The organism is Methylobacterium sp. 37f (assembly GCF_023093475.1).
GTDB lineage: Bacteria > Pseudomonadota > Alphaproteobacteria > Rhizobiales > Beijerinckiaceae > Methylobacterium.
Window position 1 is genome coordinate 54,432 of sequence record NZ_JAGHKN010000012.1, and the last position, 55,243, is coordinate 109,674.

General features: G+C 68.6%; 55 protein-coding genes (2 of these 55 only partly in view). 26 read left to right on the forward strand and 29 right to left on the reverse strand.

The genetic code is table 11. From position 1 onward, the window contains the following. From J7U37_RS10435 to J7U37_RS10475, 9 genes are all read right to left on the reverse strand, one after another. On the reverse strand, window positions 1-177 hold the beginning of the coding sequence (locus J7U37_RS10435) for a DUF1223 domain-containing protein (protein ID WP_247635665.1). It extends 594 nt beyond the left edge of the window; the window shows 177 of its 771 coding nt (coding positions 1-177); the start codon lies at window positions 175-177; its stop codon lies off the left edge, out of view. Window positions 178-181: 4 nt separating this feature from the next. Beyond that, on the reverse strand, window positions 182-1,240 hold the full coding sequence (locus tag J7U37_RS10440; RefSeq protein ID WP_247635666.1) for a lipid A biosynthesis lauroyl acyltransferase: 1,059 nt from the start codon (window positions 1,238-1,240) through the stop codon (window positions 182-184). 92 nt (window positions 1,241-1,332) lie between these two features. Continuing rightward, window positions 1,333-2,355: a zinc-binding dehydrogenase gene (locus J7U37_RS10445; RefSeq protein WP_247635667.1), complete on the reverse strand. Its 1,023-nt coding sequence runs from the start codon at window positions 2,353-2,355 to the stop codon at window positions 1,333-1,335. 221 nt (window positions 2,356-2,576) lie between these two features. Then, entirely contained in the window at window positions 2,577-2,870 is a 294-nt protein-coding gene (locus tag J7U37_RS10450) for an SH3 domain-containing protein (protein ID WP_056482501.1), read from the reverse strand. A 14-nt stretch (window positions 2,871-2,884) separates the two neighbouring features. After that, the gene (locus J7U37_RS10455; protein ID WP_247635668.1) at window positions 2,885-3,661 is read right to left on the reverse strand and encodes an SDR family NAD(P)-dependent oxidoreductase; all 777 of its coding nucleotides are present in this window, start codon (window positions 3,659-3,661) and stop codon (window positions 2,885-2,887) included. Then, window positions 3,658-4,956, reverse strand: a complete 1,299-nt coding sequence (locus tag J7U37_RS10460; RefSeq protein ID WP_056183844.1) for a beta-ketoacyl-ACP synthase — start codon at window positions 4,954-4,956, stop codon at window positions 3,658-3,660. Before J7U37_RS10460 ends, J7U37_RS10455 begins: the two co-directional genes overlap by 4 nt. Before the next feature lie 69 nt (window positions 4,957-5,025). Further along, window positions 5,026-6,165, reverse strand: coding sequence for a beta-ketoacyl-ACP synthase (locus tag J7U37_RS10465; RefSeq protein WP_247635669.1), 1,140 nt, complete (start codon window positions 6,163-6,165; stop codon window positions 5,026-5,028). 10 nt (window positions 6,166-6,175) lie between these two features. Further along, window positions 6,176-6,646: a 3-hydroxyacyl-ACP dehydratase FabZ family protein gene (locus tag J7U37_RS10470; protein ID WP_247635670.1), complete on the reverse strand. Its 471-nt coding sequence runs from the start codon at window positions 6,644-6,646 to the stop codon at window positions 6,176-6,178. Between the two features lie 77 nt (window positions 6,647-6,723). After that, window positions 6,724-7,026 (reverse strand): acyl carrier protein, encoded by a 303-nt coding sequence (locus J7U37_RS10475; protein WP_055949487.1) that lies wholly within the window; start codon window positions 7,024-7,026, stop codon window positions 6,724-6,726. Window positions 7,027-7,334: 308 nt separating this feature from the next. Here J7U37_RS10475 and J7U37_RS10480 point away from each other — a divergent pair, with 308 nt between their 5' ends. Next, window positions 7,335-8,498 carry an AI-2E family transporter gene (locus J7U37_RS10480; RefSeq protein WP_247635671.1) on the forward strand — a complete coding sequence of 388 codons (1,164 nt, stop codon included), beginning with the start codon at window positions 7,335-7,337 and terminating at the stop codon, window positions 8,496-8,498. A gap of 18 nt (window positions 8,499-8,516) precedes the next feature. On the opposite strand, the gene J7U37_RS10485 is transcribed toward J7U37_RS10480, so the two are convergent. Beyond that, the gene (locus J7U37_RS10485) at window positions 8,517-8,894 is read right to left on the reverse strand and encodes a hypothetical protein (RefSeq protein WP_247635672.1); all 378 of its coding nucleotides are present in this window, start codon (window positions 8,892-8,894) and stop codon (window positions 8,517-8,519) included. Between the two features lie 189 nt (window positions 8,895-9,083). After that, the gene (gene ndk, locus J7U37_RS10490; protein ID WP_056183849.1) at window positions 9,084-9,506 is read right to left on the reverse strand and encodes a nucleoside-diphosphate kinase; all 423 of its coding nucleotides are present in this window, start codon (window positions 9,504-9,506) and stop codon (window positions 9,084-9,086) included. A gap of 242 nt (window positions 9,507-9,748) precedes the next feature. Between ndk and J7U37_RS10495 the strand changes: the two genes are divergently transcribed. Continuing rightward, window positions 9,749-10,291, forward strand: a complete 543-nt coding sequence (locus tag J7U37_RS10495; RefSeq protein ID WP_247635673.1) for a DUF2147 domain-containing protein — start codon at window positions 9,749-9,751, stop codon at window positions 10,289-10,291. A gap of 24 nt (window positions 10,292-10,315) precedes the next feature. Here J7U37_RS10495 and J7U37_RS10500 read toward each other — a convergent pair whose 3' ends face one another. Then, the gene (locus J7U37_RS10500) at window positions 10,316-10,951 is read right to left on the reverse strand and encodes a glutathione S-transferase N-terminal domain-containing protein (protein ID WP_056183854.1); all 636 of its coding nucleotides are present in this window, start codon (window positions 10,949-10,951) and stop codon (window positions 10,316-10,318) included. Window positions 10,952-11,181: 230 nt separating this feature from the next. Here J7U37_RS10500 and J7U37_RS10505 point away from each other — a divergent pair, with 230 nt between their 5' ends. The 5 genes from J7U37_RS10505 (at window position 11,182) to J7U37_RS10525 (ending at window position 15,282) form a co-directional block, all read left to right on the forward strand. Further along, complete coding sequence (locus J7U37_RS10505; RefSeq protein ID WP_156376040.1) at window positions 11,182-11,469, forward strand: hypothetical protein; 288 nt, start codon at window positions 11,182-11,184, stop codon at window positions 11,467-11,469. A gap of 117 nt (window positions 11,470-11,586) precedes the next feature. After that, entirely contained in the window at window positions 11,587-12,063 is a 477-nt protein-coding gene (locus J7U37_RS10510; protein WP_247635674.1) for a DUF4345 domain-containing protein, read from the forward strand. Beyond that, window positions 12,060-14,075, forward strand: a complete 2,016-nt coding sequence (locus J7U37_RS10515; protein WP_348772988.1) for an FUSC family protein — start codon at window positions 12,060-12,062, stop codon at window positions 14,073-14,075. Before J7U37_RS10510 ends, J7U37_RS10515 begins: the two co-directional genes overlap by 4 nt. Beyond that, window positions 14,075-14,269, forward strand: a complete 195-nt coding sequence (locus J7U37_RS10520; protein WP_056482483.1) for a DUF1656 domain-containing protein — start codon at window positions 14,075-14,077, stop codon at window positions 14,267-14,269. Before J7U37_RS10515 ends, J7U37_RS10520 begins: the two co-directional genes overlap by 1 nt. Before the next feature lie 2 nt (window positions 14,270-14,271). Then, complete coding sequence (locus J7U37_RS10525; RefSeq protein WP_247635675.1) at window positions 14,272-15,282, forward strand: efflux RND transporter periplasmic adaptor subunit; 1,011 nt, start codon at window positions 14,272-14,274, stop codon at window positions 15,280-15,282. Between the two features lie 384 nt (window positions 15,283-15,666). Here the strand turns inward: J7U37_RS10525 and J7U37_RS10530 are convergent, their stop codons facing one another. The 6 genes from J7U37_RS10530 to J7U37_RS10555 all read right to left on the reverse strand — a co-directional run bounded on the left by J7U37_RS10530 (window position 15,667) and on the right by J7U37_RS10555 (window position 20,211). Then, entirely contained in the window at window positions 15,667-16,167 is a 501-nt protein-coding gene (locus J7U37_RS10530) for a GNAT family N-acetyltransferase (protein ID WP_247635676.1), read from the reverse strand. 33 nt (window positions 16,168-16,200) lie between these two features. Next, window positions 16,201-17,673 carry an Asp-tRNA(Asn)/Glu-tRNA(Gln) amidotransferase subunit GatB gene (gatB, locus tag J7U37_RS10535; protein ID WP_247635677.1) on the reverse strand — a complete coding sequence of 491 codons (1,473 nt, stop codon included), beginning with the start codon at window positions 17,671-17,673 and terminating at the stop codon, window positions 16,201-16,203. Window positions 17,674-17,741: 68 nt separating this feature from the next. Beyond that, entirely contained in the window at window positions 17,742-18,041 is a 300-nt protein-coding gene (locus J7U37_RS10540) for a hypothetical protein (RefSeq protein WP_247635678.1), read from the reverse strand. Window positions 18,042-18,051: 10 nt separating this feature from the next. Then, window positions 18,052-19,548, reverse strand: coding sequence for an Asp-tRNA(Asn)/Glu-tRNA(Gln) amidotransferase subunit GatA (gene gatA / locus J7U37_RS10545; protein WP_056183871.1), 1,497 nt, complete (start codon window positions 19,546-19,548; stop codon window positions 18,052-18,054). A gap of 106 nt (window positions 19,549-19,654) precedes the next feature. Beyond that, complete coding sequence (gene gatC / locus J7U37_RS10550; protein WP_056482465.1) at window positions 19,655-19,942, reverse strand: Asp-tRNA(Asn)/Glu-tRNA(Gln) amidotransferase subunit GatC; 288 nt, start codon at window positions 19,940-19,942, stop codon at window positions 19,655-19,657. Window positions 19,943-20,073: 131 nt separating this feature from the next. Beyond that, window positions 20,074-20,211 carry a hypothetical protein gene (locus tag J7U37_RS10555; protein WP_200935842.1) on the reverse strand — a complete coding sequence of 46 codons (138 nt, stop codon included), beginning with the start codon at window positions 20,209-20,211 and terminating at the stop codon, window positions 20,074-20,076. 192 nt (window positions 20,212-20,403) lie between these two features. Between J7U37_RS10555 and J7U37_RS10560 the strand changes: the two genes are divergently transcribed. Together J7U37_RS10560 and ruvX are read left to right on the forward strand one after the other, a co-directional pair. After that, on the forward strand, window positions 20,404-20,949 hold the full coding sequence (locus J7U37_RS10560; RefSeq protein ID WP_056482460.1) for an SMI1/KNR4 family protein: 546 nt from the start codon (window positions 20,404-20,406) through the stop codon (window positions 20,947-20,949). Between the two features lie 92 nt (window positions 20,950-21,041). Further along, on the forward strand, window positions 21,042-21,548 hold the full coding sequence (gene ruvX, locus J7U37_RS10565) for a Holliday junction resolvase RuvX (RefSeq protein WP_247635679.1): 507 nt from the start codon (window positions 21,042-21,044) through the stop codon (window positions 21,546-21,548). 6 nt (window positions 21,549-21,554) lie between these two features. On the opposite strand, the gene dprA is transcribed toward ruvX, so the two are convergent. The 5 genes from dprA to acnA all read right to left on the reverse strand — a co-directional run bounded on the left by dprA (window position 21,555) and on the right by acnA (window position 27,850). Continuing rightward, on the reverse strand, window positions 21,555-22,727 hold the full coding sequence (dprA, locus tag J7U37_RS10570) for a DNA-processing protein DprA (RefSeq protein ID WP_247635680.1): 1,173 nt from the start codon (window positions 22,725-22,727) through the stop codon (window positions 21,555-21,557). A gap of 31 nt (window positions 22,728-22,758) precedes the next feature. Further along, window positions 22,759-23,379, reverse strand: a complete 621-nt coding sequence (plsY, locus tag J7U37_RS10575) for a glycerol-3-phosphate 1-O-acyltransferase PlsY (protein ID WP_247635681.1) — start codon at window positions 23,377-23,379, stop codon at window positions 22,759-22,761. Then, window positions 23,376-24,683, reverse strand: a complete 1,308-nt coding sequence (locus tag J7U37_RS10580) for a dihydroorotase (protein WP_247635715.1) — start codon at window positions 24,681-24,683, stop codon at window positions 23,376-23,378. Before J7U37_RS10580 ends, plsY begins: the two co-directional genes overlap by 4 nt. A 110-nt stretch (window positions 24,684-24,793) precedes the next feature. Continuing rightward, window positions 24,794-24,982, reverse strand: a complete 189-nt coding sequence (locus J7U37_RS10585; RefSeq protein ID WP_247635682.1) for a DUF1508 domain-containing protein — start codon at window positions 24,980-24,982, stop codon at window positions 24,794-24,796. Window positions 24,983-25,150: 168 nt separating this feature from the next. Beyond that, window positions 25,151-27,850 carry an aconitate hydratase AcnA gene (acnA, locus tag J7U37_RS10590; protein WP_056183884.1) on the reverse strand — a complete coding sequence of 900 codons (2,700 nt, stop codon included), beginning with the start codon at window positions 27,848-27,850 and terminating at the stop codon, window positions 25,151-25,153. Window positions 27,851-28,151: 301 nt separating this feature from the next. Between acnA and J7U37_RS10595 the strand changes: the two genes are divergently transcribed. The 3 genes from J7U37_RS10595 to ccmB all read left to right on the forward strand — a co-directional run bounded on the left by J7U37_RS10595 (window position 28,152) and on the right by ccmB (window position 30,015). After that, a complete protein-coding gene (locus J7U37_RS10595) occupies window positions 28,152-28,610 on the forward strand; it encodes a TraY domain-containing protein (RefSeq protein ID WP_247635683.1) in 459 nt (152 codons plus the stop codon). 83 nt (window positions 28,611-28,693) lie between these two features. Beyond that, window positions 28,694-29,350 (forward strand): heme ABC exporter ATP-binding protein CcmA, encoded by a 657-nt coding sequence (gene ccmA, locus J7U37_RS10600; RefSeq protein WP_056183888.1) that lies wholly within the window; start codon window positions 28,694-28,696, stop codon window positions 29,348-29,350. Next, on the forward strand, window positions 29,350-30,015 hold the full coding sequence (gene ccmB, locus J7U37_RS10605; RefSeq protein WP_200935841.1) for a heme exporter protein CcmB: 666 nt from the start codon (window positions 29,350-29,352) through the stop codon (window positions 30,013-30,015). Before ccmA ends, ccmB begins: the two co-directional genes overlap by 1 nt. A gap of 10 nt (window positions 30,016-30,025) precedes the next feature. Here ccmB and opgC read toward each other — a convergent pair whose 3' ends face one another. The 4 genes from opgC to J7U37_RS10625 form a co-directional block, all read right to left on the reverse strand. Next, window positions 30,026-31,240, reverse strand: a complete 1,215-nt coding sequence (gene opgC, locus J7U37_RS10610; protein WP_082507843.1) for an OpgC domain-containing protein — start codon at window positions 31,238-31,240, stop codon at window positions 30,026-30,028. A 135-nt stretch (window positions 31,241-31,375) separates the two neighbouring features. Further along, window positions 31,376-32,548 (reverse strand): major royal jelly family protein, encoded by a 1,173-nt coding sequence (locus J7U37_RS10615; RefSeq protein ID WP_247635684.1) that lies wholly within the window; start codon window positions 32,546-32,548, stop codon window positions 31,376-31,378. A 35-nt stretch (window positions 32,549-32,583) separates the two neighbouring features. Beyond that, complete coding sequence (locus J7U37_RS10620; protein ID WP_247635685.1) at window positions 32,584-33,570, reverse strand: SMP-30/gluconolactonase/LRE family protein; 987 nt, start codon at window positions 33,568-33,570, stop codon at window positions 32,584-32,586. Window positions 33,571-33,682: 112 nt separating this feature from the next. Next, complete coding sequence (locus J7U37_RS10625; protein WP_247635686.1) at window positions 33,683-34,963, reverse strand: major royal jelly family protein; 1,281 nt, start codon at window positions 34,961-34,963, stop codon at window positions 33,683-33,685. Window positions 34,964-35,391: 428 nt separating this feature from the next. On the opposite strand from J7U37_RS10625, the gene J7U37_RS10630 reads away from it, so the two are divergent. Further along, a complete protein-coding gene (locus tag J7U37_RS10630; protein ID WP_247635687.1) occupies window positions 35,392-36,861 on the forward strand; it encodes a PAS domain-containing methyl-accepting chemotaxis protein in 1,470 nt (489 codons plus the stop codon). 299 nt (window positions 36,862-37,160) lie between these two features. Here J7U37_RS10630 and J7U37_RS10635 read toward each other — a convergent pair whose 3' ends face one another. Together J7U37_RS10635 and J7U37_RS10640 are read right to left on the reverse strand one after the other, a co-directional pair. Further along, entirely contained in the window at window positions 37,161-38,069 is a 909-nt protein-coding gene (locus J7U37_RS10635) for a response regulator transcription factor (protein WP_056183896.1), read from the reverse strand. Beyond that, window positions 38,062-41,457 (reverse strand): ATP-binding protein, encoded by a 3,396-nt coding sequence (locus J7U37_RS10640; RefSeq protein ID WP_247635688.1) that lies wholly within the window; start codon window positions 41,455-41,457, stop codon window positions 38,062-38,064. The genes J7U37_RS10635 and J7U37_RS10640 overlap by 8 nt, the downstream gene beginning before the upstream one ends. A 313-nt stretch (window positions 41,458-41,770) precedes the next feature. Here J7U37_RS10640 and urtA point away from each other — a divergent pair, with 313 nt between their 5' ends. The 13 genes from urtA to J7U37_RS10705 form a co-directional block, all read left to right on the forward strand. Next, a complete protein-coding gene (urtA, locus tag J7U37_RS10645; RefSeq protein WP_056184327.1) occupies window positions 41,771-43,030 on the forward strand; it encodes an urea ABC transporter substrate-binding protein in 1,260 nt (419 codons plus the stop codon). A 205-nt stretch (window positions 43,031-43,235) separates the two neighbouring features. After that, window positions 43,236-44,162 (forward strand): urea ABC transporter permease subunit UrtB, encoded by a 927-nt coding sequence (urtB, locus tag J7U37_RS10650; protein WP_056183900.1) that lies wholly within the window; start codon window positions 43,236-43,238, stop codon window positions 44,160-44,162. A 14-nt stretch (window positions 44,163-44,176) separates the two neighbouring features. After that, on the forward strand, window positions 44,177-45,328 hold the full coding sequence (urtC, locus tag J7U37_RS10655) for an urea ABC transporter permease subunit UrtC (RefSeq protein ID WP_247635689.1): 1,152 nt from the start codon (window positions 44,177-44,179) through the stop codon (window positions 45,326-45,328). An 8-nt stretch (window positions 45,329-45,336) separates the two neighbouring features. Further along, window positions 45,337-46,122 (forward strand): urea ABC transporter ATP-binding protein UrtD, encoded by a 786-nt coding sequence (urtD, locus tag J7U37_RS10660; protein ID WP_056183903.1) that lies wholly within the window; start codon window positions 45,337-45,339, stop codon window positions 46,120-46,122. 73 nt (window positions 46,123-46,195) lie between these two features. Continuing rightward, a complete protein-coding gene (urtE, locus tag J7U37_RS10665) occupies window positions 46,196-46,885 on the forward strand; it encodes an urea ABC transporter ATP-binding subunit UrtE (protein WP_247635716.1) in 690 nt (229 codons plus the stop codon). Between the two features lie 11 nt (window positions 46,886-46,896). Beyond that, complete coding sequence (locus J7U37_RS10670) at window positions 46,897-47,913, forward strand: alpha/beta fold hydrolase (RefSeq protein WP_247635690.1); 1,017 nt, start codon at window positions 46,897-46,899, stop codon at window positions 47,911-47,913. Window positions 47,914-48,027: 114 nt separating this feature from the next. Further along, a complete protein-coding gene (gene fmdA, locus J7U37_RS10675) occupies window positions 48,028-49,257 on the forward strand; it encodes a formamidase (protein ID WP_247635691.1) in 1,230 nt (409 codons plus the stop codon). Between the two features lie 226 nt (window positions 49,258-49,483). Beyond that, window positions 49,484-49,807 (forward strand): zinc ribbon domain-containing protein, encoded by a 324-nt coding sequence (locus J7U37_RS10680; protein ID WP_056183909.1) that lies wholly within the window; start codon window positions 49,484-49,486, stop codon window positions 49,805-49,807. Window positions 49,808-50,059: 252 nt separating this feature from the next. Continuing rightward, the gene (locus J7U37_RS10685; RefSeq protein ID WP_247635717.1) at window positions 50,060-51,436 is read left to right on the forward strand and encodes a carbohydrate porin; all 1,377 of its coding nucleotides are present in this window, start codon (window positions 50,060-50,062) and stop codon (window positions 51,434-51,436) included. 144 nt (window positions 51,437-51,580) lie between these two features. Beyond that, window positions 51,581-52,633, forward strand: a complete 1,053-nt coding sequence (locus tag J7U37_RS10690; RefSeq protein ID WP_247635692.1) for an aliphatic amidase — start codon at window positions 51,581-51,583, stop codon at window positions 52,631-52,633. Between the two features lie 166 nt (window positions 52,634-52,799). Next, window positions 52,800-53,246 (forward strand): Rrf2 family transcriptional regulator, encoded by a 447-nt coding sequence (locus J7U37_RS10695; protein ID WP_056184331.1) that lies wholly within the window; start codon window positions 52,800-52,802, stop codon window positions 53,244-53,246. A 180-nt stretch (window positions 53,247-53,426) separates the two neighbouring features. Beyond that, on the forward strand, window positions 53,427-54,071 hold the full coding sequence (locus J7U37_RS10700; RefSeq protein ID WP_056183917.1) for an NAD(P)-binding domain-containing protein: 645 nt from the start codon (window positions 53,427-53,429) through the stop codon (window positions 54,069-54,071). Between the two features lie 330 nt (window positions 54,072-54,401). Beyond that, a protein-coding gene (locus J7U37_RS10705) for an acyltransferase (RefSeq protein WP_247635693.1) crosses the window boundary here: on the forward strand, window positions 54,402-55,243 show its 5' portion. The gene runs 289 nt beyond the window's last position; the window shows 842 of its 1,131 coding nt (coding positions 1-842); its start codon is at window positions 54,402-54,404; its stop codon lies beyond the right edge, outside the window.

Below are 55,243 nucleotides of genomic sequence, written 5' to 3' on the forward strand. Positions count from 1 at the left end.
CACCCGCGAGGCCGGTTGGCACGCGGCGCAGCCCTGGCTCGTGTAGAGCTCGATCACCACCGGCGAGCGCTCGCCCGCACGGGCCATCGTCGCGACGGCCGTCAGGGCGCCGGCCAGGACCAGTGCCAGGGGCAGGCCGCCGGTACGGCGCAGCAGGAACATCGCGGCGAGCCTCATGCCGTCATGATACCGACGGTTGGCCGTTCTCCGGCATCACGGTCGCTCGATCCGCGGCCGGGGTCGTCGGCGCCGGGTCCCCGGCCGACCCGTGCACCGGATCGTGCGAGGACTTTGGCTTCAACTTCGGCTTCGGCAGCATCGCGGGGCGCCAGCGCCGATGCATCCAGAGCCACTGGCCGGGATTCTCGCGGATCCACCCCTCGATCTCCCGCGTCATCGCCTGCATCGCACCCTGGACGTCGATGGCACCGGAGGCATCGCGCGGCAGGTCGAGGGGAGGCGTCAGTTCGAGGTGGAACCGGGTTCCCCCGCGGCGGACGACGCGCGCGCCGTGCACCGGACACTCGTAATGGCGGGCGAGCTTGCCGAGCAGCGGGTTGACCAGCACGGGCTTGCCGAAGAACTCCACCACCACGCCCCGGGTGAAGTGCTGGTCGATGAGCTGGCCGAGATGGCCGCCGCGCTCGACCACGCCCTGCATGGCGAAAACCGCGCCCTGCCCGGCTGCCGCGAGGCCCCCCATGGTCTGGCGCCGGACCTCCTGCACGAGGCGGGCGGAAGCCGCATCGTTGGGGGGACGGAAGATCGCCGTCGCGTCGAGGCCGAACCGCGCCGCGCAGATCGCGGGCAATTCCCAGTTCGCCAGGTGGGCGGAGAAGATCAGGCCCGGTTTGCCGTCGTCGCGCAGGTCGGCGAAGTGGGTCTCGCCCGCGACCGTGATGCGCCCGGGGGCCGTGAGGTCCGCCGGATCGAGATCGAACAGGGTGTGAAGATGGGCGTATTCCGCGCCGGTGCGGCCGAGATTGTCCCACGCCTCCAAGGCGAGCGCGCGGATCGCCGCCGCATCGCGTTCAGGGAAGGCGGCGCGCAGGTTGGCGACCGCGGTGCGGTGGGCCGGCAGGAACGGCCCGACCGTCCGGGCGACCCATCCGCCGACCCGGCTCGCCCGCTCCGCCCCGAGCAGGCGCGCCAGCCAGAACAGACCCCGGATCAGGGGGATCATCGCGAGCCCGGCGAGCCGCGGCAGGTGACGCTTCAGAACGAGGGCAAGGCGGAGCAAAACGAATCCCGTGACGCGGGGCGTTCCGTCGACGACCCTGATCCCTGGCATAATTCATTTTAGCCTTTGACGGCACCCGTGTGCGCTGCAACTCAGAGCGTCACCAGGATTTTGCCGAAGACCTTGCGGGATTCCAGGCGTTCCAGGCCCTGCGCGAAATCGGCCAGCGGCAGGACCGTGTCCACGACCGGCGTGATGCCTTGCGCCATCTTGGCCATGGCGTCGCGGATATTGGCCATGGAGCAGCCGAACGAGCCGGTGATGCGGTATTGCTGCTGGAACAGCTGCATCAGGTTCATGGTGGTCGAGACGCCCGAGGTCGAGCCGCAGGTGACGAGGCGGCCGCCGCGCTTGAGGCACAGGAGCGAGCCGTTCCAGGTGTCCGGTCCGACATGCTCGAACACCACGTCGACGCCCTTGCGCTTGGTCAGGCGACGCACCTCGCCCTCGAAGCGCTCGTCGCGATAGTTGATGACGTGGTCGGCCCCGAGCGCCCTGGCCTTCTCGCCCTTGGCGTCGTCGCCCACGGTGGTGAACACCGTGCAGCCGATGGCCTTGGCCATCTTGATCGCCGCCGTACCGATGCCGGAGCCGCCGGCATGGACGAGGATGCTCTCGCCGGGCTCCAGGCGGGCATTGTCGAACAGCATGTGCTGCACGGTGCCGAAGGCCACGGGGGCACAGGCCGCATCGGTGAAGCTGACGCCGTCCGGGATCTTGACCACGAGGCGGGCCTGCATGGTGACGCGCTCGCGGGCGAAGCCGTCGATGTGGAAGCCCATGACGCCGGAGACATCCTCGCACAGGTTGTCACGCCCCTCCCGACAGGCCCTGCACCGCCCGCAGGTTTGGGCGCCGTACATCGCCACCCGGTCGCCCTCGGCCAGATCCGCGACGCCCTCGCCGACGCAGACGATCTCGCCCGAGGCTTCGGCCCCCACGGCGAGGGGAAGCTTGCGCTTGGCGAAGGCCATGCCGCGAAAGCCCCAGACGTCGATGAAGTTGAGGCCCACGGCGCGCACCCGGATCTGGACCTCGCCGGGGCCGGGGGCGGCGGGCTCCGCGACGTCTTCGAGGCGCAGGTCGCGGTCGCCGTGGAGCTGAAGGGCTTGCATGGGGCTCTTTTCTCTTCGCGGGCGCATCCGAATACCCTCCCCCTCTGCGGAGGAGGGTGCCTGTGGAGCAGGCGGGCGAGGGGCGCCCTGTCCGGAGATGGCGCTCCCCTCACCCGACCCGCCGGTGCGGGCCCCCCTCTCCCGCGGAGTGGAGAGGGGAATGCGGTGATGCCGCTCTGGCTAACCTTCGCGGCACGGGGCATCAACCCGTCGGCCCGCATTCACTCCGGCGACAGATAGCGCCGCCGGGCCCAGCCGAGGATCGGGCCGGCCTTGACCCGGCACCAGGTCAGCCCGCTCGGGGTGTCGGCGGTGCAGCCGAAGCCGCGCAGGCGGGCGCCCACCGGCGCCTGCCCGAGGGCGGGGGCAGCCGCGTCCGGCGTCTCGCGGATGCTGAGGGTCTCGCCGCGTGGAAGGCCGTCGACCCGGTACGCCTCGGCGGCCGAGGCCGGGACAGCGGCAAGCAGGGCCAGGACCAGCGCGGCTGGGATGGCGGACGAGAGGCGCGAGAACATGGGACGGCTTGGTCTCAGGTGCGGTGGACGCCCATCATGGCGGTGAGGCCGCCATCGACCGGCAGAACCGTCCCGGTGATGTAGGCCGCGCCCTCGCCCATCAGGAAAGCCGCGAGGGCCGCCACGTCCTCGGGCCTCGCAAAGCGGCCGGCGGGAATCTGGCGCTCCATGGTGGCGCGATAGGCGGCATAAGGCGCCATCATCTCGGTGTCGATGAAGCCCGGCGCGATCACGTTGACGGTGACACCGCGCTTGGCCGATTCGATCGCGAGCGTCCGGCAATAGGCGATCAGGGCGCCCTTGGTGGCCGCATAGGCCGCGTTGCCCGGACTGGCCTGCAGGGCCGCCACCGAGCCGATGGCGATGATGCGCCCGGAACGCCCCCGGATCATGCCCCGCACGAGGGATTTCGCCAGGCGGGTGAGCGACCAGAAATTCACCTGCATGGCCGCCTCGGCCCGGTCCTGGTCCAGCATCGCCGCGAGTGCATCGGAGGATTGGCCGGCATTGTGGACATAGCCGTAGAAGCGCTCGTCCTCGATCCGGTCGCAGAAGGCGTCGAGCGCGGGCCGGTCCGCGAGGTCCAGGGCTTCGGCGGTGATCGCGCGGCCGGGATACGTCGCGACGAGATCCCCCACGAGGGCCTCGGCCGCAGCACTGGAGGAGCGATACGTGAAGGTGACATCGTGTCCGGCGGCGGCGAGCGCCCGCACGATGGCGGCTCCGAGGCCCGAGGCGCCGCCGGTGACGAGGACGCGCGTATGGGATTCGGGGCGCAGGTCCGTCTTCATGCCGGCTCGTCCGCCAGCACGAGACAGGTGTTCTGGCCACCGAAGCCGAACGAGTTCGAGAGAACCCGGCGCACTGGAACGTCGCGGGCTTGCGCCACGATGTCGAGGGGGATGGCCGGGTCGGGCATCGCGTAGTTGATGGTCGGCGGAATGCGGCCATGCGTGATGGTGAGGAGCGAGATCACCGCCTCCACCGCTCCGGCGGCCGTGAGGGTGTGCCCGATCATCGACTTGTTGGAGGACACCGGCAGGGTGCGGATGCGGTCGCCGAAGACGGCGGCGCAGCTCATCGCCTCCATCTTGTCGTTCTCGGGCGTCGAGGTGCCGTGGGCGTTCACGGTGTCGATGGCGTCGGGTTCCGTACCGGCATCGTCCAGGGCGGCGCGGATCGCCGCGATGCCGGGGGCGCCGTCGGGGCTCGACCGGGTGCGGTGGAAGCCGTCGCCCTTCTCGCCGCAGCCGAGCACGTAGCCGAGGATCTTCGCGCCCCGGGCGCGTGCGGCCTCCGCGTCCTCCAACACCAGGGCGCCGGCGCCCTCGCCCATCACGAAGCCGTCACGATTCTTCGAGAACGGCTTCGAGGCCGCCTCCGGCGGGTCGTTCTGGGTGGAGAGGGCGGAGAGCAGCGAGAAGCGAATCAGCGATTCCGGGTTCACCGAGCCGTCGGTGCCGATGCAGAGGGCGGCCTTCACCTCGCCGCGCCGGATCGCCTCGACCCCGAGCTGGATCGCGGTGGCGCCCGACGAGCACGCGGTGGAGAGCGAGATCGGCGAGCCCTTGGTGCCGAAGCGGTCGGCGATGTGGTCGGCCACCGTGCCGAAGATGAAGAGGTCGTGCCAGGCGTCGAAGCGCCGGCTCGCGGCGGCGCGCTGCAGGTCGGTATAGGTGATCGGGCCGTTCTGGCCGGAGGCCTCGGCCAGGGCTTGGCGCTGCGGCCATTCGATCTCCACCGGGGGCACGGCGATGAACAGGGCGCCGGGAAAGTCGCCGGGGCGGCCGAGGCCCGATTGCGCGATAGCCTCGTCGGCGGCTTCCTCCGCGAAGCGCTGCGACAGGGCGGGGGCGACCAGCGGATCGGTGTCGAGGAAGTCGACGGTGCCGGCGATGCGGGTGCGCAGGCCCTCTGTGGGAAAGCGCCGAATGGCGTGGATCCCTGAGCGGCCGGCCGTCAGGGCGGCCCAGTTGTCGGCCTGCCCCTGGCCCAGGGAGGTGACGATGCCGAGACCTGTCACCGCCACCAGCGGCCGGCCCTTCGTGTCCCGATTCGTCGCGTGCCGGGGAGATGGGTTCGTCATCGCGCCGTTCTACACCGTTCTTTGCAAGGGCCCTTCGCCCATTGTGGCCGCTCCGATCGAATCGGCATCTCAGGGCGCCGTGACTCGGATCACGCCCTCGCCGCGGCGATGGCCCACCACCGTCACGGCAACTTCGCGCAGACCTGTCTCCGAGACCAGGGCTGCCGCCAGCGCCGCCCCGAAGGGCGCCGTGGTCTCGAGGCTGTGGCCCGTCACGTCGCCCAGCGCTGTCACGGGAATTCCCGGGGCGAGGCGCGCCAGGGCCGCGCCCTCCTCCGCGGTGATCGGGGCGACTCCGGTGGCGCCGGAGATCACGGCGTCCGGGGCGTCGAGGCCCGTGCTGGCCCAGAGCGCGGCGAGGCTGGCTTCGGTGCTGCCGGGCTGCCGCCGGGTTCGGCCGCTCGCCACGATGTCGAGGCGTGCCAGCGCCTTTGCCCCGCGCGCTGCCGCATGCTCCGCCGTCTCCAGCACCAGGAAGGCGGCGGCGCTTCCGAGGATGAAGCCGGCCTCGCTGTCCGGTGTCCGGTCGAAGACCGGGCGGAAATCGTGGGCGCGCAGGTAGCCGCCCATCTCGTGAATGACCATCACGTCGGGACGTTCGGCGCTGTAGGAGCCGCCCACCAGCATGCACTCGACCTGCCCCGAGGCGATCCGCGCCTGGGCGATGCGCAGCGCGTCGGTGCCGCAGGCCTCCTCGCCCATGAAGGTGCGCGAGGCCCCCGTAACCCCGTGGACGATGCCGATATTGCCGGCGAGCAGGTTCGAGAGCTGGGCCAGGAAGAGGGTCGGGCGCAGGTCGTTCTGGAGATGCTCGTTGAGGTAGGCGCCCGGATCGGCCGCTTCGCGCAGGCCGGTGAGGATGGCGCCGTCGACCGCGGTGTCGCGCTCGCCACCGCCCGCCGAGACCACGAGGTGCATGCGGCTCTTGAGGTCGGCATCGCCCTTCACCCCGGCTGATTCGAGGGCGAGGCCGGCGGCGTAGACGCCGAGGCGCTGCCAGGGCTCCATCTGGCGCTGATCCGATTTCTTCGGGATCTGTCCGTCGAGGGCGATCGGCGCGACCGGATGCACCGTGTAGGGCGCGAACGTCTCGGTGTCCGTCCGCGCGGGGGCACCCGCTGCCAAGACCGCCAGATGGGCCGCAACGCCCTCGCCCGCGCAGGAGACGAGACCGATGCCGGTAACGACGACGTCGCGCGCAATACTCATGTCAGGACGCTCATGCAGGCTCCCCCGCGAGATCGAACAGGCCGATCCTGCGGGCCCGCTCGCGCATCGGCCCGTCGAGCCCAACCGGGAACGGCATGGTGCGGAAGCGCAGTTCGGCATTGGCCAGCGGCTTGCCGTCGTGGCGGATGGCCGCCTTGGTCACCGCGTAGCCCGAACCGTCATGCTCCAGGCTGGCCTCGATCTGGAGTTCGGCGCCGGGGCCGACGAAGGCACGGAAACGCGCCTTGTCGACGCCCATCAGGAACGGCATCTGACGGAAGCCCAGATGCGCGAGGACGAGGTAGCCCGAGGCTTGCGCCATGGTCTCGGTGAGCAGCACGCCGGGCACCAGCGGATGGTCGGGAAAATGCCCCTCGAAGACCGGGCTCTCCATCGGCACGCGGGCCAGGGCCTCGATCCGGCCGGCCTCGCGGTCGAACCGGGTCACGGCATCGATCATCTCGAAGTATTCGAGGCGCATGGCGTCCAGATCCCGTGCGGGCGGGTTTTCGAAGAGGCCGCGCCGGATGGTCGGGACGGCCGAGATCACGCCTGTGGTCAGGCTTTGGCGGCCTTCTCGGCCACCAGGGCGTCGATGCGGGCGCACAGATTCTTGAGGACGAAGTACTCCTCGGCCGGCACCTTGCCCTCGTTGACCTCCTGGGTCCAACGCTCGAGCGGGAGCTTGATGCCGAAGGCCTTGTCCACCGCGAAGGCGATATCGAGGAAGGCGAGCGAATCGATCCCGAGATCGTCGATGGCATGGCTCTCAGGCGTGATCGTGTCGCGCGGGATGTCGGCGGTGTCGGCGATGATGTCCGCGACGCGGTCGAAAGTGGCGGTATGGGTCTGGTCGGACATGCGTTCTCGCCGTGTGACTGGGTATCCCGCCGGAATCGGCCCATGCCGATCGGGGGCCGGAATGATCCGGCGCATGATGCCCGGTGCCCCCGGTCGCGCAGCATGCCCCGTGAGTCGGCGTCTCCGCCGACCCTGGACAGGGAAGGCGGTCCCTTACACGAGGGGGGTAGGACGGGCAACCTTGGCCATCACGGCGTCGCGATCCGGCCCTCGTCTCCATTCCGATCCTGCGCGAATGGCCTAGATGCACGCCGAGGGACGCCAGGATGTCGCGCGGGCGGCCGTTCCGAATAAGGTCGAGCAGGACGATGGCACACCCTCCCTCCCTTACGTCCCCAGTGACGCATCCCGACGGCGCCCTTGACCCACGCGTCGCACCCGACCTTCCGCCGAGTGCGGGGGCACACCCCCTGTCCGGGGCAGCACAGGGCGTCGCTCGACTCGCCCTCGTCGTCGTTCTCGCGGGGCTCGGCCTCTGGGTCCTGCACCACTTCATCCCGGCCCTGGTCTGGGCGGTGATCCTGGCGATCGCGCTCGGTCCCCTCTACGCCCGTGCCGAACGACGGTGGCCGCCGGGCGGCCACAACATCGCCCTGCCGGCTCTGTTCACGGCGGGCGTGGCGCTGATCTTCCTGATCCCCCTCGTCGTGCTGGGGGTGCAGGCGGCCCGCGAGGCTCACGACGTGGCCGGTTGGGTCCGCTCCTTCGAAAAGACCGGCATTCCCGTGCCGGATTTGCTGGGTCATCTGCCCTTCGGGGCGGCGCAGGCGCAGGCCTGGTGGGCGGAGACCCTGAGCCACCCGGCGGCGGGCTCGGAGTTGCTGCAGCATTTCGACAAGTCCGCAGTGCTCGGCGCGACGCGCAGCCTCGGGGCCGAGATCGTCCGCCGCACCGTGCTGTTCGGCTTCAGCCTGGTGGCCCTGTTCTTCCTGTTCCGGGACCGGCGCACGGTCGTGGCTCAGGTTCTCACGGCCAGCGCCAAGCTGTTCGGCCCGCGCGGCGAGCGGGTGGCACGCCAGATGGTCGCCTCGGTTCACGGCACCGTGAACGGACTGGTCCTGGTCGGACTCGGCGAGGGCGTGCTGCTCGGAATCGTCTATTTCTTTGCCGGTGTACCGCATCCGGTACTGCTCGGGGCGCTGACGGCGGTCGCCGCCATGATCCCGTTCGGCGCACCGTTGGTCTTCGCCCTTGCGGCGGCGTTCCTGCTCGCCAACGGTGCGGTGGTACCGGCGGCGGTCGTGGTGGCAGCGGGCCTCGTCGTCACCTTCGTGGCGGACCACTTCGTGCGCCCGGCGCTGATCGGCGGCACCACCCGCCTGCCCTTCCTCTGGGTGCTGCTCGGCATCCTGGGCGGGGTCGAGACGTTCGGGCTGCTCGGCCTGTTCCTCGGCCCGGCCGTGATGGCGGCGCTGATCCTGCTGTGGCGGGATTTCACCTACGGCGCAGAGATCGAGGAGCCCCGGGCCTGAGCCCGGGGGCGCGGCGGTTCAGGCCGGGCGCGGCAGCTTGCAGCTGTCCAGGGCGTTCAGGGCCTTGGCCCGGGCGGAGTCGTTAAAGTAGCCGGTGCTGCGGTAGGCATCCAGCTCGGACTTGTCGAGGGTGGCGAGGGTCTGGTTCGCGTAGCAGCCGCAGGAGCGGGCCAGCGAGACCTCGGACACATTCTGCAGGCGGGCCTGGGTGACGGTGCAGGCGTGGCGCACGCGGCCGGTCAGGTTGCTCGCCGATGCGGTCTTCAGCGCCGGATCGGGGGTGTAGCCTTCCAGCGACGCGGTCGGGCCGGGCTTGTTGGCATTGCAGGCGGCAACGAGCGAGAGCAGGCCGGCGGCGAGGAGGAGCCGGCCGGTGCGCGGGGCGATGAGGCGCATGGGATCGATGGGTCCGTGAAAGCGATTCGGGAACGAACCGGTTTCCCGTGAGGGTCCCGCCCGCGCAAGGGCGCCGGGGCCACAGTGGAGACGCAAACGCCGCCGCCCCGACGGGGCTGCGGCGCGCGTATCCAGACTATCCGACGCTGTCGGTATCTTCGATCAACCGATGCGATCGGGCTTTCGGCATCAGCCGACGATGTCGGAATCCTGGAAGAACTGGGCGATCTCGGCCTTGGCGTTCTCGAGGCTGTCCGAACCGTGGACGGTGTTCTCGCCGACCGACTCGGAGAAGGTCTTGCGGATGGTACCCTCATCGGCATTGGCCGGGTTGGTGGCGCCCATCACTTCGCGGTACTTCGCGACAGCGTTGTCGCCCTCGAGCACCTGCACGACGACCGGACCCGAGGTCATGAACTCGACCAGCTCGCCGAAGAACGGGCGCTCCTTGTGGATTTCGTAGAACTTCTCGGCCTGGGCGCGGCTCATCTGGATGCGGCGCTGGCCGACGATGCGCAGGCCCGCCTTCTCGATCACGGCATTGACCGCGCCGGTCAGGTTCCGCTTCGTCGCGTCGGGCTTGAGAATGGAGAAGGTGCGCTCGGTGGCCATGGTCCGTCCGGGTGTGATCGCTCAGCCGAAAATGGCTTCGGCGCCGGGCTTATAGCGGGCAGGCTCCCTCCCCTCAACCCGAGGCGGGATTACTGGGGATAACCGGTCCGACGGAGCGCGATTCTCGGCGAACATGGCTTTGGCGCAACAATGCCGGAAAAACGCCCGATTGCGGAGGCCTCCTGTGGCCAGACGATCACGGCCCCCTCTTCCGCAATAAAACGCCATACGGAGACTAGGACATGCGCGTCGCCCTCACCGCCGCCTTCATCCTCGCCGGCCTCGCTCCCGCCGCCGCGGCACCGACCCAGGACCCGACGGGCACCTGGCTCACCGGCGATGGCCGCGCCAAGGTGCGCATCGACCGATGCGGGCCGGGTGCCGCCAACATCTGCGGCAAGGTGGTCTGGGCCAAGGCCGCCACCAACGAGGATGGCAGCCCGCGCACGGACTTCAAGAATCCCGATCCGAAGAAGCGCAGCCGGCCGGTGGTCGGCCTTACGCTCCTCGATAACCTGAAGCCCGAGGAAACCAAGTTCTCCGGCGAGATCTACAACGCCGACGAGGGCAAGATGTACCAGGTCAGCCTGGAGCGCGAGAGCAGCTCCGAGCTGTCGGTCTCGGGGTGCCTGCTCAAGGTGCTGTGCGGCTCGCAGACCTGGACCCGGGTGCCGGACGTGAACCAGCAGGCTTCCGCCCAGCCGGAGCCGGTCCCCGCCGTGAAGGCCGCGCCCAAGGCCCCCAAGGCGGCCCCGGCCAAGCCGGCGGTCGTGCCGGCCGAGTAGTCCGGCCGGCGCGGAGCGGCGGTCTCAGACCGCCGCGAACCCGCGCTGAACCGCCGGCCGTGCCATCACGCGGTCGAGCCAGGCTCGCACGTGGGGCACGCTGGCCAGTTCGATGCTCTGCTTCTCGTGGTACTTGGCCCAGGGCAGGATCGCGATGTCGGCGATCGAGTAATCGCCCGCCACGTAGTCCCGCTCCGCGAGGTGCCGGTCGAGCACGCCGTAGAGGCGTTGGGCCTCCGTCGTGAAGCGCTCGATGGCATAGGGGATCTTCTCCTGTGCGTAGATGCGGAAATGGTGGACCTGGCCAAGCATCGGCCCGAAGCCAGCCACCTGCCAGAACAGCCACTCGTCCACCGCCACCCGTGCCCGTTCGTCGGCCGGATACAGGCATCCGGTCTTGCGCCCGAGATATTGCAGGATGGCGCCCGATTCGAACACCGTGATGGGCTCTCCCCCCGGCCCGTCGGGATCGACGATGGCCGGGATCTTGTTGTTCGGCGAGATCTTCAGGAAGTCCGGGGCCATCTGATCCCCGCGCCCGATATTCACCGGCACCACCCGGTAGGGCAGCCCGCACTCCTCCAGCATGATCGGGATCTTCCAGCCGTTCGGCGTGCTCCAGGTATGCACGTCGATGGGTTTTCCCGGCGCGTGTGCCATGCGGTTCTTATCCAGCCCAGTTCAGGCCCGCTCGATTCGCCGAAACAATCCGGCATGCGGGCGGAAGGTTGCAGACTCCGTGCCATGGACACGGGGCCGTGGCACAGGCGACGACACGAGCAGTGGATCGCCCGGGAAGCCGCACGAATGGTGCTTGCCACCGCTCAGGGTTGTGGCTGTGATGCGGCCGGCCCGCTGCACGGCGGCGCCCAAGCGTCCCGGGGGTCGTCATGCTGTCATTCCGTTCGCGTCGCACCGCTGCTTTGTTCGCGGCCTTCGGGCTTCTGGCAAGTCCCCTCATCCTGACGAGTCCCGTCATCACCGGCGGTGCGCTGGCGCAGGCCGCGCCGAAGCCCGCGAAGGAACTCAGCGTCGGCCAGAGTGCCGCGCGCGAGCGCCAGAAGAAGTGCGGCGCCGAGTGGCGCGCCCTCTCGGTCGCCGACAAGGCCGCCCAGGGACCGAAATGGCCGCAATATTATAGCAAGTGCGTGAAGCGCCTGAAGCAGGTGAAGGCTTGAGGGGTTCGACGCCCGTTTCCCTTCGCCGACCTGATGCTTTCCTGAGCGTGTAAGGAACGCAAGCCTGACCGCACCGGTTTCCGAAGCGGTCGGGTGATGCGGTGGCGGGATGGAACGATGCGGGAGCGGCGGGCGCTGCAGCGTGCGGTGGCATTGGTGGCCCTGGTTCCGGTGGCCTCCGGCCTCTACGGCGTGCTGTTCGGCCTGAACGGCCTGGGCCGTACCGGGCTCGTCGACGTGTCCGCCGACAGCCACTTCCGTTACCTGTCCGGCCTGCACATGGGCATCGGCATCCTGTTCTGGACCTGCGTGCCCGGCATCGCGGCGAAGACGACGCTGTTTCGGTTTCTCACGCTGGTGGTGGCCCTTGGCGGGCTCGCCCGCCTGCTCGGATGGGCGCTGACCGGGCTGCCGTCGGTCCTGATGCTGGCCGCCCTCGCGGTGGAGCTGGTTGTCACGCCCCTGCTCTGCCTGTGGCAGGCCCGCGTCGCGGCGCGGTATGGGACCGACCCGTCCGGTCCGGACCTCACCCATCGAGACCTCTCTCATGAGGGGCTGGCCCGTCAGGCCACATCGCGCAGGGCCGCCGGGTGAGCGACCTCGTCGAGGCACGCCCCCGCCCGGTGGATCGGGGCCTCGCCCTATTGGAGCGCTTCGTCCCGAAGCCCAGCGCCTGGGCCTTCGCCGTGCGGATCTGGCTGGCCATGATCCTGGCGCTGTACGCGGCTTTCTGGCTGCAGCTCTCCAGCGCATCCTCGGCCGCCGTCTGCGTGGCCATCCTGGCGCAGCCGACCCGCGGCCAGGCGCTCTCGAAGGCGGTCTACCGCTTCCTCGGCACCCTCGTGGGCGCGGTCGTGGCAATCGTCCTGATGGCGCTGTTCGCGCAGGACCGTGTCGTGCTCCTCGTGGCCTTCGCGACTTGGCTCGGCCTCTGCGTCTTCACCGCCCACTTCCTCCAGGACACCCGCGCTTACGGCGCCATGCTGTCCGGCTACACCGTGGCGATCATCGCCATTGCGCATATCGACAGTCCGCAGAACACCTTCGATGCCGCCGTCGACCGTGTCGCGGCGATCACCCTCGGCATCGTGGCGATCACCTTCATCAACGATGCCCTCGGATCTCCGAGCATCTGGCGCTCGGTGCGCGACGCGCTTGCGGGCGCCATCGGGGAAACCCGGACCTTCGCCCGTGAGACCCTGATGCGGGGCGATCCCGGCTCCGAGCGCGCGGCGGCGCTGATCCGCAGGATCGCCGCCATGCGGGGCGATGCCAGCGCCATCGCGGGCGAACTCGATGACGGCCCGGATCGAGCCGCCGGCGCCCGCAGCGCCATCGCGGGCCTCTACGTGATGGCCGCTGCCGCCCGCCATCTCCGGGCCGCCCTGGCGCGCCTGGACGAAACGTCGCCCGCCTTGGAGGATGCGCGTCGCCTCTGCCTCGAACTCACCGAGCCGGAGGGCGATCCGGACCGGGCGGTGGACCGGCTTTCCGCCCTCGTCGAGTCTGCGATGCGCGACGGCGCAGTGCCGCTCGATGCGATCCTAGCCCTGCAGCGCGCCCTCGATTTCGCCCGTGCGGCCGGTTTCGCGCAGGACGGTTACCGATCCCTGGCCGAGGGCGGACGGCCACGCCGAGACGTTCCCCTCCCGACGCACCGCGACGTGCCGGAAGCCCTTCGGGGTGCGATGCGGGTGGCGATCGCCTTCGGCCTCAGCGCCCTCCTCCTCATCCATGCCGGCTGGCCTGCGACCTCCTTCGCTCTGGTGCAGGTCGCCTCCACCTGTGCCCTGTCGTCGATCACGCCGGACCCGCGAGCCTTCGCCAAGGGCGTGCTCATCGGCATGCCGCTGGCGGCCCTCTGCGCCGGCCTCGTGCTGTACGGCGCCCTCGCGGGGGTGCAGGGCTTCCCCCTGCTGGCCATCGCCATGGCGCCGGTGGTGTTCACGGCCTGCTTCCTCAGCCTCAATCCGCCGACCTTCGGCATCGGTTTCATCCTGCTGGTGTTCTTCCCCGTGCTGCTCTCCCCCTCGAACCCGCAGACCTACGATCCGCAGGGTTTCCTCACCAACGCCTTCCTGGTCATCGTCGCGGCGCTGATCCTGTTCTTCACCGTTCGGATCATCCTGCCCATCTCCGCCGGTCGCCACCGGATCTTTGCCCTCGATTCGGCCCGGCGCGCCCTGGTGGATGCGCTCGCCGGCCGCGGCGGCGACGCCACGACGCGGACCAGCCTCAACAGTGACCGCCTGCTGCAATTCGCTCGCTGGAGTTCGGGCAGCAGCGCCGTGCGCGCCGCCAGCCTCGACCGGGCCTTCGACCTGGCGCGGATGGAATCGGCCGCCGCCCGCGCCCACGCGCAATTGCGCGGTCTGGCGCAGGACCCGTCGCTCGCCGCCCTTGCCGTGCTGGCGGCCGCCGCCATCACGGCCGTGGATGCCGCCGGGATGCGGGCCTCCGCCCGAGCGCTGCTGGCGGCGGGACGCGATGCCGTGCCGGCGACGCGGATGCATCTGGCCCGCGCGGTGAGCGACCTGACCACCGCCGCGCACGTGATCGAGAGCCAGGGACGGTTCCTGCGCCGCCTCGGCATCGGGGCCGCTTGATGCGCAGCGACCTGAATGTCGGCGGCATCCTGATCTCGCCCTTCGTGACCTATGCCGCCGGGGCCCTGGCCATCCTCGTGCTCCTGCGTCTCCTGTTCGCGCGCTTCCGCGTCAGCCGCTACGTCGCCAATCCACCGCTTGCGGAGGCCGGCCTCTACGTCTGCATCCTCGCCCTCCTGATCGTGTTCCTGTGACGATGGCCGACCAAAAACCCGTTGATACGCCCCAGCAGGCCCCGCAGGTACGCGGACCGGACACCAGCCCGCGCCGGTCCGGCCGCGGCCGCCGCCTCCTGCGCCTTGTGGTGACGGGAATCATCCTGGCCTGCGCGGTGGTGGCGGCCGCCCTCGTCTGGCAGTTCTACGTCACCGCCCCGTGGACCCGGGACGGGCGGGTGCGGGTCCAGGTCGCCGCCGTCGCCCCCCAGGTCTCCGGACAGATCACGGAGCTGCGCGTCGCCGACAATCAGCAGGTGAAGAAGGGCGACATCCTCTACGTCATCGACCCCTTCGATTTCGAGGTCTCGGTGGCCTCGGCCCAGGCCGAACTCGAGAACCGCGAGGCCGACCTTCAGGTCAAGCGCACCCAGGCCGCACGCCGCGAGGCTCTCACCACCCTCTCCACCTCGGTGGAGGAGAAGCAGCAATATGCCGGCACCGCCAAGATCGCGGAGGCGGCCCTCGCTTCGGCCAAGGCACAGCTCTCCCAGGCCAAGATCAACCTGGAGCGCACCCAGGTGCGCGCGCCGGTGAACGGGCGGGTGACCAACCTGCTCCTGCGGCCGGGCGACTACGCCACCACCGGCACCGTCAACATCGCCGTCATCGACACCGACTCGTTCTGGATTGACGGCTACTTCGAGGAGACCAAGATGGCCCACATCCATGTCGGCGATCCGGTCTCGGCCGAACTCCTCGGTTACGACCCGCTGATCCACGGCACCGTGGAGAGCATCACGCTGGGCATCAGCACCGCCAACGCCACCGCGAGCACCCAGGGACTGCCCAATGTCGACCCGGTCTACACCTGGGTGCGGCTGGCCCAGCGCGTGCCGGTGCGGATCCGCATCGCGCGCGTGCCCGAGGGCGTCACCCTGGTCGCCGGCATGACCGCCACCGTCTCGGTGGGGGAGCCCGGCCGGCATCGCGACGACTGGCTCGCCCGCCTGCGCGGCCGCTTCAGCGGCGCGGCTGCGCCGACCCCTTGAGCGATAGGCGCCGCGGCAGGGATTCTTAAGGCTGTGGCGATGAGAAGGAGGACTGTCGCGAAATCGCGAAAATAGGGTCTTGACGCATCTTCGATTGGGTCGCACCTTGTTGTGGTGCTTCGACGGTAAAGCACAGCTCAAGCAACGAGGAGGCTTGATCGTCCGACGATCATGACCAACGAGAAGCAGGAGATATGGGAATGACGCCACCCCAGCAGGCAGCTGCGGCGATCATCCGGGGTTGATTCGACCCGGACGTTGAGCAGCGCACACGCGAATATCGGGACGGAAGCGGTCTCAGGAGCGCAGAAGCGGCCGGAACGGCACGACTTCAGACATACACCAGGCTCCATCTCGGCCGCTTCCGCCGCCGATCACGCGAACTCAACCGCTTCGGTTGAGATTCAAGATCATCAAGACTTCCGCATGGTATTGCTCACCGACCTTCAAGGCGCGTGGCTCGAGGCCGTATGGCATGAAACCGGCTGCTTCGTAGCGCCGGATCGCACGCGTGTTGGTTGCCCCAACCGACAGGTTGAGATCCTCCACGCGGCTCGTCGCATGGTCGATCACGGCGGAGATAAGTGCCGTTCCGATTCCCTTGCCGCGCGCGTCTGGCCTGACATAGGCGCCCCAGAGCGTACCCTTGTGCCGAAGCTTCGGTGAGTCCGGCATAAAGAGTCCGGCTGCACCGACGAGCCCGTCTCCATCCTGGGCGCCGAATACGGCGTGGGTCTTCAGCGTGGCGCTGAACCACTCGAGCGGCTGTTCGGCCTCTGACTCCCAGGAGGCGCCGAAGGCCTCCGGGTGTCGGGCGAGGCCGTCGAGGCGAAGGGCTCGGAACGCAGCCGCATCCTGGGCTTCAAGCCTGCGGATGGAACCCATGAACCGCATCCCCTTCGTCCGTCCGGCAGGAGGCTACTCGATGCCGAGCTTCGCCTTGAGCAGGGCGTTCACGGCCGCCGGGTTCGCCTTGCCGCCGGTGGCCTTCATCGTCTGGCCGACGAACCAGCCGAGCAGGGTGGGCTTCTCGCGCGCTTGGCTGACCTTGTCCGGGTTCTTGGCGATGATCTCGTCCACCGCAGCCTCGATGGCGCCGGTGTCGGTCACCTGTTTCATGCCGCGTGACTCGACCACCTCGCGCGGGTCGCCGCCTTCGGACCACACGATCTCGAACAGGTCCTTGGCGATCTTGCCCGAGATCACGCCCTCGCCGATCAGGTCGACGATGGCGCCGAGCTGGTCGGCCGAGACCGGGCTGGTCTCGATGCTGTGGCCCTCCTTGTTGAGGCGCCCGAACAGCTCGTTGATGACCCAGTTCGCCGCGGCCTTGCCGTCGCGGCCCTTGGCCACCGCCTCGAAGTAATCGGCCGAGGCGCGCTCGGCGATGAGCACGCCGGCATCGTAGGAGCTGAGGCCGTAGGTCTCGATGAAGCGCGCCTTCTTGGCGTCGGGAAGCTCCGGCAGGCCGGCCGCCAGGGCGTCGACATAGGCCTGGTCGAATTCCAGCGGCAGCAGGTCCGGGTCGGGGAAGTAGCGGTAATCGTGCGCCTCTTCCTTCGAGCGCATGGACCGGGTCTCGCCCTTGCCCGGATCGAACAGGCGGGTCTCCTGGCTGATGGTGCCGCCATCCTCTATGATGGCGATCTGGCGCCGCGCCTCGGTCTCGATGGCCTGACCGATGAAGCGGATCGAGTTGACGTTCTTGATCTCGCAGCGGGTGCCGAGCGGGGCGCCGGGTTTCCGCACCGAGACGTTGACGTCGGCGCGGAGCGAGCCCTTCTCCATGTCGCCGTCGCAGGTGCCGAGATAGCGCAGGATGGTGCGCAGCTTGGTCACGTAGGCCCGCGCCTCCTCCGACGAGCGGAGGTCGGGTCGGGACACGATTTCCATCAGGGCGACGCCCGAGCGGTTGAGGTCGACGAAGCTCTGGGTCGGGTTCTGGTCGTGCAGGGACTTGCCGGCATCCTGCTCCAGGTGCAGGCGCTCGATCCCGACGGTGATGGTCTCGCCCTCGGCTAAGTCGACCAGCACTTCGCCCTCGCCGACGATCGGGTCCTTGAACTGGCTGATCTGGTAGCCCTGCGGCAGGTCCGGATAGAAGTAGTTCTTCCGGTCGAACACTGAGCGGTGATTGATCTGCGCCTTCAGCCCGAGACCGGTGCGCACGGCCTGGGCCACGCACTCCTCGTTGATCACGGGCAGCATGCCGGGCATGGCTGCATCGACCAGAGAGACGTGGTCGTTCGGTTCGCCGCCGAACTCGGTCGAGGCGCCCGAGAACAGCTTGGATCGGCTGGTGACCTGGGCGTGGATCTCCATGCCGATCACGACCTCCCAGTCGTGCAGGCCGCCCTTGATGAGCTTCTTGGGGTTCACGGCAGCGGTCATGATGGCCCGGATTCAGCGTTGCGGGGCGCGAATGCGCGCCTGAAGGGTGGAAGTGCCGGCCGGCGCGGTCAAGCGCGCAGGCGGTAGAGCTGGTGCGCCAGGAAACCGAGAGCGCCCCACAGGAAGGCGGCGATCCAGCGCACGGGGAAGAAGGTCGGGCCGTCGTGGCTCACCGGCGCCGGCCACGGGATGCCGATCGCGGTGACGCCCCACGACACCAGCACCGAGACCGCGAACGCCATCAGCGAGACGAGGATGATCTTCACGAACTGATCCGACTTCCAGCCCATGACCAGCGCGATGGCGATCAGGACGGGATCGAAGGCGGCCCAGATCCAGACGTCGAAGGGATAGACCGGGACGGTCATCGGCTGCGCCTCATGCCCACCACGCGGGCGGCAGCCGGGTCCGCCCGGCCGCGTCCTCGATGACCTGGGCGGCGGCGAACAGCGTCTCCTCGTCGAAGGGTCGGCCGATGAGCTGGAGCCCGAGGGGCAGCCCCTGCGCGTCGAGGCCGGCCGGCACCGAGATACCGGGCAGGCCCGCCATGTTCACCGTGATGGTGAACACGTCCTGCAGGTACATCTCCACCGGGTCGCCGGAGCCCTTCTCGCCGACGCCGAAGGCCGCCGATGGGGTGGCGGGCGTCAGGATCGCGTCGATGCCGGCGGCATAGGCCTCTTCGAAGTCGCGCTTGATCAGGGTGCGGATCTTCTGCGCCCGCACGTAATAGGCGTCGTAGTAGCCGGCCGAGAGCACGTAGGTGCCGATCATGATCCGGCGCTTGACCTCGCGGCCGAAGCCGGCGGCGCGGGTGTTCTCGTACATTCCGGCGATGTCCTTGCCGGGCACCCGCAGGCCGTAGCGCACGCCGTCGTAGCGGGCGAGGTTCGAGGAGGCCTCGGCCGGGGCGACGATGTAATAGGCCGGCAGAGCGTAGGATGTATGCGGCAGCGAGATCTCGCGGATCGTGGCGCCGGCATCCTTCAGCATCGCGGCGCCCTGGTCCCACAGCGCCTGGATCTCGGCCGACATGCCCTCGACCCGGTACTCCTTCGGGATGCCGATGGTCAGGCCCTTCACGCCGCGGGCCACCGCCGCCTCGAAGTCGGGCACGGGCAGGTCGGCGCAGGTGGTGTCGCGCGCGTCCGCGCCCGCCATCGAGCCGAGCAGGATGGCGCAGTCGCGCACCGTGCGGGCGATCGGCCCGGCCTGGTCGAGGGAAGAGGCGTAGGCCACCGTGCCCCAGCGCGAGACCCGGCCGTAGGTCGGCTTGATGCCGACGGTGCCGGTGAAGGCGGCGGGCTGGCGAATCGAGCCGCCGGTATCCGTCGCCGTGGCGCCGAGGCAGAGATGCGCGGCCACCGCCGCCGCCGAGCCGCCGGACGAGCCGCCCGGTACCAGCCGGGTGTCCGATCCGGCCCTGCGCCAGGGCGAGACCACGTCGCCATAGGCGGAGGTCTCGTTGGACGAGCCCATGGCGAATTCGTCGAGGTTGAGCTTGCCGAGCAGGACCGCGCCGTCGCGCCACAGGTTGGCGGTCACGGCCGATTCGTAGGCGGGCGTGAAGCCCTCGAGGATCTTCGAGCCGGCGGTGGTCGCCACGCCCTCGGTGCAGAACAGGTCCTTGATCCCGAGGGGAATGCCCTCGAGCGGGCGGGCCTCGCCGGCGGCGATCTTCGCATCCGCGGCCTGCGCCATCGTCAGGGCCTGATCCGGCGTCTCGACCAGATAGGCGTTGAGGCCGCGCGCCTTCTCCATGGCGGCGAGATGCGCCCGGGTCAGGTCGGCAGCGGAGAAGGCCTTGGCCTTCAGCCCGTCGCGGGCTTCCGCCAGGGTGAGTTCATTCAGAATCGTCGTACCGGAGGCAGTCATGGGCGCTCGTCCTGTTGAGCCCCGATGCTCCGCCGTCGCCATCCCGTGGGCGCCGGGCGGACCGTCGCTCGGGGCGGCCTCGTTCGCTAGGGGGCGGATCGCGCGCCTATTCGACGACCTTCGGGACCAGGAAGTAATGGTCCTCGGTCTCGGGCGCGTTGGCCACGATGGCGTCGGCCTTGGCCCCGTCGGTGACGACATCCCGGCGCTTCTTCATCGCCATCGGGGTCACCGAGGTCATCGGCTCCACGCCCGTCACGTCGACGGCGCCGAGTTGCTCGACGAAGGCCAGGATCGCGTTGAGTTCACCCTGCAGGGGAGCGACCTCGTCCTCGCTCACCGCGATGCGCGCCAGGTGCGCGATGCGCCTCACCGTCGTTGCGTCGACCGACATGCTGTCTTCAGATCCTCAGGCACCCCTGCGCCGGCCCGCGAGGCTCGCGGGCGATGGGGCCTCGGGCGGGCTATAGCACCCGCCTTCGCGCGCTCGCAACGCCGGGTCGCTCCGCCCGAGCCCCGCACCCGTCAGGTGATGATGTGGTGGGGCAGCAACGGGGATTCGATGAGGATGCCGGACCGGGCTGCGTTCGGCTCTGCCTGCCGGAATCCCAGCACCAGGATTTCGAGGGCCAGGGCCAGCATCAGCTTGTGCCGCAGGGGCATCGCACGCCGCGCAGGGCTCGCCGCGGAGGCAATAAGTGCGGGAGGGGCAGGAAGCGCATCGGGAAAGGTCGGAGTCATTCGGGCCACATCCAGGATCTTAACGATGTGTTAACGATGCTCTGGCTCACGGGGTCCGCGCAAGGCTATGACAACACTTCTTTAAGGTTAATGCGGACCAGGAGGGTCATTCACATGTGGGAAGCGGTCTTCTCGCCCTGTGCGCCGGGGCCGGTGGCGACGGAGGCGGCCCTCGAACGGGCCGAGGCCGAGCTCGGATACGGCCTGCCGGAGAGCTATCGCGCCTTCTGCCGGACCCTCGGGGCAGGGCTCGCCAACGGCTATTTCCGCGTCGCCGTCCCGAGCGACGATCCGGAGACCGATCTCCTCGCGAATTCCGAACTGATCGCGCACAGCATCGCCTCCGTCATCGGCGAGCGACCGGACCATCGCTTTGAGGTCGAGGGCGACGATCCCGCCGTCGTCGAGCGGGCCGGCTTCTTCGGGCGCTCGGAGGCCGGCGAGTTCCTGTTCTGGGACGTGGTGCCGGGCCGCGACGAGTACGAGATCTGGGTGCTGGGCGCCGACCTCGAATCGGTCCGATTCGGGGGCGCCGATCTCGTCGACCTGATGCGCCGGAGCCAGGGGCCGGCGGTGCGTGGCATCCTCGGCATGGGGGCAGCCCCCCTTCCCGCCAGCTTCGTCGGCGACGGCACTGCGGGCGCGGCTGGCCTGCACTAAGCCGGCATGGCCATCTGCGTCCCGCATCGGGATTCCTTGCCGTTCCGCGCCGGATCGATCAGGAGGAGCGGGCGCACAGGAGAGGATGGCACATGGACGTGGCCGAGATGCGGGCCTTCGCGGAGGCCTCGCAAGGCGGGCCCCGCCTGATCGGGATCGATCTCGGCACCAAGACGATCGGCCTCGCCCTGTCGGATGTCGGGCGCCAGATCGCCTCGCCGCTCGAGACCATCCGCCGGGTCAAGTTCACCCCGGACGTGAAGCACCTCGCGGCCCTGTGCGAACGGCACGGCGTCGGCGGCCTCGTGATTGGGTTGCCCCTCAACATGGATGGCAGCGAGGGCGTGCGGGTGCAGTCGACCCGGTCCTTCGTGCGCAACATGAAGCCGCTGCTGCCCCTGCCCGTCCTCTATTGCGACGAGCGCCTGTCCACCGCCGCCGTCACCCGCGCGCTGATCGCCGCGGATGCCTCGCGGGCCAAGCGCGGCGAGGTCGTCGACATGCTGGCCGCCGCCTACATCCTGCAGGGCTGCCTCGACCAGATGCGTGGCGCCCTCGGCGACGACGCCGACGACGCGGAGTCCGGCGACGAACCCTGAGCCGCCCTATCCCACCAGCGACACCGCCCCGCTGCCGTGGCGCTCGATGCGCCCGTCGAGCTCGAGTTCGAGCAGGGTCGTCTGGACGACGCGGACGCTGAGGCCGGCGGTGCGCGCCAGTTCATCGGTCCCGATCGGCGTCGGGCTCAGGAACCCGATGAGCCGGGTGCGATCATCGCGGGCGTCGGGCGCCTCGATCTCCTCGGCGGGCATCGGCAGGACGATTCCGTCGACATCGAGCTCGTCCCAGAAGATCGGGGCGTCGGCGAGGTCCGGGCGGTCGACCGCCAGGGCGTCCCGTCCGCCCGCGCCGCCGTCCTCCAGCAGCGGTGCGATCGCCTCCGTGACGTGCGCGACCTCGGAGACCAGGGTGGCGCCTTGGCGGATCAGGTCGTTGGTGCCCTCCGCCCGCGGGTCGAGGGGCGAGCCCGGCACGGCGAAGACCTCACGGCCCTGTTCGAGGGCGAAGCGGGCGGTAATCAGCGAGCCCGAGCGGCGGGCGGCCTCCATCACGATGGTGCCGTAGGCGAGGCCCGAGATGATGCGGTTGCGCCGCGGGAAGTCACGTCCGCGCGGCACCCAGCCCATCGGCATCTCGGCCAGGATGGCGCCCCCCGCCTCCAGGATCGCATCCACCAGGGCGGCGTGGTTGGTCGGGTAGATCCGGTCCTGCCCTCCGGCCAGCACCGCGACGGTGCCCGGTACCAGCGCGGCCTTGTGGGCCCGGGCGTCGATGCCGCGCGCCAGCCCCGAGACCACGACCAGCCCGGCCTCGCCGAGCCCGCGCGCGAGGCGCTCGGTGAAGGCGAGCCCCGCGGCGGAGGCGTTGCGCGATCCCACGATGGCGATTGCGGGGCGGTGAAGGATCGCGGCCGGCCCCCGGATCGCGATCAAGGGGGGAGCCGAATCGGCCGCCTGCAGCAGCTTCGGGTAATCGGCTTCCCCCAGAGCAACGAGGCGTGCACCGAGGCGGCCGGCGGCGGCAATCTCGGCCTCGGCTTCCGCACGGCCCGGAGGCACGATGCGCTGGCCGCCGCGGCCGGTCAGGCCCGGAAGGGCTTCGAGGGCCGCACCGGCCCCGCCGAAGCGATTGATCAGGGTGCGGAAGCTGCGCGGGCCGATGCCCTCGGTGCGGATCAGGCGCAGCCAGTCGAGACGCTGGGCATCGGTGAGCTGCATTGCCCTCCCCCTCCGGAGCGGGCAGTCGGCCTCAGCCGTTCTGCCCGATGCGCCCCTCGGTTCCGTCGATCAGCCGGCGAATGTTGGGCGCATGCTTCCACCATAGCAGGGCTGCGAGCACGAGAAACAAAAATGCAACCGAGGGCTGTCCGAATGTCCATAGCACCAGAGGCGTCAGGGCCGATGCGGCCAGAGCCGCGAGGGACGAGTATTTCAGCGTGAAGGCGAGGCCGAGCCAGATTGCCGCGAAGGCCAGGAGCCCGAGCGGGCTCAGGGCCAGAAGGACGCCCAGGAAGGTCGCGACGCCCTTGCCGCCCTTGAACCCGAGCCAGACCGGGAACAGGTGCCCGAGGAAGGCGCCGAAACCTGCCACGAGACCTGCCATGAGACCTGCATCCATTCCGAATCGCCCGGCGAGGAGGACCGCGACGGTACCCTTCAGCGCATCCCCCAGCAGGGTGGCGGCCGCCAGCCCCTTTCGCCCGGTGCGCAGCACGTTGGTGGCGCCGATATTGCCCGAACCGATCGCCCGGACGTCGCCAAGCCCGGCAAATCGGGTGAAGATCAGCCCGAACGGGATCGACCCGAGGAGGTAGCCCCCCGCGAGCGCCGCCAGCAGGACAGGCCAGAGATGCGAATCGATCGGGCTCACGCGGCGGCCTCGGTCTCGGCGGGGGCGCGGAAGACGATCCGTCCCTCGACCATCGTCAGGATGGCGGCCCCCTGCAGGCGGGCCTCGTCGAAGGGCGAGTTCTTCGAGCGCGACTTCAGTTGGCGCTTGTCGAGCACGTAGGGCAGGTCGGGGTCGATCAGCACAAGGTCGGCGGGGGCGCCCGCCGCGAGCCGTCCGGCCGGGCGTCCGAGCAGGCGGGCGGGGTTCGCCGTCAGGGCCGCGAGCAGGCGCGGCAGGCCGACATCGCCGGTATGGACCAGCCGCAGGGCCGCGCCCAGCAGGGTCTCGATGCCGAGGGCGCCGTCGGCGGCCTCCGCGAAGGGCAGGCGCTTGGTCTCCACATCCTGTGGATTGTGGTCGGAGACGATGACGTCGATCACCCCGTCGTTCAGGGCCGCCACCAGGGCGAGCCGGTCGGTCTCGTGGCGCAGGGGCGGCGAGAGGCGGCAGAAGGTTCGGTAATGGCCGATGTCGCCCTCGTTGAGGACGAGGTTGTTCACCGAGGCGCCGCAGGTGACGGGCAGCCCGTCCGCCTTGGCCCGGCGCACGATCTCGACCGAATCGGCACAGGAGATCATCGCCGCGTGGTATCGGGCTTGCGTGAGGCGCACGAGGCGGATGTCACGCTCCAGCATCACCGTCTCGGCCTCGCGCGGGATGCCGAGCAGTCCAAGCCGCGAGGCCATCTCGCCTTCGTTCATCACGCCGTCGCCGACGAGGTCCGGCTCCTCCACGTGCTGCATCAGCAGGGCGCCGAAATCGCGGGCGTAGGTGAGCGCGCGGCGCATGACCTGGGCGTTCGCCACCGCCTTGAGGCCGTCGGTAAAGGCCACGGCGCCGGCCTCCTGCAGCAGGCCGAACTCGGTCATCTCCTGGCCGGCGAGGCCCTTGGTGATGGCGGCGGCCGGCAGGACGTGGACGCTGGCGGTGTCGCGCGCCCGGCGCAGGACGAAGTCGACGATGGCCGGCCCGTCGATGATGGGATTGGTGTCCGGCATGCAGACCAGCGTGGTGACGCCTCCGGCCGCGGCCGCCGCGCTGGCGCTCGCCAGGGTCTCGCGGTGCTCGGCGCCGGGCTCGCCCACGAAGGCGCGCAGATCGATCAGGCCGGGGCTGAGAACGTAGCCGCCGCAATTGATCGTCTCGGCCTCGTCCGGCACTCCGGCCAGCGGCCCCCAGCCGACATCGTGGATCAGGCCGTCGCGGACGAGGACGTGGCCGGGCGCCTGCCGGCCCGTGGCCGGGTCGCACAAGGTGGCGTTGGTCAGGAGGATGGGGCGCATCGTCATGCGTCGCGGTTTCGACCGGGCGCGCCGTGGCGTCAAGCGGGATGCGGAGGGCACGCCGCCTCGCGGCGCGGCGGCGTGCCCCGGCAGGGCGCCGGCCCGTCGTCTCAGACTTCGTAGATCGGATCGTTGGCCGAAGCCTTGTTGAGCTTGATGCCGTTCAGGCAATCCGCCTTCGCCACATAGCTTTCACTGCTCTTCGAGATCTCTTCACCGTTCTTGGCATAGTAGACCCAGTACCACTGACCGCGGACGTCCTTCTTGTGCTTATAGCAGGGGTAGGAAATCGCCGACATCGTCTCGCTCCTCGGTTCACCGATGCCACCAGCAGCACCGGCCAGAATTCAAACTCTAGGTTTGATATCTGCCGATTTATTAACCTGAGAGAAATCTTTCAAGATGTCTGATAACGAAAAAGGCCTCGCCCGAAGGGGCGAGGCCTCGTCATCGCGATCTGGGGAGTTTTACGCCGCGAGCGAGCGCAGCACGTAAGGGAGGATACCGCCGTTGCGGAAGTATTCGAGCTCGTCGAGGGTATCGATGCGGCAGGTCAACGGCACCTCCCGCTTCGTGCCGTCGGCGGAGGTGATCTCGGCGATCATGGTCTGACGCGGCTTCAATTCGCCCGACAGGCCCCGGATCGAGACCGTTTCGTCGCCCTTCAGGCCCAGCGAGGCCCAGGAGGTCTCGCCCTGGAAGACCAGGGGCACGATGCCCATGCCAACGAGATTCGAGCGGTGGATGCGCTCGAAGCTCTCGGCCACCACGGCGCGGATGCCGAGCAGCTTGGTGCCCTTCGCCGCCCAGTCGCGCGATGAACCGGTGCCGTATTCCTTGCCGGCGAAAACCACCAGCGGCGTGCCCTCGGCCTGGTACTTCTGCGCGGCGTCGTAGATGAACATCCGCTCGCCGGTGGGCTGGAACAGGGTCCAGCCGCCCTCGACCACGTTGCCGGACGCGTCGCGCACCATCTGATTCTTGATGCGGATGTTGGCGAAGGTGCCCCGCATCATGACTTCGTGGTTGCCGCGGCGGGTGCCGTACTGGTTGAAGTCCTGCACCCGGACCTGGTGTTCCTGCAGGTAGGCGCCAGCCGGAGAATTCGCCCGGATGTTACCCGCCGGCGAGATGTGGTCGGTGGTGATCGAGTCCTGGAACAGGCCGAGGATGCGGGCGTCGATGACGTCCTCCACCGGGGCCGGCGTCTTCTGCATGCCGACGAAGTAGGGCGGGTTCTGCACGTAGGTGGAGGTCGAATCCCACTTGAAGGTCTCGGCCTCGGTGACCTCGACGGCCTTCCAGTAATCGTCGCCGCCGAACACGTCGGCATAGCGCGACTTGAACAGGGTCGAGGTGATGTTGGCCTCGATGAATTCCTGCACCTCGGCGGTCGAGGGCCAGATGTCCTTCAGGTAGACGGGCTGTCCGTCCGAGCCCGTGCCCAGCGGCTCGGTGGTGATGTCGATCTGCATCGAGCCGGCGAGCGCGTAGGCGACCACCAGGGGGGGCGAGGCGAGGTAGTTTGCCCGCACGTCGGGATTCACCCGGCCCTCGAAATTGCGGTTGCCCGACAGCACGGCGGCGGCGACGACGTCGTTGTCGTTGATCGCCTTCGAGATCGGGGCCGGCAGGGGGCCGCTGTTGCCGATGCAGGTGGTGCAGCCGAAGCCGACGAGGTTGAAGCCCAGGGCGTCGAGGGGTGTCTGCAGGCCGGCGCTCTCCAGGTACTCGGCCACCACCTGGGAGCCGGGTGCCAGCGAGGTCTTCACCCAGGGCTTCGAGCGCAGGCCCTTGGCCACCGCGTTGCGGGCGAGCAGGCCGGCGCCGATCATCACGCTGGGGTTCGAGGTGTTGGTGCAGCTCGTGATGGCGGCGATCACCACGTCACCGTGGCCGATGTCGAAATTGGCGCCCTCCACCGGGTAGCGCCGGGCGATGTCCGCGGCCTTCTTGAACTCGGTCTCCATGGAGGCGGCGAAGCCGGGCTTGGCACCGTCGAGAAGCACCCGGTCCTGCGGGCGCTTGGGGCCGGCGAGCGATGGGCGCACGTCGCCCATGTCGAGCTCCAGAGTGTCGGTGAAGACCGGATCGGGGGTCTGTGCGTCGCGCCACATGCCCTGCGCCTTGGCGTAGGCCTCGACCAGGGCGATCCGGTCGTCGGCGCGGCCGGTGACGGTGAGGAAATCGATGGTCTTCTGGTCGATCGGGAAGAAGCCGCAGGTGGCGCCGTATTCCGGGGCCATGTTGGAGATCGTGGCACGGTCGGCCACCGCCATGTCGTCGAGGCCGGGGCCGTAGAATTCGACGAACTTGCCCACGACTCCCTTCTTGCGCAGCATCTGCGTGACCGTCAGCACCAGGTCGGTGGCGGTGGTGCCCTCGGGCAGCTTGCCCGACAGCTTGAAGCCGACGACTTCCGGGATCAGCATGGAGAGCGGCTGGCCGAGCATCGCGGCCTCGGCCTCGATGCCGCCGACGCCCCAGCCCAGCACGGCAAGGCCGTTGACCATGGTGGTGTGCGAATCGGTGCCGACGAGGCTGTCCGGATAAGCCAGCTCGGTGCCGTCTTCCGATTTCGTCCACACGGTCTGCGACAGGTATTCCAGGTTGACCTGATGGCAGATGCCGGTGCCGGGCGGGACAACCGAGAAATTGTCGAAGGCCGACTGGCCCCACTTGAGGAAGGTGTAGCGCTCACCGTTGCGCGAGTATTCGAGCGCGACGTTGTCGGCCAGCGCCTTCGGGGTGCCGAACTCGTCGACGATGACCGAGTGGTCGATCACGAGATCGACCGGCACCAGCGGGTTGATCTTCTGGGGGTCGCCGCCGAGCGCGACCATGGCGTCACGCATGGCGGCGAGGTCGACCACGGCCGGCACACCCGTGAAGTCCTGCATCAGGACGCGGGAGGGGCGGAAGGCGATCTCGGTCTCGGTCTTGCCCTTGTTGCCGAGCCAGGCGACGGTGGCCGAGATGTCGTCCTTCTTGACCGAGCGGTCGTCCTCGAAGCGCAGCAGGTTCTCGAGCAGCACCTTCATGGAGAAGGGCAGCGCGGTGGCGTCGGCGAGGCCGGCCTTCTCGGCATGCGGAATCGAGTAGTAAGTATAGGCCTTGTCGCCGACCGTCAGGGTCTGGCGGGACTGGAAGCTGTCGAGCGATGCCACGGCGTTATATTTCCTCGCGAGCGGTTGGTCGAACACGCGCAGGCATAACCTGCGCCACGAAAACACGTGTTCGGCTGGGAGCGCTGTGAAGCGCGCGCCGCCCCGGGGGTGCCCGAGTGAGGATGATGCGCGAAGAGCGATTTGGACGCCCTGAAACTCGCGCGGCGCAGCCTGCGCGCGTTATAGAACACTTCGAAACTGGCCGCTACCGGGGGGCTGACAGTGCTACGGTTCTGTTCGGTCGTACCTTCACCAGCGGAGGGCGCCCACGCTGGACTTTGATCCCGCGAAGGGGCCTCCGATGCTCGCCCTGCGCCGGCCGCTCGAGATCGAAGACCGTCTGAAGGCCCTGGAGCGGCGTACCGGCCGGAGCAAGGACGACCACGCGCGCGATGCCATCCTCGAGCATCTGGAGAATTTCGCGCACCTGGAGAACCTCAAGGCCGCCGAGCAGCACCTCGCGGCCGTCCGAAGCGGCGAAAGCGACACCATGCCTTTCGAAGACGTGCTGTCGCGCTATGGCGTGGCGGATCGCGTTCGCGCGTTCGCGCGTTCCGTGGAACGCGAACTCGCCAAGCTCGACCGTGAGGCGGTCAGGCGCATCCTGGGCTTTCTGCGCCACCGGGTCTCGCCACTGGACGATTCGCGTGCCATTGGCGAAGCCCTGAAGGGCTCTCGGTTGGGCAATATCTGGAAATACCGATCGGTGACTTTCGCGGAATTGCCACGATCGCGGACGACGCCTTGCGCATCCTCGTGATCAAGATCGGCCATCGGCGCGACGTCGACCGGTAGCCGGTTCGATGAGGCTCAAAATCCCGGGCTCATGATGCAGGACCCCCCGTGCGGCTGACCGCCCAAGATCTCGCCGTCCGCCGCTCAGGCCGCCGCATCTTCTCGGACCTGTCCTTCGAACTCGGCCCCGGCGCGGCCCTGATGGTCACGGGCCGCAACGGCGCCGGCAAGTCGACGCTGCTGGCGGTGCTGGCCGGCCGGCTCAAGCCCGAGTCCGGAACGGTCACGGTGCGGGAGGTCGGCGAGGCGACCCTGTCGGAATGCCTGCACGTGGTCGGCCATCGCGACGGCCTGAAGGGTCCGCTCACGGCCGAGGAGAACCTTGCCTTCGCCCGCGACCTCCTCGGCGCACCGACCGCGAGCCCCCGCGCCGCCCTGGAGGAACTCGGCCTCGGCCACGCCCTGCGGCTGCCGGTCGGCTATCTCTCCGCCGGCCAGCGCCGGCGCGTGGCCCTGGCCCGCCTCCTCGTCTGCCGGCGCCCGCTCTGGCTCCTCGACGAGCCGACGGCCGCCCTTGATACGGCCTCTCAGGCGGTCCTCGCCGGGATGATGGCACGCCACCGGGCCGAGGGCGGCCTCGTCATCGCGGCGACTCATCAGCCTCTCGGCCTGGAGGACGCGCAGGAATTGCGAATCGAGGCGCCCCGGACCACCGCACCGGGCGCGGCCCGGTCCACGGTCGCAGCCGACGAGGTGTGGTGGTGATGCGCGCGCTGAAGGCCCTCGTCGCCCGCGACCTTGCGCTGGCCGCCCGGGTCGGTGGGTCGGGGGCGCTTTCCCTCGTGTTCTTCCTGATGATCGTCGCTCTGGTGCCGTTCGCCCTCGGCCCGGATCTCAACCTGCTGTCCCGGATCGGCCCCGCGATCCTGTGGCTCGCCGCCGTGCTCTCGACCCTGATCGGCCTCGACCGGCTATTCCAGGCCGACGAGGAGGACGGTTCCCTCGACCTGATGACCGGCTCGCCGGCCCCCCTGGAGGGCATCGTGCTCGCCAAGGTGCTGGCCCATTGGCTGACCACCGGCCTGCCGCTCGCCCTCGCCTCGCCCCTGTTCGGCCTCCTCGTCGCCCTCGACGGCCGGGCGATGGCGGCGACCGCCCTGACCCTCCTCGTGGGAACCCCGGCGCTGACTTTCGTGGGCGCGGTCGGCGCGGCGCTCACCGCCTCGATCCGTCGCGGCGGGCTGATCCTGGCGGTGGTGGTGCTACCGCTGATGATCCCAACGCTGATCTTCGGCGTCTCGGCGAGCGAAGCAGCCCTCGGTGGTACCGTACCCTTCACAACGCCGCTCGCCATTCTGTGCGCCCTCAGCCTGATCGCGGGCGTGATCGGGACCCTGGCCGCCGCCGCGGCCCTGCGCTGGTCGGAATAGGCGTCTGCGTTCAGCCAAGGACGAACTGCGGTCGAATCGGTGCGGACGGCTCTTCCCTGCAAGCTGATTCGGTACGGCATCGATCGCGACGCGGGCGTAGGATGGCGAACCACTGTAAGATCCTGCCCCGGTGACCATCGCGCTGCAGCGCGAGGGCGACGAACAGGGCGATCGCTGAGGCCTCAAGGAGGAGCATTGGAAGCCATGCACCACTGAGTGGGATCGCCGCGAGATCAAGCCCCTCACTGGCGATGACGCTCCCGAGAGCGCCACCGGTGAAGACAGGCAGAGATCGACAGCCGAGACGGGCGAGAAGGTGGTTGCGCGGCATCTGATGCAGCAGGCGAATCAGCGGCGCGTTCGGCAATGCCATCACCAGGTAGGCGAGCGCCAGAACGTGCAGGACCCGGAGAGGGGATTGATAGGTCTTGCTCGCGCCGAGCCAGAAGTGGTCGTTGCGCGTCGTGACCCATTGGTGAACGGCAGGCCAGATGTTGCCCAGCACAACGACGATAATCAGGTAGGTCGCCAGAAAGGCGAAGGCGACGCAGGTGATGAGCCGGCTGTGTGGCAGGACGATGCCGCGGATCATACCCTGACCGACCACGATCCCGATCGCGAACAGCAGGGTCCAGGGCAAGATTGTCAGGGCGAAAGGCGCACCCGTCAGGCTGTTCGGGATGACCCATGCGAAGTGACCGGCCGGAATCCAGATCAGGAGCCCCAGGGGCAGCGGTGCCCAGAAACGCCAGGCGGCCAGACGGAGCAGGAAAGGCGCCAGCAGCATCAGGGCGACGTAGAGGCGCAGGACGGACGAGTATCCGACCGTCTGCCTCATCGTCAGCGCGTGCCAGAGGAGGTCGCGAAGGCCGTAATCCCGAAGCAGACGCGTCTCCGGGGCATGAATCCCTTCCACGCCGCGGAGGGCAAAGATCGCCGAGAGGAGACCCAGGGTTGCCAGAACGAGAAGGACCTCAAACCCATAGATGTAGGCTGCGCGCCGCCAGAGGTGTACGACGATCTCCCCAAAGCAGCGTGCTTCGGTCTGCCGGGCTGCCAACGCAACAGAAATCCCGCTGAGCAGCACGAAGATGTCTGCGCTGTCGGAGAATCCGAGCCCCGAAGGTGACAGGTTGGTAAGATAGCCGTTCTCGATGTGATTGACGAAGATGTTGACGAGGCAGATCCCCCGGACTGCGTCGATCGTCGTGCTTCGCTGCTGCATCTCCCGACCCTGCCGCCTGTGTCACGAGTCCGTGATAAGGGATGAGTCTTAAGGGTGTGTTGCAACCCATGAGTGCATTGCGCCCGACTGGTTTTACTCGCCGGCTTCGCCATCCCGAGGGACTGCCTTGGGCGGTCAGGCCGGGTCGGCGTCGATGCGCATCCGCAGGATGGCGTAGGGCGGTTTCTGGAGATCCTGGCCGACGTTGTATTCCGGGCGCCGATTCACCTGGGCGGACGAGATGTGGAGCCAGCGATCGGGCGTGATCCAGAACGTATCGGCCCAGATCAGGCGCGGGTCCGAGGCGATGAGGGTGACGGTGCCGTCGGGATCGCGGCGGCCGACCGCGTTGAACTCCTGCATGGCGAGGTAGACCCGGTCCTTCGAATCGGTGGTGAGACCACCGGTCATGCCCTTCTCGCCAAGGTCCTCGACCCCGGCCGCCACCCCGGCATCGCTGGTCTCGGGATCGAGGAGCGCGGCGGTCTCCACCGCGTAGAGTCGGCGTCCGATCAGGGGCGCGTAGTAAAGGCGACGACCGTCCGGGCTGAGGGCGATGCCATTGGCGCCGCCCTGGACCGGGCGCGGCGGCCCGTCCCCCTTCCGCTGCACCACGGCACGATCCTCGACGATTTTGAGGAGTCCCTTCTGCGACTTGGTGCTGGCGTGGCCCGCGAGGCGTCGCACCACTCGGCCCGTCGCGAGGTCGACCGCCAGGATGGCGCCCTCCCCGTCCTGGCCCTGATCGGTGATGTAGGCCCGGGCGTACCCGTCGCGAATGTCCACCCGCAGATCGTTGAGCGAGGAGGTCGGGGTGATACCCGCGTCCAGCGGCACCACCCGACGAATACGGTTGTCCGAGAGGGTGATCTGCACGAGCTTCGCGCCGCCCTTCACCGGCGGGCCGGAGCCGTCCGGCAGGCCGGCATCGAGGCACCACAGGGTATCGTCGCGGTCGAAGACGCCGTTGGGCACGTGGAACAGACGCGCCTGCGGCTGATCCGGGTCGGGCTGGTTGGTGGCAAGGTCCGGATAGGGCCGGACCGCGCCGTCCGGCAGCACTTCGCCCAGCGTGTAGGGCACCGTCGCGTCGAAGCGCGGCATCATCACAAAGCGCCGGCCCTGCGCCGAGATGGCGAGGCCCGTGGGGGTCGAGGGCGCATCCGCCGTGAAGGCGAGTTCGAGGCCGCCGGTGGTGCGTTCCGTGGTGACCGGCGCCTCCGCCGCCGCCCGCGCTTCGGATCCGAGGGAGAGAGCCGCCGCGCCGGTGAGGCCGGCGGCGAGGAGATCACGGCGAGCGAGCGTCATGGCGGGGTTCCGGTTCGGACGGGAGATGAGACGGGTCAGCCCCGGGCGGGGCCGCGGACCGCGAGGTCGATGGCGTGGACGATCGGGCCGGCGCCGATGAACAGGCGGTTGCCGTCCGGTCCCCCGAAGGCGACGTTGGCGGCATCGGTGGCGGTGGCGATGCGGCCCAGCCGGGTCCCGTCGGAATCGAACACCCGCACGCCGTCGAAGCAGGCCGCGTAGAGCCGGCCCCCGGCATCGACCGCGAGCCCGTCCGGAACGCCGGCCTCCACGGTGGCGAACACCCGGGGGTTGCCGAGCCGGCGCCCCCGCTCGACGGGGAAAGTCAGGATCGTCCGGGCGCCCTCGGGGTTCTTCAGGGCCGCGCTGGTGTCGCTGACATAGAGGCGTGTGCCATCCGGGCTGAACACGATCCCGTTGGGCTGCCCCACCGCGTCGGTCATCGACTCGACCCGCCCGGAGCCGGGATCGATCCGATAGACCCGCCGGGCTGCCTGGGCGGGTGCTGCCATCAGGCCCTCGTCCGGCATGGTGATGCCGAAGACCGGATCGGTGAACCAGATCGCGCCGTCCGGCGCCAGGGCGGCATCGTTGGGGGAATTGAGCGGCCGGCCCTCATAGGTCTCCGCCAGCACCGTGAGGCGCCCATCCGGCTCGCGCCGCACCACGCGCCGGCCCCGGTGCTCGCAGGTGACGAGCCGGCCCTCGCCGTCGAGGGCGTTGCCGTTGGCGTTGTTCGACGGATCGCGGAAGACCTGCGTTGCGCCATCGTCGCCGATGCGCAGCATCCGGTTGGCCCGAACGTCGCTGACGATCAGGCCGCCGAGGGCCGGTGCGTAGCACAGGCCCTCGCACCAGCGCCCGGCCGCGTAGAGGGTGCGCAGGGGCGTGTCAGGCGCCACCACCGCGGAAAAGCGCGGGTCGTCGCTGCGCAGGATCGGCGCAGCCGCGACGCGGGTGGCCGACAGGCTAACCGCCGCCAGAGCGGTGCCGAGGAACGTGCGTCGTCGAATCGTCGGCATCCGGTTCCGGAACGGTTGGAAGGGCAAGGGGACGCACCGGCTGGCGCCGGCCGATGCGTTGGGCCTCGGCGTGCGCCAATCCTCGGGTTGATAGGCCTCGGGGTGACAGGCCTCAGCGCGGGGCGGGGGTCGCGGGAGCGCCTGTCGCGCCGGTCGCCTCCACGGCCGTGGGTTTGAAACTCCACAACTCGGTCGGCAGGGCTGCCGGCGCGTCCGGCTTGTAGAAGGCCGAGTCCTGGATGTGCGAGGTCGTGACGTAGAGCGTGCCGTCCGGTCCTTCCGCGAAGGTATCGGGCCAGCGCAGGCGCTTGTCCTGCACGACGGTGCTCAGGCTGTTCCCTTTGCCCGACAGGTCGCGGACCTTGATCGAATCATCCTGCGGCGACGTCACGTACATCCGGCCGTCGGTGCGGGCGATGATCAGCCCGTCCGCCGGGCCGTTCTCGCCCACGGGCTCGATCCGGCCGGCCACGCTCTTGTCCGCGAGGGCCGCCGGCATCAGCGCCGTGGTGATGCTGCCGGCGAGCGTCTCGGTTGGCAGGCTGTAGAGCGTCTTGCCCTTGATCGCCTGCCAGTAGAGCGTCTTGCCGTCGGGGGAGAGAGCGATGCCATCGGCCGCGAACTCGACGCCGCGCCCGTCCGGGCGGCGCAGGGGTTTGCCGTCATAGGTCACGGTGACGCTTGGGTCGGGCTGCGTCGCGGGATCGCCGTCGAGCACCCGATGCGCGCGGCCGCTGTCGAGGTCGACCACCACCAGAGCGCCCCGGGCGCCGGAATCGGTGAGGTAGGCGGTCTTGCCGTCGGGGGAGAAGCGCACGTCGTTGAGGTAGGAGCCCTGGGGCGCCACGCTGTCGTCGAATGCGATGGTGCGGGCCGGCTGGTTGGTCTTCAGGTCGATCTCGACCAGCTTGGCACCGCCGGGCACCAGGGCCGCCATGGCGGGGGCGGCCGGATCGAGCACCCAGAGATTGCCGTTGGGACCGGCGACCACGCTCTGGACGCAGACCCAATGGTCCTTGGCCGTGACCTCGTCCTTCTTGGCGTTGCGCCAGGAATTCCAGGCCGCGTCCGGGAACGGCACCAGCTTGCCATCCTTGAGTTCGGCCACCGATACCTCGGTGTCCTCGGTCCATCGCGGAAAGTTGACGAAGATGCGTCCGTCCTTCGAGACGGTGACGCCGGTCACCTGATGCTCGAAGCTCGCCACCTTGGTGAGGGTCGCGGCAGGCGGGGTTGTGGCAGTCGGAGCGGGTGCAACCGGCGCGGTCTGCGCCCGGCTTGGCGATGCTAGCAGCGGGCTCGCCAGGGCGACGGCGCAGAGCGCGGTGCGCAGGACTTCGCCTTTCCGCCGGGCGTCTGCGGATCTGATCGTCACGGAAGTGCGGCGGGGCATCGATCGACTCTTCGTGCGGCTCGAATCGGAATGGGTCATCGACGGCCTAACGCACGAGGGGGCGGCCAAGGTTCATTCCGGCAAGGTTCATTCCGGCAAGGTTCATCCCGAAACGCCGCGGTTGCAGGTCCGGCCGGATGTCACGGCCCCGGACGCGGGCCAGCCTTGGCACGGGAACCGGCAAGCCCCGCGCCGAGAAATGCCCCCCAACTACAAGCCCGCACCTGCAACCGACCCTATCGTCGGCGGGCGGGGGATTGGGCCAGGCAATGTCGAATTTCAACGAAAGACAGCTCATACGCCGAGAACAGCGGAATGATTATTGTTTTTAATACGAATTTTACAATTATAATTCCCATATGGTACGGTGCGCCGGGGATAGATTTGGCGACGCCTTTCGCTTCGCCGACCGGGTAAGAGAAGACCACATGCTGGGATCAAGTCTTCGCGCCACCTTGGCCGCACTCGATCGATCGCAGGGTCGGATCGAGTTCGAAATGGATGGGACGGTTCGCGATGCGAACAAGATCTTCCTCGACTTGGTCGGGTACACGCTGGACGAGGTCCGTGGCCAGAACCACAGCCTGTTCGTCGCGCCCGAGGAGCGAGAGACCGTCGCCTATCGCCAGTTCTGGGACAGCCTGCGCCGGGGTGAGTTCCAGAGCCGGGAGTTTCGCCGGATCGCGAAGGACGGGCGCAGCCGGTGGATACAGGCGTCGTACAACCCGATCCTCAACCGGCACGGCAAGCCCGTGAAGGTGGTCAAGTTCGCGACCGACATCACCGAGCAGACCCGGCGCAACGCGGCCTACGAGGGCCAGATCGCGGCGATCAACCGCTCGCAGGCGGTGATCCACTTCACGCCCGACGGCCTCGTCACCGATGCCAACCCGAATTTCCTCGCCGCGCTCGGCTATACCCTGGACGAGATCAAGGGTCGGCACCACAGGCAATTCATGGCGCCCGAGGACCGGGACACGCCGGCCTATGCGGCCTTCTGGAAGGCGCTCGCCAGCGGCGAGTACCAGGCCGGCGAGTTTCGCCGCATGGCCAAGGGCGGACGCGAGGTCTGGATCTACGGGGCCTACAATCCGGTCCTCGGTCCGGACGGTAAGCCCGTGGCGGTGGTCAAGTTCGCCAACGACGTGACCCATCAGGTCGCCGATCGCCTCCGCCGCCTCGAGGGCCAGCGCGCCATCGACCGGGACCTCGGCGGCATCACCGACTCCATCGCCGAGGTCAGCCGCCAGGCGAGCACCACCGCCGAGGCCGCGGCCCTGACCTCGGGCAACGTGCAGGCCGTGGCGGCCGGTGCCGAGGAATTTTCGGCCTCGATCGAGGAATTGAATCGCCACGCCGTCGAGGCGAAGGCCGCTTCCGACGAGGCCGTGATCCGGGCGGAAGAGGCCGGCGGGATCGTCGCGGGCCTGACCTCGGCCGCAACCAAGATCGGCGAAGTGGTTTCGGTGATCCGCTCGATTGCCGACCAGACCAACCTGCTTGCGCTCAACGCCACCATCGAGGCCGCCCGCGCCGGCGAGGCCGGCCGGGGCTTCGCGGTGGTCGCCAGCGAGGTGAAGGCCCTGGCCAACCAGTCGTCGCGGGCAACGGAGGAGATCGGGACCCAGATCGCGGCGGTTCAGACCTCCACCAGCCAGGCGGTGAACGCCATCGAGGCCATCGCCCGCACAATCGCGCATCTCAGCGAGATCTCACTCAGCGTCTCGTCGGCGGTCACCGAACAGGCGGCGGTGACACGCGACATGTCGGTGAACATGCAGACCGCCGCTCAGAGCGTCGAGCAGGTCCGACAGAGCATGGACGGCATCGCCCAGGCCGCCCACGATGTCGACGGCTCCGTGCGCAAGGCCGGCGCCGCCGCCCGGGCGCTCGCCTGAGCGGACGTGCCGCCCGTCAATCCGGCCGGGCTCCGATTGCCGGCTGGATCACAGTCGGTTCCGAGCCTGAACCCCGGACCCGGCCCCGCAGGCTCTGGGTCCCACCCGTTCGGCCCGGCTCACGCCGGTCGAGACCCGGGACGACGCGCTCCGTGAGATCCACGCAACGGCCGACCAACCACGTCATCCAGTTCATTGCGAAGCTCCCAGCTGTCTCTCATGGGATAGATCGGGTGCCGCCGCGCCAAAGCGAGGGCCGACCGCACAAATATCCGGCCCACGGCCCGACCGGGAGACCCTCAATCGAGATCCTGCAGGTGGCGTGCGGCGATGACTGACGCAGCCGTGCGATTCTCGACTCCGAGCTTCTCGTAGATGCCCTCGAGGTGCTTGGTCACCGTGCGGGGGCTCAAGCCCAGGATCTCGCCGATGTCGCGGCTGGATTTGCCCCGCGAGAGCCAGAGCAGCACCTCCGCCTCGCGCCCAGTGACGCGCAGGCGCAGGCGCAGGCGCTCCAGGCCGGCCTGGGTGCCGTCCCGGGCCAGCCGCAGCAGGATCTCGTCGCCGGTGCCGCCGATGAAGCTCAAGGTGTAGGCGGTGCCTGCCCGGTCCACGAGGCTCAGAGGGGCGGTGGACGCGCCCCCCAGGCAGGCCTTTAGCCAGGCCCCGCCCTGTGGCGGCAGGCCCAGGGGCGCGCCGGGCTCGGTGACCCCGCCGAGCAGGCGCGCGGCCTGGGGCGTGCACCACCGGACCGCGCCGTCGCGGTCCACTGCGAACAGGGTGCGGCCGGTGGTGTCGAGGGCCGCCCGCGCGCTCTGGGCCGCACGGGCGCCGGCGAGATGGACCCGGATGCGGGCCAGGATCTCGTCGGGGGCGATCGGCTTCGTCACGTAGTCGACGCCGCCGGCCTCCAGGCCCTTCACGATGTGCTCGGTCTCCGACAGGCCGGTCATGAAGATCACCGGCACGTGGGCGAGATGGCCCTTCGCCTTGAGGCGACGGCAGGTCTCGAACCCGTCCATGCCGGGCATCATCGCGTCGAGCAGGATGACGTCGGGGGTGATCTCGTCGACCAGCGCCAGGGCGAGGTCGCCCGCCACCGCCACCAGGACGGTGGCGCCCGAGCGCTCGATCGCCTCGGTGAGGAAGCTCAGGGTTTCGGGGGAATCGTCCACCACGAGGACGATGTCGCGCTGGGCTTCAGACATCCGACACGCCTTCCGCCACGTCCTGCGGAGGGCTCAGGGCTTCCAGCACGGTGCGGGCCCGGCGCAGGTCGAAGGCGGCGGCGAGGCCCCGCATCTGCACGATGAAGGCCATCGGGGCGTCCGCCTCGGCCTCCATCTCGGCCAGCTTGGCTTCGATCCCGCGCACGTGGCCGATCCGCACGAGGCGCAGGAGATCGGCCACCTGCCCGGGCCGCGGGGCCGGGGACGCCTCCGGCGTCGGTGCGGCGGCGTCGATCCCGGGAGGCTCCTGCGCGGTCCAGGCGAGGCCGAGCAGGCCGGTGACGCATTCAAGGAAGTCGCGCAGGTCGAAGGGTTTGGCGATGATCGCGTCGTGGGGCGCGTCGTCACCCCGCACGGGGCTGATCTCGTGGACGTTGGCCGACATCATGGCGATGCGGGCGGTGTGGCCGGCCTCCCGCAGCGCTTTGGCCAGCACCCAGCCGCTCATGCCCGGCATGGCGATGTCGAGGAGGAACAGGTCCGGCGGCCGGGTCTCCGCCAGGGCGAGGCAGGCCGGGCCGTCGCCGGCCTCCCACACCACCAGGCCGAGGGGTTCGAGGATGTCGCGCATCAGCCCGCGATGGGCCGCATCGTCGTCGGCCACCAGGATGGTGCGCCGGGCGCCCGCATAGGCCCGCACCGGCGCGCTCGCGGGTGCGGCCAGAACGGGCTTCGGCCGGGCCACCGAGGCCAGCATCAGGCGCACGCGAAAGCGGGTGCCGCGCCCGACCTCGCTCTCGACAGTGATCTCGCCGCCCATCACCTGGGCCAGCAGGTGCGCGATGGTCAGCCCCAGGCCGGTGCCGGGCGTCGAGCGCGCGGCCGCCAGCGAGCCGCGCTCGAACGGCTCGAAGATGCGCTCCAGATCGTCCCGGCGGATGCCGAGGCCGGTGTCGCTGATCGTGAACACCGCGATCTGATTGCGGTAGGTCAGATCCAGGGTGACCGTGCCGGCGGGGGTGAACTTGATCGCGTTCGACAGGAGGTTGAGCAGGATCTGGCGCAGACGCTTCTCATCGGTGGCGACCACCGCCGGCAGGGCCTCGGGTCGGGTGAAGCGGAAATCGAGGGCAGCGCCCTGCGCCTGGAGCCGGATCATGTCGACGATCTGGTCGAGGAAGTCGGCGAGACGTACCTCGTTGCGGTGGATCTGGAGGCGACCCGCCTCCATCCGGGAAATATCGAGGAGGCCGTCGATCAGGCCCGACAGGTGCTGGGCCGAGCGCCGGATGACCCGGATGCCGTTCTGGCGCGGGGCCGGGATGCTGGGGTCGCCCTCCAGCAGCTGCGCGTAGCCCAGCACCGCGTTCAGGGGCGTGCGCAACTCGTGGCTGATGCCGACCACGTAGCGGCTTTTCGCGAGATTGGCGGCCTCCGCCGTCTCCTTGGCCTGCTGCAGCTTGGCATCGGTGATCTTATGGGCCTCGATCTCGGCCTGGTAGAGCCCTGTCTGGCGCGCAGTCTCCTCGAGGGCGACCCGCCGGCTCTCCTGCGCCAGAACGAACAGCCAGGCGACGATGCCCAGGATCACGATGAGGATCAGGAACACGCTGGTCAGCGCCGCGCCGAGCACCGCGCGGTGTTCGGGATGCTCGGCGCTGGCGCCCGCATGCACGATACCGAGGATCAGCGCGATCGCCGCCACCAGCGTCAGCATCAGCGCGAGGTAGCGCCCCAGCGGCGCGCCGATCCAGGCGGCGGTGCGGGCCGGGGCGACGCGCGCGAGCACCGCCTGGGCCTGGGCCTCCAGGCGCCCGTGCGGCTTGCAGAGATCGCCGCAGCGGGCGTCGAGCGAGCAGCACAGGGAGCAGATCGGAGCCGCGTAGGCGGGGCACTGGGCCATGTCCTCCGGCTCGAACGGGTGCTCGCAGACGCGGCAGGTGATTCCGGACGCACCGTGCCAGTCGGTCCGCGGAGTTCGGGCGAGATAGTAGCGCCCGCCGGTGGCGAGCGCGATCGCGGGCGCCCCCGCGACGGCGACGGTCAGCGCCAGCAGCGGCGCGAACGGCACGGCCATCCCCTCGATCCAGCCCGCATGGGCCACGAACCCCGTGAGGATCGCCAGCGCCATGGCGCCGGTGCCGACGGGATTGATGGCGTAGAGATGGGCGCGCTTGAACTCGATGCCGGGCGGGGACAGGCCGAATGGCTTGTTGATGGCGAGGTCCGCCGCGAGCGCGCCGACCCAGGCCGACACCACCACGGCGTAGAGCGAGAGCGTGCTGGCGATGGTCTTGTCGATGCCGAGCTCCATCAGCAGGAGCGCGATGGCGACGTTGAACACCAGCCAGACGACCCGGCCCGGGTGGCTATGCGTCAGGCGCGAGAAGAAGTTCGACCAGGCGATGGAGCCCGCATAGGCGTTGGTGACGTTGATCTTGAGCTGCGACACCACCACGAACAGCGTCATCAGCGCCACGGCGCCGACCCCGGGGGAGACCACGTAGCCGAAGGCCACCGCGTACATCCGCGTCGGCTCGGCGGCATGCTCGGCGGGCACCCCGTGCGCGAGGGCGAGCACGGCGAGGAACGAGCCGAGCAGGATCTTGAGCATCCCGGGCAGGATCCAGCCGCCGCCGGCACCCAGCACCGCCGCCCACCAGCGGGCCGAACGGCCGGGTTCGCGCTCCGGCACGAAGCGCAGGAAGTCGACCTGCTCGCCGACCTGGGCCAGCAGCGCCAGCAGGATGCCCGAGGCGAGACCGAAGCGGGGCCAATCGAAGCCGCCGAGGCCGTCGCTGCCCGGATGGTCGAGCCAGGTCGCCACCGGCGCGTCCCCGGCGAAGGCGATGCAGGCGAGCGGCACGAGGTTGAGCACGATCCAGACCGGCTGCGTCCAGAGCTGGAAGCGACTGATCATCGCGATGCCGTAGATCACCAGCGGGATCACCGCGAGGGCGCTGACGAGGTAGCCGAGGCTCGGCGGCAGCCCGAAGCACAGCTCCAGCGCCAGGGCCATGATGGCGGCCTCAATGGCGAAGAACAGAAAGGTGAAGCTCGCGTAGATCAGCGAGGTCACCGTCGAGCCGATATACCCGAAGCCGGCGCCCCGGGTGAGGAGGTCGATGTCGACGCCGTAGCGGGCGGCGTAGAGGCTGATCGGCGTCGCGGTGGCGAAGATGATGGCGCTCACCAGCAGGAGTGCTGCCAGGGTGTTGGTGAACCCGACACTCAGCACCAGGGTGCCGCCGATCGCCTCCAGGGCCAGGAACGAGAGGGAGCCGAGCGCCGTCTGGGCGACCCGGAAGCCCGACCACCGCCGCGCCTTCTTGGCGGTGAAGCGGAGCGCATAATCCTCCAGCGTCTCGTCGGCGACGAGGCGATTGTAGTCGCGCCGGATCGGCAGGATACGCTGGTGCTCGGTCATCGTCTTCGGGGTGGACGGTATCATGCGGCACGGGGGATGGCGCGGCATCCCGGCCCGTCCGTGACGATGGCGGTCCGTCGTCCCCAGCTTAGCAAGGACCGTGCCCCGATGCCGGGCGCGGCCCGGCGCTTCGGACGGCGCGGTCCGGGCCACGGACTCGCGCGAGCAAGTTCACCAGCATGGGCCTGTGCGCCGGGCTCCGACATACGCAATACAGCGTATAGGCCGCACGGCACCCTGCAGCCTAGCCTCCGCTCCGTCGATCCGCGGCCGTCCCGAGCGCCGCGCGACGACCGACAGGGGTTTGGGCACGATGGCAGAGGACAAGGGCAAGGGCCTGCAATCGGCGCTGCGGCGCAGGCTTCTGATGGGGCTCGCCGGCGCTCCGGCGATCGCCCTGATGCCGCGCATGAGCTTCGCGGCGGGACCGGCGACGTCGGCGGTGAACACCACCGGCCTCGCCGTGACCGACACCGAGGTGACGGTCGGCATCCTGCACTCGGCCACCGGCACCATGGCGATCTCCGAGACCGGCTCGATTCAGGCCGAGAAGCTCGCGATCTCGCAGATCAACGAGGCGGGCGGCGTGCTCGGCCGCAAGATCAAGATCATCCAGGAGGACGGCGCCTCCGATTGGCCGACCTTCGCCGAGAAGGCGAAGAAGCTCCTGGTCAACGACCATTGCGCCGCCGTGATGGGCTGCTGGACCTCGGCCTCCCGCAAGGCCGCGCTGCCGGTGTTCGAGCAGTATAACGGCCTCTTGTACTACCCGACCTTCTACGAGGGCCTGGAGCAGTCCAAGAACGTCTTCTACACCGGCCAGGAAGCCACGCAGCAGATCCTCGCCGGCCTCAACTGGGTTCACAAGGAGAAGGGCGGCGATTCGTTCTTCTTCATCGGGTCGGACTACATCTGGCCGCGCACCTCGAACAAGATCGCCCGAAAGCACGTCGAGAACGTGCTCAAGGGCAAGGTCGTCGGCGAGGAGTACTTCCCTCTCGGCCACACCCAGTTCAATTCGGTGATCAACAAGATCAAGCTCACCAAGCCGAAGGTGATCTTCGCCGACGTGGTCGGCGGCTCGAACGTGGCGTTCTACAAGCAGCTCAAGGCCGCCGGCATCGACCTGTCGAAGCAGATCCTCCTGACGATCTCGGTGACGGAAGACGAGATCGACGGCATCGGCGGCGACAACATCGCCGGCGCCTATTCCTGCATGAAGTACTTCCAGTCGATCGAGAACGAGAACAACAAGGCCTTCGTCGCCGCCTTCAAGAAGATGTGGGGCGAGAAGACCGTCATCGGCGACGTCACCCAGGCCGCCTATCTCGGGCCCCACCTGTGGAAGATGGCCTGCGAGAAGGCCGGCTCGTTCGATGTCGACAAGGTCGTCGCCGCCTCGCCGGGGCTCGAATACAAGGACGCGCCGGAAGGCTACGTCCGGGTCGATCCGAACCACCACCTCTGGTCGAAGACCCGCGTCGGCAAGGCCCTGCCGGATGGCCAGTTCGAGATCGTCTACACCAGCCCCGAACTGATCAAGCCCGACCCGTTCCCCAAGGGCTACCAGTAGGGCTCCAACGTGCCCTCCTCCCCCTTGTGGGGAGGAGTTGGCGGTGGGGGTGGTTGGGTGACCCTCGACCGGCGGAGGCTGGCGGCGCCACCCCCACCCCTACCCCTCCATGAGGGGGAGGGAGCGCGTCTCGTGAGAGGGCGCGTCTGTCCGCGACGGCCTGATGCTTGCACGACACGCGCGGCATCCTTCGGAGAACGGACCCATGTTCGGTGACTACTCGCTCGGTGATCTCGGCGCGATCTTCGCGATGCAGGGCTTTGCCGGACTGATCCTGTTTTCGGTCTACGTGCTGATGGCGCTCGGGCTGGCGATCATCTTCGGCCAGATGGGGGTGATCAACATGGCGCACGGGGAGTTCATGATCCTCGGCGCCTACATGACCTATCTCTGCTCGGGCTTCTTCCAGACCCAACTGCCGGCCCTGTTCCCGGCTTACTTCTTCATCGCGATGGCGCTCGCCTTCCTGGCCTCGGGGGCGCTCGGGATGCTGGTGGAATGGGCCCTGATCCGCCACCTCTACAAGCGCCCGCTCGATACGCTGCTGGCCACCTGGGGCCTGTCGCTGATCCTGCAGCAGGCCTACCGCTCGATCTTTGGTGCCCGTGAGGTCGGCGTCGAGCTGCCGTCCTGGCTGATCGGCTCGGTGCAGGTCACCGACACCATCGAGATCCCGATCAACGGCATGTTCGTCATGGCCATCACGACGCTGATCACCGTCGGCGTCGCCCTCCTGATGTACCGCTCGCGCTTCGGCGCCCAGGTTCGCGCCGTGGTGCAGAACCGCGCCATGGCGGGCGCCGTCGGCATCGATACCGAACGGGTCGACCGCCTCACCTTCGGCCTCGGCTGCGGCATCGCGGGTATCGCCGGTTCGGCCTTCACCATGGTGGGCTCGACCGGGCCGACCTCCGGCCAGCTCTACATCGTCGACACCTTCCTGATCGTGGTGTTCGGCGGCGCCGCCTCGCTGCTCGGCACCATCGCGTCCGCCTTCTCGATCTCGCAGACGCAATCGACCCTCGAATTCTTCCTCTCGGGTTCCACCGCGAAGGTGCTCACGCTGTTGGCGGTGGTCGGCATCCTGATGCTGCGGCCCCAGGGCCTCTTCACCCTCAAGGTCCGGCGCTGAGGAGCCTGAACGTCATGACCCGCTCCACACCCAAGACGATCGTCAACGACAACCCGTTCATGAAGCCGATGGAATGGGTGAGCCTGGCGCTCCTCGTCGGCGTCATCTTCATCCTGCTGCCGATGCTGCTCGACGCCTTCCGGCTCAACCTCGTCGGCAAGTACCTGACCTATTCGTTCGTGGCCCTCGGCCTGGTCATCTGCTGGGGCTTCGGCGGCATCCTCTCGCTCGGCCAGGGCGTGTTCTTCGGCCTCGGCGGCTACCTGATGGCCATGTACCTGAAGCTCGAAGCGTCCAGCGTCGAGAATACCAAGATCCAGTCGACCCCGGGCATTCCCGACTTTATGGACTGGAACCAGATCACCGAACTGCCGTGGTTCTGGAAGCCCTTCAGCAGCCTGCCCTTCACGCTGATCGCGGTGCTGGTGGTGCCGGCCTTCTTTGCCTTCGTCATCGGCACGGCGATGTTCCGCCGCCGCGTCGGCGGCACCTACTTCGCCATCATCACCCAGGCCATCGCCGCCATCCTGACGATCCTGATCGTCGGCCAGCAGGGCTACACCGGCGGCATCAACGGCATCACCGATCTGCGCACCCTGCACGGCTGGGACATCCGCACCGACAGCGCCCACAACATCCTCTACTTCGTCAACGCCGGCCTGCTCGTCGCCTGCATCCTGTTCGCGCAGGCCGTGAAGAAGTCGAAGCTCGGGCGCATCCTGCTCGCCATGCGCGACAAGGAGGACCGGGTCCGGTTCTCGGGCTACCAGGTGGCGAGCTTCAAGACCTTCGCGTTCTGCCTCGCGGCTGTGTTCGCCGCCATCGGGGGCGCGATGTTCACCCTCCAGGTCGGGTTCATGTCGCCCTCCTTCGTCGGCATCGTGCCGTCGATCGAGATGGTGATCTACGCCGCCGTCGGCGGGCGCCTGTCCCTGTTCGGCGCGGTCTGGGGCACGCTCCTGGTCAACTGGGCCAAGACCACCTTCTCGGAGAGCTTCCCGGAACTCTGGCTGTTCGGCCTCGGCGGCCTGTTCATCCTCGTGGTGCTGGCCTTCCCCAACGGTCTGGCGGGCATCTACCGCACCTATGTCGAGCCCCGCCTGACCCGGCGCGTGAAGGCTCTCGAGCCCGCGCCCGCCGTCGCCCTGTCCCACGCGGCCGAGTAGGATCTCCGATGAACGCAGCCATCCTGCCCTCGCACCTCATCGGCGCCGATCCGGCCGAGAAGGACTTCCTGCTGGCGGTGGAATCCCTCACCGTCTCGTTCGACGGCTTCAAGGCGGTCAACGACGTCTCGTTCTACGTCGATCCCAACGAGATCCGGGTCATCATCGGTCCCAACGGCGCCGGCAAGACCACGGTGCTCGACCTCATCTGCGGCCGCACCAAGGCCAGCTCCGGCTCGATCAAGTACAAGGGCCAGGAACTGACCAAGCTGTCCGAGAGCGCCATCGTGCTGGCCGGTGTCGGCCGCAAGTTCCAGACGCCGTCGATCTACGATGACCTCACCGTCTTCGAGAACCTGGAGATTTCCTATCCGCGCGGCCGCTCGGTGTTCGGGGCGCTGACCTTCAAGCGCGACGCCCAGGTCCGCGACCGCATCGAGGAGGTCGCCAGCATGATCTTCCTTAAGGACCAGCTCCTGGAGCGGGCCGAGTTCCTCAGCCACGGCCAGAAGCAGTGGCTCGAGATCGGCATGCTGCTGATCCAGGACCCGGAATTGCTGATGCTCGACGAGCCGGTGGCCGGCATGAGCGTCGGGGAGCGCATCAAGACCGCCGAACTCCTCAACGAGATCATCAAAGGCCGCTCGGTCCTGGTGATCGAGCACGACATGAAGTTCGTCGAGGACATCGCCCACCGGGTCACCGTGCTGCACCAGGGCAAGGTCCTGTCGGAGGGGTCGATGGAGCGGGTCAAGAACGACCCCAAGGTCATCGAAGTCTATCTCGGCCATTGAGGGAAACAGGCTCATGCTCCAGACCGCGCCTGCCTCCTCCCCCGCGCCTCATCGTCAGGGTGGCGTCCAGCCGATGCTGGCGATCAGCGACCTGCATTCGGCCTATGGCCAGAGCGAGGTTCTGCACGGCCTCGACATCGCGGTGGCGCCCGGCGAGATCGTCGCCGTGATGGGCCGCAACGGCATGGGCAAGACCACGCTGATGAAGACCCTGATGGGGATCGTGCCGGTGAAATCCGGCTCGATCCGGGTCGACGGTGCGGATGTCGGCGCCCTGAAGAGCCACCAGCGCGTGGCACGCGGTCTCGCCTACGTGCCGCAGGGCCGCATGATCTTCTCGGCCATGACCGTGCAGGAGAACATCGAGACGGGGCTGACCGTCACCCACGAGCGCCGGGTGCCGCAGGATCTCTACACCATGTTCCCGGTGCTGCTGGAGATGAAGGGCCGGCGCGGCGGCAATCTCTCGGGCGGCCAGCAGCAGCAGCTCGCCATCGCCCGCGCGCTGGCGAGCCGGCCCAAGGTCCTCCTCCTCGACGAGCCGACCGAGGGCATCCAGCCCTCGATCATCCGCGAGATGGGCCGCACCCTCAAGAAGATCCGAGACGACCGAGGCCTCTCCATCGTGGTCTCCGAGCAGGTGCTGAGCTTCGCCCTCGACGTCGCCGACCGGGTTCTGGTCATCGAGAACGGCGTGATCGTGCACGAGTCCCTGCGCGCCGACATCGACGAGTCCCAGGTCGCGCGCTTCCTCTCGGTCTGACGGAGGTCGGAATGGTCGATTACGAGATCTTCGAGCTCGGTGACTTCGTCCTCCAGTGCGGCAAGACGCTGCGCGATGCCCGGCTCGCCTACAAGACCTTCGGCACCCTCAATGCCGCCAAGGACAACGCCATCGTCTACCCGACCTGGTACTCGGGCCAGCACACCGAGAACGAATGGCTGATCGGTCCCGGCAAGGCCCTCGACCCGGACAGGTACTTCATCATCATCCCGAACATGTTCGGCAACGGGCTGTCGTCCTCGCCGAGCAATACGCCGGCGCCCTGGAACGGGCCAAGATTCCCCAACGTCACGGCCTACGACAACGTCACGGCCCAGCACCGCCTCGTCACCGAGCATTTCGGCATCGAAACGCTGGTGCTGGTGACCGGCTGGTCGATGGGCGCCCTGCAGACCTACCATTGGGGCGCCCTCTACCCCGACATGGTACCCCGCATCCTGCCGTTTCAGGGTTCGGCCAAGTGCTCCCGGCACAACTTCGTCTTCCTCGAAGGCGCCAAGGCCGCGCTCCAGGCCGACGCCGCCTACGCGGAGGGCTGGTACACAAGCCCGCCGAACCGGGGCCTGCGCGCCTTCGGCCGGGTCTATGCCGGCTGGGGCCTGTCGCAGACGTTCTACCGGATCGAGGCCGACAAGACGCATATGGGCTACGCCTCGCTCGAGGATTTTCTGGTCGGGTTCTGGGAAGGTCTGTTCTACACCCGGGACGCCAACGACCTGCTGGCGATGCTGTGGACCTGGCAGAACGGCGACATCAGCGCCAACGACCGCTTCAACGGCGATCTCAAGGCCGCCCTCGGGGCCATCCGCGCCAGGGCGATCCTGATGCCGGCCTCAACCGACCTGTACTTTCCCCCCGAGGACAACGCCATCGAGGCGGCGGCCATGCCGAACGCGGAGCTGCGCGTCATCGAGACCTGGTGGGGCCACTTCGCCGGCGGGCCGGGCACCAGCCCCGACGACATCGCCACACTCGATGCGGCCCTCAAGGAGCTGCTCGCACGCTGACGGAGACCGGGGCCGGACCGGCCCGACGATCACCGCCACATCGCACGCCGGAGGATCGGACCGCCGGCGCGAACGGGGACGCATGTCCTCACCCAGGGAAGGGAGCACGTGACGATGGCAGAGACCCTGATCAAGGTCGATCTGACCCAATCGGCCTACGACAACGACATGGTGCACAATCGCTGGCACCCCGACATCCCCATGGTGGCGATGGTGAAGCCCGGCGACGACTTCATCGTCGAGACCTATGACTGGACCGGCGGGTTCATCAAGAACAACGATTCGGCCGACGACGTGCGCGACATCGACCTGTCGATCGTGCACTTCCTGTCCGGCCCGATCGGCGTCGAGGGCGCCGAGCCGGGCGACCTCCTGGTGGTCGACCTCCTCGACATCGGCGCCAAGCCCGAGAGCCAGTGGGGCTTCAACGGCTTCTTCTCCAAGAAGAACGGCGGCGGCTTCCTCGACGAACATTTCCCCCAGGCCCAGAAATCGATCTGGGATTTCGAGGGCATGTTCACCCAGTCGCGCCACATCCCCGGCGTGCGCTTCCCCGGCCTGATCCATCCGGGGCTGATCGGCTGCCTGCCCGATCCCAAGATGCTGGGGACCTGGAACACCCGCGAGAAGGCCCTGTTCGACACCGACCCCAACCGGGTGCCGGCTCTGGCCACCCTCCCCTTCGCGCCCACCGCCCATATGGGTCGACTCAAGGGCGAGGTCCGTGACAAGGCGGCCGCCGAGGGCGCCCGCACGGTGCCGGGCCGCGAGCACGGCGGCAATTGCGACATCAAGGATCTGTCGCGCGGCTCGAAGATCTACTTCCCCGTCTACGTGCCGGGGGCCGGGCTCTCCATGGGCGACCTGCATTTCAGCCAGGGCGACGGCGAGATCACCTTCTGCGGCGCGATCGAGATGGCGGGCTGGGTCCACCTCAAGGTCAGCCTGATCAAGGACGGCATGTCGAAGTACGGGATCAAGAACCCGATCTTCAAGCCGTCGCCGATCACACCGAAGTTCGACGACCACCTGATCTTCGAGGGGGTCTCCGTCGACGAGTACGGCAAGCAGCATTACCTCGACGTGACGGTGGCCTATCGCCAGGCCTGCCTCAACGCCATCGAGTACCTGAAGAAGTTCGGCTACTCGGGCGCCCAGGCCTACTCGATCCTCGGCACCGCGCCGGTGCAGGGCCACATCTCGGGCGTCGTCGACATCCCGAACGCCTGCGCCACCCTGTGGATTCCGACCAAGATCTTCGACTTCGACATCAATCCGGGTGCGGACGGTCCGACGAAGTTCCTCGACGGCTCGATCCAGATGCCGCTCTCGCCCGATCTTTGAGGGCCGGGTCGCGCCCGAATCGGCGCGAAGCCCCCTCCCCCTTGTGGGGAGGGAGCAGGAGTTGGGGGTAATGGGGCGATCCTCAGGATGCGGAGGCTGGCGGACCTGCCCCACCTCCCACTCCTCTCCACCAGTTCGACGGATCTCGGGCAGGCCCGGGATCCGCTGGGGAGGAGGGCCGTGCCGCCCCACCCTCTCATCACGCAGAAATCACCGAGAGGCCCCGATGCCCGTCTACGATTACGCCTGCGACGCCTGCGGCCCGTTCACGGTGCTGCGCCCGATGGCCGAGTTCCGCGACCCCCACGACTGCCCGGATTGCGGATCGTCCTGTGGCCGCGCCTTCCTCACCGCGCCGAACCTCGCTTCCATGGATGCCGGATTGCGCAAGGCGCACGCCACCAACGAGCGCAGCCGCCACGCCCCGCGCAAGGTCTCGGGTCACGGTGCCGGATGCGGATGCTGCAGCGGATCGGCGAAGACCAAATCGCAAGCAAGTCCGGCCGTGAAAAGCTTTCCTTCCGCGCGTCCCTGGATGATCAGTCATTGATTTCAGCACTGGCATCCTAATTGCAAAGTATTGCTGGGCGGGTGATCTGCCTATTGTCTGGGCCTAACGAGATATAATTCCACAGGAAAAGTGGATGGGGCGGGCTCAGGCAGGATCAATGCTAGGATGCGGGGGTGTATGATGAGACCGACAAGCACGATCAGGCCGGTGCCGGGCCACCGGAGACCCGCCCTTCGGGGCATCGCCGCTTCGCCAGCTCTTCGGGGCCTCGCCGCTTCGGCGGCGTTCCTGATGGCCGCCGCCTCGGCCGAGGCGCAGACGGCCTCTCCGGTGGGCCAGCTCAACGACCAGACGCAGCCGCGCACCGATCCGGCCGTCGCCGCCAAGCCGGCGGACCCGGTCCGCGTCGGACCGCTGGCCCTCTGGGCCACCGAGATGGCGGCCCGCGGCATCACCTTCGACGTCAACATCTACGATTTCTACCAGGCCAACCCAACCATGGGCCTGAGGCCCGGCGAGCAGTCGAATTCGGCCTATTTCGTGCTGTCGATGACGGCCGACATGCAGAAGATCGCCGGTATTTCGGGCGGGACGATCAACTTCACCCAAACCTTCTTCGGCCTGGTGCGCAACCTGAACATGGCCGCCGACATCGGCGACACCACGGTCGGGTATCAGCCGCCCTACAACCCCGATTTCGCCCGGCTCTCGCTGTTCACCTACCAGCAGAAGCTGCTCGACGACCGCCTCGTGGTCGAGGTCGGCCGCACCCATCCGGACCGGTACTACGGCCTGCCGCCGTGCAACTCGATCAATTCCTGCTTCCAGGACATGTTCTACTTCAACGCCGGCTTCACCTCGCCGCTCTACGGTGTCTGGGGCGCCAACGTGGCCTATAAGCTCTCGCCGACCACCTACATCCAGGCGGGCGCCTTCAGCGTGAACCCCAACACCAACGGGCTGTCGGGCTACGACTTCGGCTACGAGCGCCTCGCCGGCGCGGTGGTGATGACCGAGATCGGCCGCAAGACCGATTTCACGCAGGAGGCCTATCCGGGCCGCGTCTCCCTGACCGGCTTCTACAACACCGCCGACCACGAGGATAACTTCAAGACGGCGCTCGGGCGCTCCAAGGGGCTGTTCCCCGGCGATCCGGTCCTGCAGAAATCCGGCACCTCGGGCGTGGTGCTGACCGCCTCGCAAACGGTGTGGCGTGCCGATGGCGGGCGCGAAGCCGACAACCCGCACCCGGCCTCGGTCTCGGTCTATACCGGCACCGGCTACGCCTTCGATCCCACCATCCCGATCCGATTCAACTCCTTCGCCGGCATCCTGCTGCAATCGCCCGACCAGTCCCGGCCCAACGACACCTACGGGCTGAAGGCGAACTGGCAGCGGATCAACGCCAACTACGCCGACTTCCTGGCGGACGCGAACTTCATCTCGGGCGGTTCGGGCGCACCGTTCTCGCGCGACAAGTTCATCTTCGAGGCCAACGCCCACATCGACATCGGCGCCGGCGTGATTCTCGAGCCCGTGGTCCAGTACGTCGTCAATCCGAACTCGTTCTTCAATCCCTTTACCGCCCGGCGCCCGAAGGACGGCGTCTACGGCGGCTTCACCCTCGTGGTTCCCCTCGGAACCCTCCTGGGTCTCGCGCCGGGCTGACGCCCGGGTGGGCTGACGCCCGGGCGGGCTAGGCCCGGACAGGCTGAGGCCCGGACAGGCTTGGCCGGAGGGACCACGTCCCCCCGCGCGTGCCGCCCAACACGGCGGCACGCGCCCCATCTCAAGAAACCGGAGGATCGCGCCATGATGCACGGAGACATCTCGTCCAGCGCCGACAGCGTCGGCGTCGCCGTCGTGAACTACAAGATGCCCCGCCTGCACACGCGGGACGAGGTTCTGGCGAACGCCGCCAAGATCGGCGACATGGTCGTGGGCATGAAGTCCGGCCTGCCCGGCATGGACCTGGTGATCTTCCCCGAATACTCGACCCACGGGATCATGTACGACGCGGCCGAGATGTACGAGACCGCCACCTCGATCCCGGGGCCGGAGACCGACATCTTCGCCGCCGCCTGCCGCAAGGCGAAGGTCTGGGGCGTGTTCTCGCTCACCGGCGAGCGCCACGAGGAGCACCCGAACAAAGCGCCCTACAACACCCTGATCCTGATGAACGACCAGGGCGAGATCGTGCAGAAGTACCGCAAGATCATGCCCTGGACTCCGATCGAGGGCTGGTATCCGGGCGACCGGACCTACGTCTCCGACGGCCCCAAGGGCCTGAAGATCAGCCTCATCATCTGCGACGACGGCAATTACCCGGAGATCTGGCGCGACTGCGCCATGCGGGGCGCCGAACTCATCATCCGCTGCCAGGGCTACATGTATCCGGCCAAGGAGCAGCAGGTCCTGATGTCGAAGGCGATGGCGTTCGCCAACAACACCTACGTGGCGGTGGCCAACGCCGCCGGCTTCGACGGCGTCTACAGCTATTTCGGCCACTCGGCGATCATCGGCTTCGACGGGCGGACGCTGGGCGAGTGCGGCGAGGAGGAGATGGGCATCCAGTACGCGGCCCTGTCGAAGTTCCTGATCCGCGATGCCCGCGCCCACGGGCAATCCGAGAACCACCTCTTCAAGCTGCTCCACCGTGGCTACACCGGCATGATCGCCTCGAAGGAGAACCGGCACGGCCTGTCGGAATGCCCCTACGACTTCTACCGCCGCTGGATCGAGGACCCCAACGGCACCCGCGACGCCGTGCGGGCCATCACCCGCCCGAGCGTCGGCACCGAGGAATGTCCGATCGAGGGCATCCCCTTCGTCGGCAAGGGCGAGGGTCCGCCCGATCCGGCCTGATCCGGCGCAAGCGCCCGCGTGATAACCGCAAGGGGGCCGGCTCCGCTTCGCGCGGCGCCGGCCTTTTTGCTGTGGGCCTCGACAGTGAAGGCATGAAAGCGCGCACAAACCCGTTGACACACGGAAAATATGTCGTAGTGTCGTCAACACACAAGCGGATCTGGACATGCCCACCACCACCCGATTCGCCGTCGCCGTCCATATCCTCGCCGCCCTGGCGGTGAGCGGCGGCAAGCCGCTCCGGTCCGAGGATCTCGCCTATTCCGTCAACACGGGCGCGGTGGTGATCCGGGGACTCCTGTCCCGTCTCGGAGAGGCGGGGCTGACCCGTTCGCAGATGGGGGCGGGCGGTGGAGCGCTGCTGGCCAGACCGGCCGAACGCATCCGTCTCCTCGACGTCTATGAGGCGGTGGAGGATACGGCGCTGTTCACCCTGCATCGAACGCCGCCCTGCGAGACCTGCGCGGTCGGTGGGCAGATTCAGGCCGCCTTGAGCCCGATCCTCGGGCGGGCTCGAGAGGCCCTGGAGGCTGAGTTGGCAAAGGTCACCGTCGCAGACGTCGCCGCCGAGGTGGCGCGACTCGGCAAGTTCACGATCCCCCTCACCTGGTAATCCTTCTTCGCCCTAAAGTGTCATCGCGTCGTCGACATAGTAACAGTCGAGATGGATGCGGTCGGCACCGAATGCGAACCGTTCACCGCTGGGGCGCGGACGGCTCGAAGACGCAAGCCCCCGGAATCAGGCTCCGGGCATCAAGCCCCGGCATCAACCTTTCACAACAGGAGTGACACCATGAGCATCGGCATTCTCGGTTCCGGCGGCCTCGGCTCCAACCTCGCGCGGGCCCTGGCCCGCAACGGCATCGCCGCCACCGTGGCGAACAGCCGGGGTCCGGCCTCGCTGGCGGACCTCGTCGCGGAACTCGGCCCCTGCATCAAGGCGGGCACCGTCGCCGAGGCGGCCAGCGCCGACATCGTCTTCGTCGCCGTGCGCTGGACCGACACCGAGGCCGTGCTGAGCCGCCTACCGGCCTGGAACAACCGCATCGTGGTCGACGGCACCAATCCGGTCGAGTTCCTCGACCCCAATTCGCCCGACGCCAACGATCCGGCCAACCCGCTGGCGGCCTACGGCATCAAGGCGGTCGATCTCGGCGGCCGCGCGTCGAGCAGCCTGATCCGCGCCCTCGTCCCCGGGGCGCGCGTGGTCAAGGCCTTCAACCACCTCGACGTCAACGCCCTGCCCCAGCCCCAACTCTCCGGCGGGCAGCGGGTGCTGTTCTATTCCGGCGACGACGCGGCCGCGAAGGCCGAGATCCGCGCGCTGATCGAGGCCATGCAGTTCTTCCCCGTCGATCTCGGCGCCCTCGACACCGGCGGCCCGCTGGCGGAACTGCCTTTCGGCCCCCTGGCGGCCATCAACTTCGTCAAAGTGTGAAGGCCACCCTCCCCTCGGGGATCGCCTGTCGGCCGCCGCCCTTCGGGGCGACGGCGTCGCCGGGGCGCGACCCACACGCCGTCCTCCGGCCCGTCCTTCACGTGATCCGGCTTCGCCAAGACACCGGCCTTGCAGCGACACCGGCCTCGCGAAAATGCCGGCTTCGCGGAGACGTCGGGTCGGTCGCGGGTCGTCCTGTGGGCGTGCCGGGGATCGGTGCGGGCGTCGACCGGGATCGTCCGTCCGGTGTCGTGCCTGGATCGGCCGGGTACCAAGCCTTAACGCGGTCCCGCCTATGGTTCGGTCTGGACCGCGAGACCTGATGCAGCGATGCCGTCACAGCAGGAGATCCGAGCTCTGACCGGGATTCGGGGCGCGGCCGCCATCCTGGTGGTCGTGTATCATTACCTGGCCCTGGGGGCGGGATCGGGCCTCGGCGGAGCCTTCATCAAGCACGGATACCTCGCCGTCGACCTGTTCTTCGTGCTCAGCGGTTTCGTGATGGCCCTAAGCCACGGCCGGGACTTTCCATCGGGATACGCGCTCGCGCCGTTCCGCCGCTTTCTGACGAAGCGCTTCGCCCGCATCTATCCGCTCTACATCGTCACCAGCTTCGCCTGCCTGGCGCTCTGGCTCGTCGATGGCTCCGTGCACGACCGGATCCCGGCGCCGTCCCTGTTGACGATCGTGTCGAATGTCGTGCTGGTCCAGTCCTGGGCCATCGGCACGAGTCTCAACGGGCCGGGCTGGTCGATCAGCACCGAGTTCTTCGCCTACCTGATGTTTCCCGCCCTGGCCTTCGGCCTGCTGCACGGCCCCCGGCGCGCGATCCCGCCCTTCCTGGCGCTGGCGGCCGCCCTGCTGTGGATCCTCGGCCGGCTGCCGAATCAGGCCGTCCACCAGGATTTCCGCTTCGGCCCGCTGGATCTGTATATCGGCGAGACCGCCTATCCCCTGCTGCGCTGCCTGGTCGGTTTCAGCCTCGGGCTCGTCGCCTGGCGGCTGACGAGCCTCCCGGTGTGCCGGCGCGTCATGGCGTGGCGGGGCACCGGCGACACCCTGGTGCTGTGCGTGCTGCTGCTGATGGCGGTTCCGAGCAGCGACCTGATCCTGATCCTGCTGTTCCCGGCCCTGATCATGGCGTTGGCGACGGGGACGAGCCTGTCCGCCCA

Coding starts and splice junctions, on each gene's coding strand:
- J7U37_RS10530 (WP_247635676.1), bottom strand. CDS start 16,167: ATGGGTTCCATCCGCAGGCTTGAAGCCCAGGATGCGGCTGCGTTCCGA.
- J7U37_RS10585 (WP_247635682.1), bottom strand. CDS start 24,982: ATGTCGGCGATTTCCTACCCCTGCTATAAGCACAAGAAGGACGTCCGC.
- J7U37_RS10465 (WP_247635669.1), bottom strand. CDS start 6,165: ATGAGTATTGCGCGCGACGTCGTCGTTACCGGCATCGGTCTCGTCTCC.
- fmdA (WP_247635691.1), top strand. CDS start 48,028: ATGGCAGAGACCCTGATCAAGGTCGATCTGACCCAATCGGCCTACGAC.
- J7U37_RS10480 (WP_247635671.1), top strand. CDS start 7,335: ATGGCACACCCTCCCTCCCTTACGTCCCCAGTGACGCATCCCGACGGC.
- ndk (WP_056183849.1), bottom strand. CDS start 9,506: ATGGCCACCGAGCGCACCTTCTCCATTCTCAAGCCCGACGCGACGAAG.
- urtE (WP_247635716.1), top strand. CDS start 46,196: ATGCTGGCGATCAGCGACCTGCATTCGGCCTATGGCCAGAGCGAGGTT.
- J7U37_RS10500 (WP_056183854.1), bottom strand. CDS start 10,951: ATGGCACACGCGCCGGGAAAACCCATCGACGTGCATACCTGGAGCACG.
- J7U37_RS10580 (WP_247635715.1), bottom strand. CDS start 24,683: ATGCGCCCCATCCTCCTGACCAACGCCACCTTGTGCGACCCGGCCACG.
- J7U37_RS10690 (WP_247635692.1), top strand. CDS start 51,581: ATGATGCACGGAGACATCTCGTCCAGCGCCGACAGCGTCGGCGTCGCC.
- urtB (WP_056183900.1), top strand. CDS start 43,236: ATGTTCGGTGACTACTCGCTCGGTGATCTCGGCGCGATCTTCGCGATG.
- J7U37_RS10680 (WP_056183909.1), top strand. CDS start 49,484: ATGCCCGTCTACGATTACGCCTGCGACGCCTGCGGCCCGTTCACGGTG.
- J7U37_RS10595 (WP_247635683.1), top strand. CDS start 28,152: ATGCTCGCCCTGCGCCGGCCGCTCGAGATCGAAGACCGTCTGAAGGCC.
- J7U37_RS10625 (WP_247635686.1), bottom strand. CDS start 34,963: ATGCCCCGCCGCACTTCCGTGACGATCAGATCCGCAGACGCCCGGCGG.
- J7U37_RS10540 (WP_247635678.1), bottom strand. CDS start 18,041: ATGACCGTCCCGGTCTATCCCTTCGACGTCTGGATCTGGGCCGCCTTC.
- ccmB (WP_200935841.1), top strand. CDS start 29,350: ATGCGCGCGCTGAAGGCCCTCGTCGCCCGCGACCTTGCGCTGGCCGCC.
- J7U37_RS10700 (WP_056183917.1), top strand. CDS start 53,427: ATGAGCATCGGCATTCTCGGTTCCGGCGGCCTCGGCTCCAACCTCGCG.
- J7U37_RS10470 (WP_247635670.1), bottom strand. CDS start 6,646: ATGCGCCTCGAATACTTCGAGATGATCGATGCCGTGACCCGGTTCGAC.
- J7U37_RS10460 (WP_056183844.1), bottom strand. CDS start 4,956: ATGACGAACCCATCTCCCCGGCACGCGACGAATCGGGACACGAAGGGC.
- J7U37_RS10525 (WP_247635675.1), top strand. CDS start 14,272: ATGGCCGACCAAAAACCCGTTGATACGCCCCAGCAGGCCCCGCAGGTA.
- J7U37_RS10495 (WP_247635673.1), top strand. CDS start 9,749: ATGCGCGTCGCCCTCACCGCCGCCTTCATCCTCGCCGGCCTCGCTCCC.
- J7U37_RS10560 (WP_056482460.1), top strand. CDS start 20,404: ATGTGGGAAGCGGTCTTCTCGCCCTGTGCGCCGGGGCCGGTGGCGACG.
- urtA (WP_056184327.1), top strand. CDS start 41,771: ATGGCAGAGGACAAGGGCAAGGGCCTGCAATCGGCGCTGCGGCGCAGG.
- J7U37_RS10555 (WP_200935842.1), bottom strand. CDS start 20,211: ATGCCCCTGCGGCACAAGCTGATGCTGGCCCTGGCCCTCGAAATCCTG.
- J7U37_RS10695 (WP_056184331.1), top strand. CDS start 52,800: ATGCCCACCACCACCCGATTCGCCGTCGCCGTCCATATCCTCGCCGCC.
- J7U37_RS10520 (WP_056482483.1), top strand. CDS start 14,075: ATGCGCAGCGACCTGAATGTCGGCGGCATCCTGATCTCGCCCTTCGTG.
- J7U37_RS10445 (WP_247635667.1), bottom strand. CDS start 2,355: ATGCAAGCCCTTCAGCTCCACGGCGACCGCGACCTGCGCCTCGAAGAC.
- gatB (WP_247635677.1), bottom strand. CDS start 17,673: ATGACCGCTGCCGTGAACCCCAAGAAGCTCATCAAGGGCGGCCTGCAC.
- J7U37_RS10485 (WP_247635672.1), bottom strand. CDS start 8,894: ATGCGCCTCATCGCCCCGCGCACCGGCCGGCTCCTCCTCGCCGCCGGC.
- urtD (WP_056183903.1), top strand. CDS start 45,337: ATGAACGCAGCCATCCTGCCCTCGCACCTCATCGGCGCCGATCCGGCC.
- J7U37_RS10505 (WP_156376040.1), top strand. CDS start 11,182: ATGCTGTCATTCCGTTCGCGTCGCACCGCTGCTTTGTTCGCGGCCTTC.
- J7U37_RS10455 (WP_247635668.1), bottom strand. CDS start 3,661: ATGAAGACGGACCTGCGCCCCGAATCCCATACGCGCGTCCTCGTCACC.
- J7U37_RS10670 (WP_247635690.1), top strand. CDS start 46,897: ATGGTCGATTACGAGATCTTCGAGCTCGGTGACTTCGTCCTCCAGTGC.
- urtC (WP_247635689.1), top strand. CDS start 44,177: ATGACCCGCTCCACACCCAAGACGATCGTCAACGACAACCCGTTCATG.
- J7U37_RS10630 (WP_247635687.1), top strand. CDS start 35,392: ATGCTGGGATCAAGTCTTCGCGCCACCTTGGCCGCACTCGATCGATCG.
- J7U37_RS10615 (WP_247635684.1), bottom strand. CDS start 32,548: ATGACGCTCGCTCGCCGTGATCTCCTCGCCGCCGGCCTCACCGGCGCG.
- opgC (WP_082507843.1), bottom strand. CDS start 31,240: ATGCAGCAGCGAAGCACGACGATCGACGCAGTCCGGGGGATCTGCCTC.
- J7U37_RS10510 (WP_247635674.1), top strand. CDS start 11,587: ATGCGGGAGCGGCGGGCGCTGCAGCGTGCGGTGGCATTGGTGGCCCTG.
- gatC (WP_056482465.1), bottom strand. CDS start 19,942: ATGTCGGTCGACGCAACGACGGTGAGGCGCATCGCGCACCTGGCGCGC.
- J7U37_RS10685 (WP_247635717.1), top strand. CDS start 50,060: ATGGCCGCCGCCTCGGCCGAGGCGCAGACGGCCTCTCCGGTGGGCCAG.
- J7U37_RS10635 (WP_056183896.1), bottom strand. CDS start 38,069: ATGTCTGAAGCCCAGCGCGACATCGTCCTCGTGGTGGACGATTCCCCC.
- ruvX (WP_247635679.1), top strand. CDS start 21,042: ATGGACGTGGCCGAGATGCGGGCCTTCGCGGAGGCCTCGCAAGGCGGG.
- J7U37_RS10640 (WP_247635688.1), bottom strand. CDS start 41,457: ATGACCGAGCACCAGCGTATCCTGCCGATCCGGCGCGACTACAATCGC.
- J7U37_RS10475 (WP_055949487.1), bottom strand. CDS start 7,026: ATGTCCGACCAGACCCATACCGCCACTTTCGACCGCGTCGCGGACATC.
- dprA (WP_247635680.1), bottom strand. CDS start 22,727: ATGCAGCTCACCGATGCCCAGCGTCTCGACTGGCTGCGCCTGATCCGC.
- gatA (WP_056183871.1), bottom strand. CDS start 19,548: ATGACTGCCTCCGGTACGACGATTCTGAATGAACTCACCCTGGCGGAA.
- J7U37_RS10620 (WP_247635685.1), bottom strand. CDS start 33,570: ATGCCGACGATTCGACGACGCACGTTCCTCGGCACCGCTCTGGCGGCG.
- J7U37_RS10450 (WP_056482501.1), bottom strand. CDS start 2,870: ATGTTCTCGCGCCTCTCGTCCGCCATCCCAGCCGCGCTGGTCCTGGCC.